General features: G+C 73.5%; 32 protein-coding genes and 1 pseudogene (2 of these 33 cut by a window edge). 19 read left to right on the top strand and 14 right to left on the bottom strand.

Going from position 1 to position 57,671, the window contains the following annotated elements; translation table 11 throughout:
• The 6 genes in view from ACFV9M_RS14700 to ACFV9M_RS14675 are tightly spaced (at most 5 nt apart) and all read left to right on the top strand, a layout consistent with a single transcriptional unit that may run on beyond the window.
• On the top strand, nucleotides 1-359 hold the 3' end of the coding sequence (locus ACFV9M_RS14700; RefSeq protein ID WP_385065655.1) for a Rieske 2Fe-2S domain-containing protein. It extends 832 nt beyond the left edge of the window; the window shows 359 of its 1,191 coding nt (coding positions 833-1,191); its start codon lies beyond the left edge, outside the window; the stop codon is at nucleotides 357-359.
• Between the two features lie 5 nt (nucleotides 360-364).
• A complete protein-coding gene (locus tag ACFV9M_RS14695; RefSeq protein WP_385065657.1) occupies nucleotides 365-1,129 on the top strand; it encodes a hypothetical protein in 765 nt (254 codons plus the stop codon).
• Nucleotides 1,126-2,106, top strand: a complete 981-nt coding sequence (locus tag ACFV9M_RS14690) for a hypothetical protein (RefSeq protein ID WP_385065660.1) — start codon at nucleotides 1,126-1,128, stop codon at nucleotides 2,104-2,106. The genes ACFV9M_RS14695 and ACFV9M_RS14690 overlap by 4 nt, the downstream gene beginning before the upstream one ends.
• Nucleotides 2,103-3,029: an SDR family NAD(P)-dependent oxidoreductase gene (locus tag ACFV9M_RS14685; protein ID WP_385065662.1), complete on the top strand. Its 927-nt coding sequence runs from the start codon at nucleotides 2,103-2,105 to the stop codon at nucleotides 3,027-3,029. The genes ACFV9M_RS14690 and ACFV9M_RS14685 overlap by 4 nt, the downstream gene beginning before the upstream one ends.
• Nucleotides 3,026-3,784 carry a hypothetical protein gene (locus ACFV9M_RS14680; RefSeq protein WP_385065665.1) on the top strand — a complete coding sequence of 253 codons (759 nt, stop codon included), beginning with the start codon at nucleotides 3,026-3,028 and terminating at the stop codon, nucleotides 3,782-3,784. The genes ACFV9M_RS14685 and ACFV9M_RS14680 overlap by 4 nt, the downstream gene beginning before the upstream one ends.
• Nucleotides 3,781-4,527: an arylmalonate decarboxylase gene (locus ACFV9M_RS14675; RefSeq protein ID WP_385065668.1), complete on the top strand. Its 747-nt coding sequence runs from the start codon at nucleotides 3,781-3,783 to the stop codon at nucleotides 4,525-4,527. Before ACFV9M_RS14680 ends, ACFV9M_RS14675 begins: the two co-directional genes overlap by 4 nt.
• A gap of 27 nt (nucleotides 4,528-4,554) precedes the next feature.
• On the opposite strand, the gene ACFV9M_RS14670 is transcribed toward ACFV9M_RS14675, so the two are convergent.
• On the bottom strand, nucleotides 4,555-5,688 hold the full coding sequence (locus tag ACFV9M_RS14670) for a peptidase M6 (RefSeq protein ID WP_385065670.1): 1,134 nt from the start codon (nucleotides 5,686-5,688) through the stop codon (nucleotides 4,555-4,557).
• Between the two features lie 571 nt (nucleotides 5,689-6,259).
• Between ACFV9M_RS14670 and ACFV9M_RS14665 the strand changes: the two genes are divergently transcribed.
• Nucleotides 6,260-9,502 (top strand): DEAD/DEAH box helicase, encoded by a 3,243-nt coding sequence (locus ACFV9M_RS14665; RefSeq protein ID WP_385065672.1) that lies wholly within the window; start codon nucleotides 6,260-6,262, stop codon nucleotides 9,500-9,502.
• A gap of 10 nt (nucleotides 9,503-9,512) precedes the next feature.
• Here the strand turns inward: ACFV9M_RS14665 and sbnA are convergent, their stop codons facing one another.
• The 5 genes from sbnA to ACFV9M_RS14640 form a co-directional block, all read right to left on the bottom strand.
• Nucleotides 9,513-10,580, bottom strand: coding sequence for a 2,3-diaminopropionate biosynthesis protein SbnA (gene sbnA, locus ACFV9M_RS14660; protein ID WP_385065674.1), 1,068 nt, complete (start codon nucleotides 10,578-10,580; stop codon nucleotides 9,513-9,515).
• 131 nt (nucleotides 10,581-10,711) lie between these two features.
• Nucleotides 10,712-11,800, bottom strand: a complete 1,089-nt coding sequence (sbnB, locus tag ACFV9M_RS14655) for a 2,3-diaminopropionate biosynthesis protein SbnB (RefSeq protein WP_385065677.1) — start codon at nucleotides 11,798-11,800, stop codon at nucleotides 10,712-10,714.
• A complete protein-coding gene (locus tag ACFV9M_RS14650; RefSeq protein WP_385065680.1) occupies nucleotides 11,797-12,804 on the bottom strand; it encodes a TauD/TfdA family dioxygenase in 1,008 nt (335 codons plus the stop codon). Before ACFV9M_RS14650 ends, sbnB begins: the two co-directional genes overlap by 4 nt.
• 43 nt (nucleotides 12,805-12,847) lie before the next feature.
• A complete protein-coding gene (locus ACFV9M_RS14645) occupies nucleotides 12,848-16,135 on the bottom strand; it encodes an amino acid adenylation domain-containing protein (RefSeq protein ID WP_385065682.1) in 3,288 nt (1,095 codons plus the stop codon).
• A gap of 54 nt (nucleotides 16,136-16,189) precedes the next feature.
• Nucleotides 16,190-18,763, bottom strand: a complete 2,574-nt coding sequence (locus ACFV9M_RS14640; protein ID WP_385065684.1) for a Pls/PosA family non-ribosomal peptide synthetase — start codon at nucleotides 18,761-18,763, stop codon at nucleotides 16,190-16,192.
• A 443-nt stretch (nucleotides 18,764-19,206) separates the two neighbouring features.
• Between ACFV9M_RS14640 and ACFV9M_RS14635 the strand changes: the two genes are divergently transcribed.
• On the top strand, nucleotides 19,207-20,001 hold the full coding sequence (locus ACFV9M_RS14635; protein WP_385065686.1) for an MBL fold metallo-hydrolase: 795 nt from the start codon (nucleotides 19,207-19,209) through the stop codon (nucleotides 19,999-20,001).
• Between the two features lie 31 nt (nucleotides 20,002-20,032).
• Here ACFV9M_RS14635 and ACFV9M_RS14630 read toward each other — a convergent pair whose 3' ends face one another.
• The gene (locus tag ACFV9M_RS14630) at nucleotides 20,033-20,596 is read right to left on the bottom strand and encodes a TetR/AcrR family transcriptional regulator (RefSeq protein ID WP_385065688.1); all 564 of its coding nucleotides are present in this window, start codon (nucleotides 20,594-20,596) and stop codon (nucleotides 20,033-20,035) included.
• A 140-nt stretch (nucleotides 20,597-20,736) separates the two neighbouring features.
• On the opposite strand from ACFV9M_RS14630, the gene ACFV9M_RS14625 reads away from it, so the two are divergent.
• Nucleotides 20,737-22,026, top strand: a complete 1,290-nt coding sequence (locus ACFV9M_RS14625; protein WP_385065690.1) for an oxygenase MpaB family protein — start codon at nucleotides 20,737-20,739, stop codon at nucleotides 22,024-22,026.
• A 9-nt stretch (nucleotides 22,027-22,035) separates the two neighbouring features.
• Here ACFV9M_RS14625 and ACFV9M_RS14620 read toward each other — a convergent pair whose 3' ends face one another.
• The 3 genes from ACFV9M_RS14620 to ACFV9M_RS14610 form a co-directional block, all read right to left on the bottom strand.
• A complete protein-coding gene (locus ACFV9M_RS14620; RefSeq protein ID WP_385065692.1) occupies nucleotides 22,036-23,448 on the bottom strand; it encodes an amino acid permease in 1,413 nt (470 codons plus the stop codon).
• 165 nt (nucleotides 23,449-23,613) lie between these two features.
• Nucleotides 23,614-31,353 (bottom strand): SpvB/TcaC N-terminal domain-containing protein, encoded by a 7,740-nt coding sequence (locus tag ACFV9M_RS14615; RefSeq protein ID WP_385065694.1) that lies wholly within the window; start codon nucleotides 31,351-31,353, stop codon nucleotides 23,614-23,616.
• Nucleotides 31,350-41,588: a neuraminidase-like domain-containing protein gene (locus ACFV9M_RS14610; RefSeq protein WP_385065696.1), complete on the bottom strand. Its 10,239-nt coding sequence runs from the start codon at nucleotides 41,586-41,588 to the stop codon at nucleotides 31,350-31,352. Before ACFV9M_RS14610 ends, ACFV9M_RS14615 begins: the two co-directional genes overlap by 4 nt.
• A 320-nt stretch (nucleotides 41,589-41,908) precedes the next feature.
• On the opposite strand from ACFV9M_RS14610, the gene ACFV9M_RS14605 reads away from it, so the two are divergent.
• The 3 genes from ACFV9M_RS14605 (at nucleotide 41,909) to ACFV9M_RS14595 (ending at nucleotide 46,262) form a co-directional block, all read left to right on the top strand.
• Nucleotides 41,909-43,417 (top strand): hypothetical protein, encoded by a 1,509-nt coding sequence (locus ACFV9M_RS14605; RefSeq protein WP_385065699.1) that lies wholly within the window; start codon nucleotides 41,909-41,911, stop codon nucleotides 43,415-43,417.
• Nucleotides 43,418-43,545: 128 nt separating this feature from the next.
• Nucleotides 43,546-44,913 carry an AAA family ATPase gene (locus tag ACFV9M_RS14600; protein WP_385065701.1) on the top strand — a complete coding sequence of 456 codons (1,368 nt, stop codon included), beginning with the start codon at nucleotides 43,546-43,548 and terminating at the stop codon, nucleotides 44,911-44,913.
• A gap of 44 nt (nucleotides 44,914-44,957) precedes the next feature.
• Nucleotides 44,958-46,262, top strand: coding sequence for a VWA-like domain-containing protein (locus ACFV9M_RS14595; protein WP_385065846.1), 1,305 nt, complete (start codon nucleotides 44,958-44,960; stop codon nucleotides 46,260-46,262).
• 73 nt (nucleotides 46,263-46,335) lie between these two features.
• Here the strand turns inward: ACFV9M_RS14595 and ACFV9M_RS14590 are convergent, their stop codons facing one another.
• Nucleotides 46,336-47,412, bottom strand: a complete 1,077-nt coding sequence (locus ACFV9M_RS14590) for an NADH:flavin oxidoreductase/NADH oxidase (RefSeq protein ID WP_385065848.1) — start codon at nucleotides 47,410-47,412, stop codon at nucleotides 46,336-46,338.
• 245 nt (nucleotides 47,413-47,657) lie between these two features.
• Nucleotides 47,658-47,975: a hypothetical protein gene (locus ACFV9M_RS14585; RefSeq protein ID WP_385065702.1), complete on the bottom strand. Its 318-nt coding sequence runs from the start codon at nucleotides 47,973-47,975 to the stop codon at nucleotides 47,658-47,660.
• A 507-nt stretch (nucleotides 47,976-48,482) separates the two neighbouring features.
• On the opposite strand from ACFV9M_RS14585, the gene ACFV9M_RS14580 reads away from it, so the two are divergent.
• Both ACFV9M_RS14580 and ACFV9M_RS14575 read left to right on the top strand, forming a co-directional pair.
• Nucleotides 48,483-49,322 (top strand): YhjD/YihY/BrkB family envelope integrity protein, encoded by an 840-nt coding sequence (locus ACFV9M_RS14580; protein WP_385065705.1) that lies wholly within the window; start codon nucleotides 48,483-48,485, stop codon nucleotides 49,320-49,322.
• An 80-nt stretch (nucleotides 49,323-49,402) separates the two neighbouring features.
• Nucleotides 49,403-50,389, top strand: a complete 987-nt coding sequence (locus ACFV9M_RS14575) for a TIGR01777 family oxidoreductase (RefSeq protein ID WP_385065708.1) — start codon at nucleotides 49,403-49,405, stop codon at nucleotides 50,387-50,389.
• Nucleotides 50,390-50,581: 192 nt separating this feature from the next.
• Here the strand turns inward: ACFV9M_RS14575 and ACFV9M_RS14570 are convergent.
• Nucleotides 50,582-50,887 (bottom strand): annotated as a pseudogene (locus ACFV9M_RS14570) (VOC family protein); the annotation flags it as partial.
• Nucleotides 50,888-51,097: 210 nt separating this feature from the next.
• Here ACFV9M_RS14570 and ACFV9M_RS14565 point away from each other — a divergent pair.
• The 5 genes from ACFV9M_RS14565 (at nucleotide 51,098) to ACFV9M_RS14545 (ending at nucleotide 55,495) form a co-directional block, all read left to right on the top strand.
• Entirely contained in the window at nucleotides 51,098-51,391 is a 294-nt protein-coding gene (locus ACFV9M_RS14565; RefSeq protein WP_385065710.1) for a hypothetical protein, read from the top strand.
• Between the two features lie 377 nt (nucleotides 51,392-51,768).
• Nucleotides 51,769-52,554, top strand: a complete 786-nt coding sequence (locus ACFV9M_RS14560; protein WP_385065712.1) for a thioesterase II family protein — start codon at nucleotides 51,769-51,771, stop codon at nucleotides 52,552-52,554.
• 269 nt (nucleotides 52,555-52,823) lie between these two features.
• Nucleotides 52,824-53,048: a helix-turn-helix domain-containing protein gene (locus ACFV9M_RS14555; RefSeq protein WP_385065715.1), complete on the top strand. Its 225-nt coding sequence runs from the start codon at nucleotides 52,824-52,826 to the stop codon at nucleotides 53,046-53,048.
• Between the two features lie 328 nt (nucleotides 53,049-53,376).
• On the top strand, nucleotides 53,377-55,023 hold the full coding sequence (locus tag ACFV9M_RS14550) for an alpha/beta fold hydrolase (RefSeq protein ID WP_385065717.1): 1,647 nt from the start codon (nucleotides 53,377-53,379) through the stop codon (nucleotides 55,021-55,023).
• A gap of 88 nt (nucleotides 55,024-55,111) precedes the next feature.
• The gene (locus tag ACFV9M_RS14545) at nucleotides 55,112-55,495 is read left to right on the top strand and encodes a hypothetical protein (RefSeq protein WP_385065720.1); all 384 of its coding nucleotides are present in this window, start codon (nucleotides 55,112-55,114) and stop codon (nucleotides 55,493-55,495) included.
• Nucleotides 55,496-55,691: 196 nt separating this feature from the next.
• Here the strand turns inward: ACFV9M_RS14545 and ACFV9M_RS14540 are convergent, their stop codons facing one another.
• Nucleotides 55,692-57,671, bottom strand: the 3' portion of a protein-coding gene (locus ACFV9M_RS14540; protein ID WP_385065723.1) for an ATP-binding protein. Its footprint extends 564 nt past the window's final position; 1,980 of the gene's 2,544 nt are visible here — the last part of the coding sequence; its start codon lies off the right edge, out of view; the stop codon is at nucleotides 55,692-55,694.

The raw sequence follows: 57,671 nt of genomic DNA, 5'->3' as shown, positions 1-57,671 counted from the left end.
GGGCCGACGCCAACGCCCGCAAGCGCGTGCACCGCATCTTCGGCCAGGACGCCCCCGTGGTCGACGGGACCCGCCCCGAACTCCTCCCCGCCGACCTGGGCGCCGAACTCCACCTGCGCTCCGACCTGATCTCCGTGGCCTACCGGCGCAAACGGCAGGAACTCGCCGCCAAGGGCTGGACGGTGGGCCCCGCCGACCGCATCACCGGCGACGTGCCCGAACGCACCTCGACCGTGATCCCCTCACCGGGCCGCCGTGCCCTGCCCGAGTTCGCGCGCGCCTGGGAGCAGAAGGCGCACGGCTTCCACCCGACCGTCGAGGGCGCCGAACACAGCGCCGGGCAACCGGAGAGCGAGTGACCGACATGACCGACACCCCCGCCCCGCCCAGCCCTTCCGCCGCCCTGTCCGACGCCGTACTGGACCGCCTGCTCGCCGCCACCGGCGTGCACGAGGTCCCCACCTCCTGGGCCGAGTTGACCGGCGCCGCCTTCCCCGGCCCGGTCGGCTCCGTACGCTGCTTCCACGGCGACGGACCCGTCGCCTCCGTCGTCCGGATCTCCCTGGTCGTACCCCCCGTCGGCCTCGACAGCCACATGGTGTTCGCCTTCGGCGCCGCCGACGGCCCGCTGCCGCACTTCACCCTGGACGCCGTCCGCACCGGCGACGCCTACGCCTTCCACCTCGACCTGGTGCAGCGCACCGACCTCGCCCCGCACCCCGCCTACACCGACCGGGTCTACGGGCCGCTCACCGAGCACCACGCCCGCGCCCAGGCGCTGCCCGGGCTCAGCCCCGCGCACATCAGCCCGCGCCAGCGCTCCCTGATGTCGCCGTGGATGCTCGTCCACCGGGCCGACGAGGCCGCGCTCACCGCGATCGGCCCCGTTGCCACGGCCTACCTCGACCACTGGCTGGCCCTCGCCGCCGACTTCCCCGCCGAGGCGGCCGAGGAGGTCAAGGCCACCGACCTCGCCGACCGCGACCGCCGGGTGCGCGCCCTGCTGTTCAGCCGCGAGATCGACCCCGTGTGGGACCGGGTGGACCGGCTCCTCGGCGCGCGGACCACCGACGCGCTGCGCGCCCTGCTCATCACCGGCCGCCCCGTCCCCCCGGAGGACGCCGCATGAGCGACACCCCCGCACCCGCCCCCGCCGAGGGCCCCAGCGACTGGCAGCGGCGCATCACCGGCGAGTGGCACGGCCGCCCCTCCCTGTTCGACGCCGCCGGCACCTGGCAGGGCTTCGAGGACATCCGCCGGTCCTCCGAGTACGCCGACGGCGCCACCGTCTACCGCATGGACGGCGGACTGGAGGGCGGCGGCCCGCTGGCCGGCCGGTTCCGGCTGGCCGCCCCGTTCGCCTTCGGCGTCACCGACGGCGACGACAGCCGCCTCTACCGCGGCCCCGACTTCCACGGCAGCGGCCAGCCCTACGGCTCCTTCGTGGACGCCCGCTACTACGGCCCCGGCTGGCAGGTCGGCCTCAACACCTGGAACCATGTCCTGCCCGACGGCGACACCCAGGTCTACTCCTCGATGCTCTACCAGGGCTGGACCGTGGTCGGCTGCTTCAACGGCGTCTACCGGCGCACCACCGACCACGACACCGACCCCGCCACCCGGGAGGAGATCGCCGCCCACCTGGCCGCGGAGACCCGCTGCGGGCCCGTCCCGTGGATCCTGCCCACCAAGGAGGCGGGCGCCTTCACGGGAGAGTGCGAGGCGTGGGGCGCCGACCAGAAGCCGCTCGGCACGGTCCGCGTCGAGGACCGCCTCACCCCGCTGGACCTGCTGCGCACCGAGCACCGCGTCCGGTGGAGCGGCGGCGGCCTGGACCGGGACACCACCGTGGTGCGCCGCCGCGACGGCACCCGCGAGTTCTGGGAGGGCCCCGGCGCCTGGGGCAGCGCGCAGGCGTTCGGCCGCGCGAACTACCCGGTGTGGCACTTCGCCGGCGACGACGTCCGGGTCGTGGGGCGCGAGTTCGCCATCGACGCGACACCCGGGATGGGCGCGGGCGGCCGCCTCGCCGTCACCTACGAGCTGTTCGCCGGACAGATCCTGTCCGCCGTCCTCCACGGCGTCCTCGACTGGACCGCGGCATGACCGCCCCGGGCCCCGCCGGCCCCGTCCGGGCCGCTCAGGGTGGCCCCGGCCCCGTCGTGGTCGTCACCGGAGGCACCCGTGGCATCGGACACGGCCTGGCCCGCGCCTTCCTCGACCGCGGCTGCCGGGTCGCCCTGTGCGGCCGTGCCCCGGAGACGGTCGAGGCGGCGCTGGCCGCGCTCGACGCGCCCCCCGGCCGGCTGCTCGGCCTCCCGGCCGACGTCACCGACCGCGACCGGCTCGCCGCACTCTGGGACGCGGCACTCGACGCCTTCGGCACCGTCGACGTGTGGATCAACAACGCCGGCGCGGCGACCGCCCGCCGCCCCCTGTGGGAGCTGTCCGCCGCCGAGACCCGCGCGGTCACCGAGGCCAACCTGCTGGGCGTCGCGCACGGCTCGGCCGTCGCCACGGCCGGCTTCCTCGCCCTGGGACGCGGCAGCGTCTGGAACATGGAGGGCTTCGGCTCCGACGGCCGCCTGCTGCCCGGTCTCGGCGCCTACGGCGCCACCAAACGCGCCGTCGCCTACCTGACGCAGGCGCTCGCGACCGACCTCCGCCACCGGGCCCGGCGGCGACCGCACGACGTCCGCGCCATGGCGCTGTCGCCCGGCATGGTGGTCACCGACGTCCTCACCCACGGCTACACGCCCGAGGAGTACGCGCGCGTCCGCAAGGTCCTCGACATCCTCGCGGACCGGGTCGAGACCGTGACGCCCTGGCTCGCCGACCAGGTCCTGTCGGGCCGCACCCGCAACGGCGGCCGCGTCGCCTGGCTCACCCGCCGCAAGGCCGCCGCCCGCTTCGCCACGGCCGCCTTCCGGCACCGCCACGTCATGCCCGACCCGCCCCCCGCGGACGGCCCCGGCGCAGGCACCGGCGACCCGGCCCGCCCCCGCCGCGCCGAGGAGACGGACCGATGAGCCACCCCGCCGACTACCCGCTCTCCCTCGCCGTCGAGGACTTCGTGCCCGTCGCCCTGACCGCGACCGCCGCGGTCCGCCTGATCCGCCCGGCCGCGGCCACCGGACGGCGCGGCCGCCTGACGGCCGCCGGCGGCGCGCTGCTCATCGCGGCGGGCGGCCTGTCCAAGGCGGTGTGGAAGCTGGTCGTGGCCCTCGACGGCCCCGACCTCCAACCCCTCAACAAGGCCCTGTTCCCCCTGCTGTCGGCGGGCTTCCTGCTGCTGGCCCTCGCCCTGCTGCGGCTGCCGCCGCCCGCCTCGCAGCCCCCCGCACCCGCCCCCGCGGCGATCCGCCGGCTGGAGTGGACGTTCGCCGTGCTCTGGCCGGCCACCGCCGCCGTCTGCCTGGCCCTGCGCTCCACGGCCCCCGCCCTCGTGCTGACCGTCGCCGCCGTCACCGTCTGCGCCGTACGGCTGATCCTCCTGGCCCGCGGGGCCGGTGACATCTGGGCCGCCGGGGCGGCCGGCATCTGGCTCCTGGGCATGTACGTCCTCGGACCGCTCGCCGCCCGGCCCGACCAGAGTGTCGCCCTCCAGTGGGTGGAGCAGTCCTGCAACACCCTCACCCAGGCCGCCGTGGTGGTCGCCGCCTGGCGGCTCGCCGCCGCCCTGCCCGGCCCGGCCGCCGCACCCGCCGCCACCGCTTCTCCGCCCCCGCCCGGCCCGCCCGGGCCGGCCGCCCCCGCCGACGACGACCGGACGGTGACCCCATGACCGACGCCCTGGGCTGGCGCCGCAAGTTCGGCGTGATCGCGCCGAGCACCAACACCATCGTGGAACCCGACTTCTACGGCATGACCGTCCCGGGCGTGACCGCCCACTTCTCCCGCATCCACATCCGCGACCAGAACATGGCGGGCGACGCGGGGATGAACCGGCTGCTGGAGCAGATCCGCGACGAGATCGGCGCCGCCTGCGAACGCGTCCTCACCTGCGAACCCGACTACATGGTGATGGGCATGTCCGCCGAGACCTTCTGGGGCGGCATCGAGGGCAACCGCGCTTTCGTGCGGCAGATCCACGACCTCACCGGTCTTGAGGTCGCCACCGGAGCCGAGGCATGCGAGCGCGCCCTGCACCTCTTCGGGGCCCGGCGCATCGGCATCGTGACGCCGTACCAGCCCGTCGGCGACGCCAACGTACGGCGCTTCTTCACCGAGATCGGCTTCGAGGTGGCCGGCATCACCGGCCTGCGCTGCCCCACCGCCGTGTCCATCGCGCACGTCACCGAGGCCGAACTGGACCGGGCGCTCACCGGCCTCGCGGCCCTGCCCGACGTCGACGCCCTCGTGCAGTGCGGCACCAACCTGTCGATGGTCCGCCTCGCCGACCGCGCCGAACACCGGCTCGGCCTGCCCGTCATCGCCATCAACGCGGCCACCTGGTGGATGGCACTGCGGGACAACGGCATCGACGACAAGGTCGAGGGGGCGGGCACCCTGCTGCGCGAACACTGACCCCGCCCTGGCCGCGCGCGACGCGGCTCACCACTTGATGGCGTTCACCGCACTGTTGTGGGCGTCCGCGGACCGGACGGTGAACTGGACGCCGGTGACGCGGTCGTAGAAGGTCTGGCCGGGCTGCCAGGTGGCCATGTCCAGTGTGCCGCAGCCTGCCGGCGGCACCGCGGCGTTCGGGTTGGGCACCACCCGGATCGGTCCCTGGCCGTTCGCCAGTGAGGTGTCGACCCTGTAGATGACCACGCCGGAGGAGCAGGCGGCGGAGTCGTTGTAGGCATGCCTGCGCGCCTCGGCGACATAGGCGGTGGTGGGGCTGGTCCGGACCACCAGCAACTTGGTGCCGCCGGTGTACTCCACACCGTTCAAGGTGGCGGTGTTCTGGGTTCTGGGCTGCCACACGCACACGACCTGGTCGTCCCCGGTCCAGCCGAACTTCCATGAGGTCCAGCCGAAGTACTGCGGTCCCCGGCCGGCCAGGTGGCCCATGAGGTCCCAGCCGCCGGTGAACCGGTAGGCATCGCCGCTGAAGGCGTACAGATCGGGCGCTCCGAAGGCGTGCGCGGTCTCGTGGGCGGCCACCTTGTGACCCCAGTGCCACATGTCCGTGCCGAACGTCACCGCCCAGCGGATCGTCGTGCCGTTGACGACGATCGGAGCGGTGGGGGTCCAGAACCATGCGGTGGAACGGGAGACCTGGGAGTGGGCGGTCGAGACGATGTAGAACATGTCGTACCCGGACAGGTCGGCACCGGCGTCGGCCGCGGCCCGCAGCGCGTCGGTCACGTACCGGGAGTGCTGCTGGTAGGTGGGGACGGGGAATCCGTAGGCGCTGGAGGCGGACGGCATCCGCACCCACCGGTTCAACGCCGTTCGCATGCTCAGCCAGGTCTTACCGTACGAGGCGTCCCACACCCAGTCGGCGGCCGGGGACAGGAGGTTGTAGTAGTCCGCGACATCGCCCGCGCCGGCCGTGTCGGGGAAGTCCACGTACACCACGCCGATGTTCTTGGTGCCCAGGGGATTCAGATACCGGGTGTAGTCGGTGTTCTGGCCCTCGTCGAGCGTGGTCCCCTGTCCCCGCAGCGCACACGGCGAGGTGCTCCCGTTGACACCATGGGCGCGCTCGGCGGGAACGGCGGCCAGAACGAGCAGAGTCATGAGGACGCTGAGGACGGACAAGGGGAGCGGGCGCCGCATGCGGCGGACCGAGAAGCACATGGCGTACCTGTTCTGAAGTGGGGGATGCCGGGCGCGGGCCGGCCGCGATCTCCGGCAGGTGGTACGGCGGTTGAGCTCCAGCCTGCCCAAGGTGACCGCGCCGCGCCCTGACGAGAGACGAAGCTCGCCCGTACGGAGGGCCGGTAGCGAGTATGTGCGACTATGTCGCGATTGTGCCCCCACCGCAGTCGCGCCCGGAGCCGGGTCCGGGGCGCCGGCCGGGGCCACGGAGCGGCGGGGCTCCGGCCAGACGTAGCCGAAGCCTGACGTGGAGCGTGGGCCGCAGCCCGGTGCTGATGGGACATCACCACTGCCGTGCCCACCGTGACGAAGGCGGTCAGGCAGCCGACGGCGCCCTCGCGCCTGCGGACCGCGTCGACACTCCCACCTCGGACGGGAAACGCGTCGCGCGGCCCCCACCCTCCATGTCACGGGAGAAACTCTTGGTCGCCCGGGCGGCTTCGTCATTGCCGGTGGAATGTCGGTGGGGCGGGCTGGCAGGGTTGGGGTCGTGCGAGAGACCAAGGATCAGACGGCCCAGGTGACGGTCGGGGAGCTTGTCCGGCAACGCTGGGGGACCGTCCTCGACGAGACGGACGTCCTGGCCCGCTTCCGGGAACCGGGCTGGTCCTACCAGGAACAGGTGCTCCGCCCGTGCCCCGCCTGCGAGACACCGCTGCACTCGCTGCGCCGCCCGTACGAGTCGGCGGGGCGTCAGTACCGCTATGTCGCCGTGGTCTGTCCGGCCTGCCCGCACGCGTACACCCTCGCCGACCTGGGCGTGAAGACGTACGACAAGCTGACAGCCCTACCCGGGGCCCGCACCGCCGCGAGCCCTCCGGCGACGCCCCCGCCACCGAGGCGCGCCCCCTCCACCCCGGCCGTACCCCCGGGGCCGGCGGCGGGCCTTCTCCTGGGCCCCTGCCCGTCCGGCCCCGGTGTGACCGTGACCGCGACCGGACCCGTCCCGCCCGGCACACCCCCCACCGGTCGGCCCGCGCCCGTCTGGCCGCCGGATCTCCCCCTGCCCGCGGAGACCGAGAAGCGTGCCCTGTTGTGGTGCAAGGTGACCGACCCCGGATGGCGGCCGTCCGAGCAAGCCCTGGCCGCGGCCGAGGACATCCGCGTCATCACCCCCGTGGAACCGGACTTCGACGCGCTGCGCGCCTTCCTCACCGACCACGGTGGCCAGGTCCGCCGCGCCGGGCACTGGGTGGAGGCCGAGCAGATCAGCACGGTCGGCGACCTGGGCAGTCCCACCGACCTGACCGTCCGCCCCCTCGCGGGCGAGGGCGCGCCGGCGGCGGGCCCGGCCGCCCATGCCGCCCGGGACGCCTTCGCCGCGCAGTGGGACGCCCTGGCCGACCTGCCGTCGAACGAGGCGGCCCCCTACGTGCCCGTTGCCGACCTGGTCCCCGCGGACTGGCCGCGACTGCTGCCGCACCCCACCTTCAACCCCGTCCAGGCCGCCGCCGTCCCCGCCCTGCTGGAGGACGACCGGCACACCGTCGTCGTCGCTCCCACCGGCGCCGGCAAGACCGCCATCGGCATGGTCGCGGCCCTCCGAACCCATGCCCGCGGCCGCAAAGCGGCCTGGCTGGTACCCCAGCGCTCCCTGACCGACGAACTCGACCGCGATCTGGAGACCTGGCGCCGCGCCGGCCGCACCGTCGTCCGCCTGACCGGCGAGTACGCCGTCGACGCCGAACTCATCCGCACCGCGGACCTGTGGGTGGCGACCACCGAGAAGTTCGAGGCGATCAGCCGCACCGGCTCCCTGCGGGCCGCGCTGGCCGGGGTGGGCTGCCTGATCGTCGACGAGATCCACCTGCTGGGCGACCCCACGCGCGGCCCCGTCCTCGAAGCACTCCTCGCCCGGGTCCGGGAGGACAGCACCCAGGTCCGGATCGTCGGTCTGTCCGCCACGGTCGCCAACGCCGATCAGGTCGCCGACTGGCTCGGCGCCCGCCTCGTCCGCTCGCCCTGGCGCCCCACCCGCCTGACCTGGCAACTGCCCGTACTGCCCGACGCGGCCGACGACCCGGACTGGAACACCCGCGCCCGGACCCGCACCGCGCACGCCGTACGTCTCGCGCGGGCCTTCGCCGAGACCGACGGCAGCGTGCTGGTCTTCTGCGGCAGCAAACGCGGTGTGCGTGCCACCGCCCTCGCCCTGGCCGCCGACCGCGGCGTGCCGACCAAGGGCGCCGACGCCGACGACAGCGAACTCGTCGAGCGCCTGTGCACCCGCGCCGGCGTACGCCTCCACTACCGCGACTGGCCCTACAAACGCGAGGCCGAACAAGCCTTCCGCGCCCGTGAGGCCGACATCCTGGTCGCCACCTCCACCGTCGCGGCCGGTGTCAACCTCCCCGCCCGGGCCGTCGTCGTCCGCGACACCCAGGTCGGCATGGACCGCATCGAGGTCTCCATGGTCCAGCAGATGTTCGGCCGGGCCGGCCGTGTCGGGGCTGGTGAACGCGAGGGCTTCGCCTACCTGCTGACCGGGCCCGCCCAACGAGCCGAATGGCAGGCCCGCCTCGCCGCCGGATACACCGTCACCTCACGCATCCGGGACCACCTGCCCGACCACGTCCTCGCCGAGGCCGTCCAGGGGCGGCTGGCCGACCTGGACCAGGCCGAGACGTGGTGGACCAAGACCTTCGCCCACCACCAGGGACACCACCACCTCGACCCCCTCCACGACGCCCTCGACTTCCTCCACGACGCCGGATACCTCCGCCGCACCCCCGACGCCGGCGGCGACGACCGGCTGACCATCACCGAGGCCGGCAAACTCACCAGCCGCTTCATGGTCGAAGCCGACACCGCCACCACCCTCACCGACGCCTTGCGGACGCTCCCCGCCCCCGGCGACCCCGATGGCGCCGAGAACACCCTCATCACCCTGCTCAGCACCCGCCTGCCCGTCCTCGAACAGGCCCCGTTCACCGAACGCGCCAAAGCCGCCCTCCGCCAGGTCCTGCGCACCGATGGACACACCGACGGACACACCGACGCGCCCGACGCCCCGCTCACCCCGGAGGACGAGGAGGACAAGCCCGCGGCCGGCGATCTCGCCCGTGCCGTCCTGCTCCTGGTGGCCAACAGCCCCAAAGCCTTCCGCACCCGCGGCAGCTACGTCCTGGGCATCCCCGTCGACTCCATGGCCCAGATCCTCGACGAAGCCCGCCGCTACCTCGCCTGGCTCGCCGCCCAGGGCCACCTCGGCACCGTCCACCCCTGGGTGGCCGTCGTCGCCGCCGACCTCGCCCAGCGCATCCGCTGGCGCACCCTGGGCCCCCGCCGCGGATCCGGCCGCCTGCTGTGGATGTGCGAACGCATGGCCACCCCGGCCCACGCCCGGCACCTCGTCCCCACCATGTGGCGCGCCGCCCGGCACCGCGGCATCGACGCCCCCGACTGGCCCGGCAGCACACCCCCCGGCACGTGCCGTCTTTCTCCCGACGACTACCGCGCGCTGCTAGCCACCCGCACCACCGGCATCGAACTCGACGATCGCCCCGACGGCATCCGCGTCCGCGCGCCCCGCGGCACCACGGTCCACCTGTGGACCGACACGGCGGTGGTCCGCCTCACCGGCGACGGCACTGTCGCCGACCTTCCGTACCCCCTTCCCGGCTCCGGCCCGCACACCCGCGGACACCACCGCGGGGGAGCGGTGTTCACCCGGGGCGACCACCTCGGTATCGGCTGGCTGTCCGCCTACAACGCCATCGGGGCGGGCGGGTGACGTGACGTGCCTACGCCTCACGGTCCTGTTCGCCGCCGTCGCCGGTCTGCGGCTGCCGCGGTGAGCGGCTCGCGTGACGCGTGGGCACCGGGCCCGCCGCCCAGGAACCGGCATCCGTCTCGTCCACGGCGAGTACGTCCTCGCCGTAGAGATGCTGAAGCCAGTTGGACTGGTAGATGGTGTCGAGGTAGCGCTCGCCGAGGTCCGGGGCGATGGCCACCGCTGTGAGGTCCTGCGCGTCGTGGTCGGCCAGCCACCGCATCGCGCCGCTGACGACCGTCCCGGTGGAGCCGCCGAACAGGAATCCGTTCCTGGCCAGACGATGGCAGGCGCGGATGGTGTCCGTCTCCTCGACGTGCACCACCTCGTCCACGTAGGACTCGTCGAGCAGCGGCGGACGCATGCTCATACCGAGGCCGGGGATCATACGGCGGCCCGGCGCACCACCGAAGATCACCGAGCCGGCGGCGTCCACCGCGACGATCCGCACCGGACGGCGCCACTCGCGGAAGTAGCGCGCGCAGCCCATCAGGGTCCCGGTGGTGCCGACGCCGACGAACAGGACGTCCAGGCGCGGGAAGGACTGCGCGATCTCCGGCGCCGTCCTGTGGTAGTGGGCCTTCCAGTTGCTCGGGTTGGTGTACTGGCTGAGCCATACGTACCGGTCGTCGGAATCGCTCAGTGCCTGGACGTAGTCGATCCGCGCGCCCAGGAAGCCGCCGTTGGCGTCCAGGTCGGTGATGGTGTGCACCCGGCTGCCCAAGGCCTCCATCAGGAGTCTGGTCGACAGGTTGCACCGGGAGTCCGTCACGCACAGGAACTGGTAGCCCTTGCTCGCGGCGATCATGCTCAGGGCCACGCCGAGGTTGCCGGACGAGGACTCGACCAGGATCGACTCCGGTTTGATGACTCCCTCCCGCTCGGCGGTCTCGACCATCTCGGCCGCGGCCTTCAGCTTGATCGAGCCGGCGAAGTTGAAGCCCTCGCACTTCAGGAACAGGGAGCGCCCGAAGATGGACTGGAGATCGACATAGAGTTGTGGTTCGTTGAAGGCATGGGGAGTCGATATGACGGGCACGACGGCCTCCTCCTCAGCTGCAGCAGGACTTGCGGAACGTCCCTCCGGTCGTGGGGGGAGTCATGCCTCCGGTTCCTCGTCGTGTACGGCGCCGGGCCGGCGGACGCCGGGGCCGAGGCGCTCCGGGACGGTCATCCGTGCCGCCGCAGTTCGTGGAAGAAGCCGTCGACGACGTGCAGTTCTCCGGAGCGGACCACCTCGTCGTAGACGTACTTGCCGACCGCGAGGTCGAGCACCCCGAGGCCGAAGGGCGAGAACACCACCGGCCGGCCCGCCGGCACCGTCACCCGCCCGGCCATCACGTCGTCCAAGGTGCCCTGGAGGAAGTCCCGGTTGCCCGTGAGCTGTTCGGCCAGATGAGGCGAGGTGTCGGCCTGCAGACAGTGCTCGACGTCGTCGACGATGTTGGTGGAGGCGAGGATGATCTCCGGGGCGAGGTCGCGCAGGGACACGTGCAGCACCAGGGGATCGTGCGAGAACCACGTGGGGTCGCTGACGTGCGGCTCACCGGCGACGGTGGCGAACACCACCAGGTCGCTGCCGCGGATCAGCTCCTCGGCGCCGTCGTGCACCGTGATCCGGCCCGTGGTGCCCGACTGTTCGAGGTAGCGGCGGAACCCCGCCGCGCTGTCGGCGGCCAGGTCGTGCACGCCGATCTCGTCGAACGACCAGCCGCTCCCGGCCAGGAACGTGTGGATGTAGCGGGCGATCAGGCCGGTGCCGAAGAACCCGACGCGGGTGGGCCGGGTCCGCCCCCGGCTGAGCCGGTCGGCGGCCAGGGCGGCCGACGCGGCCGTGCGGGTGGCGCTGATGACGGAACTCTCCAGGCAGGCGAACGGGTAGCCGGTGTCCCGGTCGTTGAGGATCAGCACGGCGGACGCCCTCGGGATCCCGGCCCGTACGTTCTCCGGGAAGCTGGAGATCCACTTCAGTCCGTCCACCCGCACGGGTCCGCCGATCGACGCCGGCAGGGCGATGATCCGGGAGGACGGGCGGTCGGGGAACCGCAGGAAGTACGACGGCGGGTTCACCGAGTCGCCGGCGCCGTGCAGCCGGTAGGTGGCCCCGACCAACTCGACGATCTGCTTCTCGCGCCCCGCCAGCACCTGCTGGACCTGGGCGCCGGAGATCACCGCGAAGGGGGGCACGGGATGCGGCTCGGCCGTCGGGGACGCCGTCACGTCGGCGGGGACGGTGGTCGTCGGGCGGCTGCTGGTCATCGGGCTGTCACCTCGAAGGTCGGCGAGGACACGGACGGTCGTACCGGGTCGGCCATCGCGACGAGCACGTCGCGCGGCCCCTCGTAGGGCTCCCGGCTGTGCGCGGTGCGGATGTTGTCGACGAGCATCAGGTCGCCGGGCTGCCACGGCTCGCGTGCGGTGTTGGCCTCGTACACCTTGTTGAGCAGCTGCACCACGTCCTCGCCGATCGGGTCGCCGCCTCCGAAACGGGTGTTGAAGGGCAGCCCGTCGGCGCCGTAGACGTCGACGAGGTACTCGCGGACCTCGGGGGCCAGCGTCCACTCGTTGAGGAAGGCGATCTGGTTGAACCAGCAGCGCCGGCCGGTGACCGGATGGCGCGTCACGGCGCCGCGGCGCTGCCTCGTGCGCAACGTCCCGTCGGGCCGCCAGTCGTACTCGATCGCGTTGGCGCGGCAGTACCGTTCGACGGCGTTCCGGTCGTCGGTGCCGAACGCCTCGCCGACGGACGATCCGATCTCGTCGTTGTAGCTGCGGGTGAGCAGCCAGCCCTCCCGCTCGAAGCGGTCGGTCAGCTCGGTGGGCAACTGCTCCAGCACGGCCGCCGCGTCGGCCACTCCGGTCGCCCCGCCCGCGTCGGGCGCGGTGAGGCAGGCGAACAGCATCAGGCCGGGGACCTCGAGCGTGTAGCTCAGCTCGTGGTGCATGCACATCGGCTGGTTCGGCGGCCACTGCGCCGAGGAGTACACGCCGTCCGCGTAGACCCGCCGGGGCGCGAAGGCCTCCTTCTCGGCCATCAGCCCGGTGCTCAGCCGCTCGAAGACGGCGCGGGCCCCGGACACGTCGCGCAGCCCGAGGCCGCGGACCAGGACGCAGCCGTGCTCGGCGACGACGGCACGCAGCGCCTCCCGGTGCTCGGCCGCCCACCCCGGCGCGTCGCCGGGGGCGGCGGCCCGCAGTACCGGAGGCCGGCCGGGGGTGAACTCGACGTCGTCCGGCGGCGCCGCCGGTGATGAGGGGGACATCTCGATCTCCTTTCGAGGTGCGTGAAGTGCGGCCGTGTACCGCTCAGGGAGAAGGGAGCAGTGCGGTGGCGCGCAGGACGACCTGTGCCGCCTCGGCCGGCCGGGTGCGCAGGAAGTAGTGGCCGCCCTCGTCGAGTTCGTGCAGGTCGACACGGGTGGCGAGGAGCTCCCAGTCGCGGTGGCGACCCGGGTGGCCGGCGGTGATCGGGTCGTCGGCGGCGACGACCACGGTGAGCGGCGCGGACAGCCTCACCGTCGGGGGAGTGTCGAGGAGGTCGGCGAAGTAGCGGTGGGCCGACACGAAGTCGTGCCGGTAGGCGGCACCGACATGTCCGGCGCGCTCCGCGTCCAGCTCGTGGAGCCGGGTGCAGCCGCCGTCCGTGCTCAGCCCCGCGGCGATCTCGGCGTCGCTCCGCGCGCTCAGCTCGGTGACCGCGTCGCGTGGCCCGGCGGTGTCGCCGAGCGACTGGGCGGCGACGAACACCCGTCGGACGTCCAGCCCGCGCTCCTGAAGCTGCCTGGCGGTCTCCACGGCGAGGGCCGCGCCGGAGGAGTGACCCCACAGCAGGACGTCGGACAGGCCGCGGTCGGTGATCTCGGCGACGACCTGGGCGACGACGTCCGCGATCGGCGCGAAGGGCTCGCTCTCGGCGGCCACGTCATGACCGGGCAGCTCGACGGCGTGGAGCGCGATGCCACTGCCCCGCAGCGCCCTGGCCATCGGCTGGAAGTTCACCGCGTTGCCGCCCGCGTAGGGGAAGCACACCAGGACACCGGTCGGCGTGCCCTCCGGCTCGTACAGGGACTGGAGCAGTCCGGAACGCCGATCGGACCTGCCGTCGACCAGCGCGGCCAGATCGGCGAGGACCGGATGGCGGGTCACGTCCTTGAGCGACACCGCGCGGTCCAGGGTGATCGCCAGCTTCACGGCCGACAGCGACGTGCCGCCCCGGTCGAAGAAGTGGTCCCGCCGACCGATCTGTGCCTGCGGGATGCCGAGCACGTCCGCCCAGGCGGCCGCCAGCCGCCGCTCGGTCGGCGTCCCCGGCGCCCGGTGGTTTTCCTGCAGGTCCTCGACGGCGTCGGGTTCCGCGGCGAGCGCCGCCAGTGCCCTCTTGTCGGTCTTGCCGTTCGCGGTCAGCGGCAGCCGCTCCCGCCAGTGGAACGCCGACGGCACCATGTACGGCGGCAGCGAGGCGCTCAGCCGCTCCCGCAGCTCCTCCACGGGGCGCGGCCGCGGGCCGGTGCAGAAGGCCACCAGGCGCTTGCCCCCGTCGGGCCCCTCGACGACCACCACCGCACCGTCGCGGACACCGGGCAGCCGCAGCAGGGTGTTCTCGATCTCCCCGATCTCGATCCTGAAGCCACGGATCTTGACCTGGGTGTCACGGCGTCCGAGGAACTCCAGCTTGCCCTCGGGCAGCCAGCGGCCGTGGTCGCCGCTGCGGTACAGCCGGGCTCCCTCGCGGTGCGGATCGGGCAGGAAGGCCTGTCCGGTACGGTCCGGGTCGTTGACGTATCCGCGGCCGACGCACACGCCGGAGAAGACGATCTCGCCGGGCGCGCCGAGCGGCACCGGCGCCAGATGCTCGTCGACGACGTAGACGTGCACGTTGTTGACGGGACGGCCGAGCGGCACCCGTTCGCGGTCCGGCACCCGGTCCATGACCTCGTGGTTGGTGTCGTCGGAGGTCTCGGTCAGGCCGTACGCGTTGACCAGCTCGATGCCGGGCTCGGCCGCGAACCAGCGCTGCGTGAGCTCCTTCTTCAACGCCTCACCGGTGACGGACACGCACCGCAGGTCGGGCAGCTCACGCGGGTGCTGCTCCAGGTAGGCCAGGACGACTTCGAGGTACGACGGCACGACCTGGAGCACGGCGACCCGGCCGCGGGCGATCCGGTCGACGAACCTCTGGACGTCCAGGATCACCTCCTGCTCGACCAGCAGGGTCCGGCCACCGACCAGGAGCGCGGACACCAGCTGCCACAGCGAGATGTCGAAGCACTGGGGCGCGGTCTGGGCGACCACCTGGCCCTCGCCGATCCGCAGGTCGTCGATCTTGGCGTAGAGGTGGTTGAGCATGCCCGCGTGCTCGCACATCGCGCCCTTGGGCTCCCCCGTGGAGCCGGAGGTGAAGTAGACGTAGGCGAGCTGGTCCGCGGTGACGGCGACGCCCAGGTCGTCGTCGGCGTGGCCCTCGTCGTACGCCGTGCCGATGACGAGCTTGCGCACCCCGGGCAGCGAGTCCAGGGCTTGGTCGAGGGAGTCGGTGCCGGTGGGTTCGGTGAGCACCAGCTCGCACCCGGCGCGCGCGAGCATGGCCGCGATGCGGTCGGCCGGGAAGCGCGGCTCGACGGGCAGGTACACGCCTCCGGCCTTGAACACCGCGAGAACGGCGGCCATCCAGTCCAGGTTCCTCCCGGTCACCACCGCGACGACGCCTTCGCGCCGCAGCCCGCGGGCCAGCAGGGCTCGCCCCAGCCGGTTGGCACGTGCGTTGAGTTCCCGGTAGGTCCACTGCCGGTCGCCGTGCACGGCGGCGACGGCGTCCGGACGGTCCCTCACCCGCTGCTCGAACACCTCGTGCATCCGGGCGTCGGGCAGGGTACGGCGCGGTCCGGACAGCCCTTCGAGCTGGAACCGGAGCTCCTCGGCGGACAGCAGGCTCTGCCGCGCGTGCTCGGCTTCCGGATCCGCGGCGATGAGCGCGAGCGCGGTGAGGTGGTATCCGGCGATCCTGGCCGCGCCGTCCGCGTCGAGTACGTCGGTCCGGTACCGCAGTCGCAGCACGGACCGGCCGCCGTGCTCCGAGAAGTCCACCCGGAGGACGGTGTCCGCGTCGAGACCGCCGCCGGCGCCGGCCGGACGGGGACCGCGGGCCGCGTGCGGATCGAGGACGGTCTCGAACGGCGGTTCGGCCAGACCCAGCTCGCGTCCGAGGTCGTCGACCGGGAAGTCCTGACGGGACAGCACCTCCGACGCGACACGATGGGTCTCCACCAGCAGCGCCCGCCAGGACCGCGGTGCGGTCGTCAGCCGGCAGGGCAACGACGGGCCGCCCTGCGCGGGCACGTAGCCGGTCGTGACCTCCCGCTCGCCGGACAGCGCGGCGACGACCTTGGCGTGCGCGGCCAGCAGCACGGAGTCCAGCGGCATCGCGAGGGCCTTCGCCGACCGGCGCACGGCCTCCATGACGTCACCCGGGACCGTGGTCTCGTGCTCGGCGACGCCCGCCCTCGGACGGAGCGTCCACCGCGGGATCGTGGTGGGTCCGCCGGCGGTGAGCACACCGCGCCAGAACTCCCGGTCCGCCTCTGCTCGCGTTGCCATCGATCAGTCCCTCTCCACTCGCCAAGGCCGTCGTGTCGTCGCTGTCGCCGCCGGTCAGGGCAGCCGCACTGCCCTCGTCGCTTCCGGCGGACCGGGGGCGTCCCTCGTCTCCGTGGCGGGGTTTCCGCCCCACCGCGCGTGCCGGGGGACTTCCTCCCCCTTCATCAGGAAGGAGTCGGGCGCGAGCACCGCGCCGTCGCCCATCGTCACGCCGTAGTGGACGTGGGTGCCGACACCGAGGGTGGCTCCGTCGCCGATCGTGCTGCGATCGGACTTGAACGTGCCGTCCTCCTGCGAGTGGCACTGGACCTTGCTCCCCACGTTGAGGGTGCAGCCGTTGCCGATGGTGGTGAGCTGCCGCTCCGTGATGTAGCAGCCGTCGTCGAAGACCCTGCTGCCGAGCCGCACCCCCAGGAGGCGCCAGAGCACGTTCTTGAAAGGGGTGCCGTTGAGAAGCTGGAGGTGCTGGTCAGGCACCTTCCACAGCCGCTCGTGCCACCAGAAGTACGGTTCGTAGATGGAGCACAAGCGCGGTCGCAGCCCGCGGAAAGCCACGATGGCACGCTCCACCAGGGCGAAGTAGAGGGGAGTGAACACCAGGCCGAACACAAGGAACGCCGCGATCGACACATGTCCCCATGAGTCGTACAGTTCGACGTCCGCGAGGGCGATCACCGTGAGCACGAAGAAGTACAGCCACCGTACGAGCAGGAAGAGCACCATCGACCGGATGTTGTAGCGGTTCTTCGCGGCGAGGCTGCGACGCAACGCGTCCCCGGTCCGCAGGTGGTCGAACCGGGAGTCGCGCTCCACCGACCGGGGGATCTCGAAGCACGGTGAGCCGAGCAGACCCACGCCCTCGCGTACCTCGCCGTCGAGCGGAACCATCACCTTCGTCGCGAGGAGGCAGTTGTCGCCCGTCCTGCCCCCGGCCGGATAGGCGATGTTGTTCCCGAGGAAGTTGTGAGGCCCGATCGACGCCCGGGACACCCGGAAAGACGTACTCGAGAAGTCGGCGTTGACGATGGACAGGCCGTCAGCGACCATCGTGCCGCTTCCCACGGAGCACAGATAGGGGGTCTCGTGCTGCACTTCCGTGCCGAAGTTCGACCCGGTCTGCTCCACCCGGGACAGGTCGTACCCGAGGCCGCGCAGATAGTGGACGATGTAGGAGCTGTCACCCAACAGCCATTTGAAGAACTTCACATTGGTGATGCGTGTGATCGCCCGGTGCGTCGAGTAGTGGAATCCGTACAGCGGATACACCCTGTCCGGTTCGATGACCAGATTCATCAGACGTGGAACGGCGAACAGAACGGCGACGCCCACGACGACGAAGCCGAAGAAGAGAACCGAGGAGACGATCAGCGCATCGGCATAGAGCTCCGGCGACACGAGCCCCGCCGCTCCCGGGCCCAGCCGGTCGCTCAGCGCGGGAACCCGGGTCAGCAGCATGTACGGTCCGCCGACGGCCAGCGGCACGGCGAGGAGGAACAGCTGGACCACGGTGGCGAGCGTGAAGCCGGCCCGGCGCAGGGTGCCGCACCGGGCGGGCGGGACCCGCACGTAGTCGACCTCCGCGGGCTGCGCCGGAGATCCGTGCCACCGCTGGCCGTCCGGGACCGCCTGGCCCCGGTGGAGCGAGGACGTGTGACCGAGCTGCGCCCCGTCGCCCAGGGACGTGTCGATGTCGAGCACGGTCTTCTCGCCGATGAACACGTCCCGGCCCAGAGTGACCCGGCCCGTCTGGATGCGGCCGGCGTGCGCCCGGTAGCAGAGGAAGAACGACTCCTTGCGGATCACCGTCCCGGCGCCGATCGTGAGCAGGTCGGTGCAGACCGGAACCGAGCGGGAGAGGATCGTGACCCCTTCGCCGATCCGTGCGCCGAGGGCCCGGAGGTACAGCACGTACAGGGGATTGCCGACGAAGAAGACCATCGGGTTGGCGTGGAGCAGCACCTTGACGGTCCAGAAGCGCAAGTAGGTCAGGCCCCAGACCGGGAATTCGCGCGCGGTCCAGCGGCCGACCAGGATCCACTTGGCCGCGATCGGGAAAGCGCACATGCCGACGAAGGCGGCGCCGCCGAAGGCGACCGACCTCAGGTAGAGCTCGGGCAGACCCGATCCGGCGGACACCCACCCGTAGCCGCGGGCGGTGATCAGCGCGGCGATGAACGAATAAGCCAGAAAAAGCAGGAACTGCAGCGTTCCGCAGAGGGCGTACTGCACCGCGCCGGCCGGAGGAGCCGCCGTGGACGGTGTCGGGACCGGCGGACTCGCGCAGACGTGCGGCGCGGCGGAACCGGTTCCGGCGGTGACGTCCGTAGCGGCGAGCGCCGTCGCCAGACTGCGGACCGTCGGATGCCGGTAGACGTCCTTCATCGACACGGACGGCAGATCCGCGCGCTTCCTGACCCGTGCGCAGAATTGGGCCATCACCAGTGAATTGCCGCCGAGGTCCTCGAAGAAATTGCTTTCGAACGGCACCCGCTCGACGCATATGACGCCGGCGAGAATGTCGGCGAATTCCCTCTCCACGTCTCTCGACGGGCCGCTGTCCGTCGGCAGGGGCCCGCCTGCCGCCGAGACATCCGTGCCGCGCGTGGCGGCCGCGGGTCCATTCGGCATGGTCGTCGTGAGAGACTTGGCGGATTTGTCGACCAATGCAAGCTCCTTGAGGGAATGTTGATCGGCATCGGCTGGTGCGACCGGCGCCCGGTTTCCGCGTACGGAGTGCGGTCCTCCGCGCGGTCACGGCAGCCCGGGCGCTGCGAGGTCACGTGTGCGTGATCTCGCCGAACCGGCTTCAGCATCCGTCGTCCACCGGCGGTGTGCCACTCGACTCGATCGCCATGGCGGGGCGGGAGGGCCCCTCGGGGCCGGTGGGCTCGTTCTCCGGGCGCCTCGCGCGCGATCCGCGGACCGGACGCGGGTTACTGCGCACGGGGGGCGTCGGCCCGGCCGGGAGGGGAACCGACCCGGGTATCACCGACGGATGGCCTCACACCGGGTGTTTGGCGAACGAGCGTGTGCTAATTTTTAGCGAACGATCGTACGCCAAGGGGGCGGGCATGCGGATCAGATGGCTCGGGTGGGCCGGAGTGGAACTCGAAGCGCAGGGCGAGAGCCTGGTCATCGACCTGCTCGGCCGGCCCGAAGGCGTCCTGGAGGGAACCCCCCTCTCGGCCCCCCTGCCGAGGGTCACGCCCCCGCACGCGCAGGGGAGCGTGCTCGCAGGGCTCTGCACACACCTGCACCGAGACCACACGGACGCGGCCGCGCTCGCCCGGGCACTGCGCCCCGGAGGCAAGGTCCTGCACCCCCGGCCCTACGGCGGCGACGACCACGAGAACCTGTGGACGCTCCAGGCCGACGGCGAACTCACCCGGTGGAAGCTGCCCCGTCAAGCGATGGGGCTGTGGGAGACCACCACGATCGGACCGTTCACCGTCGCGGCGGTCCCGGCGGTCGACGCGCTCGGAGACCCCCAGGTGTCCTGGGCGATCGAGGCCGGCGGGAAGCGCGTCATCCACCTGGGCGACAGCATGTTCCACGGCTACTGGTGGCGCGCCGCCCACCGGTTCGGCCCCTTCGACGCCGTGCTGACGCCCGTCAACGGACCGACCGTGTGTTTCCCGCACTGTCAGCCGGCGAGCCCGTACCCGGCGTCGCTCGACGCCGAGCACGCGGCCGTGGCCGCGCGACTGCTGGGAGCGAGGATCGCGGTGCCGATCCACTACGACGGATTCCACATCACCGGCTTCTACGACACCCGGCCCGACGAACTGTCCCGTTTCCTCGACGCGGCCGCCGCCGAGCCGTACGAAGCCCTCGCCCTCGAGCCGGGCGGAGCCGTGAGTATCTGAGTGTCCTCACCCGACCGGGCCCGAGCGGGCGTCACGAGGCCGGCTTGAGGTAGTCGAGAGCGAGGCGGGTGAGTTCCTCGAGGAACTGCTCCCTCGGGATGGGCGGCCGGTCGAGCAGATAGCGCACGGTGAGGTGCTCGACCGTGCGCACCAGCATCCACACCGCCGTGTCCAGGGGGGTGTCCGGGCGCAGTCCCCGGCGCCGTGTCGTCAGATAGGCGAGGACCAGCTCACCGATGCGCTGCTCGAAGGCCCGCAGCGTGCGACCGTCGTCGAGCCGGGGGCCGTCCTCGACCGCCGCACGCAGGAACGGCGGCTCCACGTCGAGCCCGTCGAGCAGCGCGGTGAGCGTGCTGCGGACGACCACGGGCGCGGACTGCTCGAACTGGCCGGACATACGGGCGGTGACGCGGGAGACGAGCGCGTCGCTGTAACGCTCCAGAACCGCCGAGACGATGGCGTCCTTGTGCGGGAAGTACTGGTACAGCGAGCCGGGACTGACACCGGCCGCCGCCGCGATCCGGCTGGTCGACGCCCCCTCGTAGCCGTGCTCGGCCAGGACCCGCCCGCCGGCGTCGAGGATGCGCTCCACCATCGCCCGGGACCGTTCCTGGCGCGGCGTCCTGCGCGGCGAGACGCGAGCGGCCGTGGCGCGCCGCCCGCCGGGACGGGGCGATGACATGGGCGTCAGAACGCGAATTGAACGCGAGTACGAGAAGCCGTCAGCATCGACACATGGTCGCACACGAGACTGCGAAGCGTGAGACCCCCGTCGGGCCGGGTGACGTGACGGCGTCCCCGGCTCCGTATCCGCGACGCTTCCGCGAGACCGAGCGCCTCAACCGTCGCCTCGGCAGGCCGCTGCGGATGCTGCTGCTGCGCCAAGGCCGCGTGGACCCGCGGCTGTTGGCGTCCATCGGCGAGCGGCTGATGGCGCGCGACGAGATCGGAGCGGCGCTGGCGAGCGCCCTGAGGATCTCCGACACGGCGGATCCGGAGAGGGTGTCGATGCGGCAGTTCCGGCGCGCCCTCGCCGACGGGATCGACGCGGTGCCGTCGGCGCCCCGGGCGCTGCGCGACTTCTTCGCCGCCGTCGACGCCGTACCGGCCTGGGTCGACTTCGACCTGGTCAACGAGGGCGGCCGGGTGGCCCGCAGGTTCGGCCGCAACTCCGCCGACGTCATGTTGCAGCTGGCGCTGATCGGCTCCTACCGGTTCGACGGACCGCCGAACCTGCTCGTCGAGACCGGCGGCCTGACCGGTGGATCCGCGCTGCGCCGGATCGCCGAGACCCAGCAGTGGGCGACCGCGGTCACCGGCCATGACGCGATGCGCCGCGGCGGCCAGGGCTTCCGCCTCACGGTGCACGTCCGCCTCATGCACGCCCTGGTCAACCACGCGGCCGAGCGGAACGGACGCTGGGACACCGGCCGGTGGGGACTGCCGGTCAACCAGTCCGACCTGGCCGCCACGCTCGGCCTGTTCAACGCGGTCCAACTGCTCGGAGTCCGGCTCCTCGGGGTCCGTGTCACACGCGCCGAGTCGCGGGCCCTCATGCACCTGTGGAAGTACGTGGGCCACCTGATGGGCGTGGACGACGACTGGCTCTTCGACCACGAACTGCTGCAACACCGCTTCAACTACCACCTGCTGCTCACCCAGAGCTACGGCGGTGCGGCCGGCCCGCCGCTGGCCAACGCCCTCGTGGAGGCCCAGGGCGCCCTGCACTTCACCCGCTTCGCCCGCGTGCGCCGCGCCTATGCCCGGGCACGGCTGCTGAGCATGCTGCGCTACTTCCTCGGCCGCCGGGGCACGCGGGACCTGGGCCTGCCCGACGCCCTGCCCTGGGCCGTGCCGCCCCTGCTGGCCGCCAACCTCCTGCGGTACCACGTCCTCGGCCGCACCGCGGCGGGCCGCGCGTACCTGCTGCGCAGCGGCGACCGGTTCATCCGGAAGAATCTGCGGCGCTACTTCGGCGAGCAGGCTCCGGACGTCGGGGCCCTTCGCACGACGACGGGAACGTGACGACAGGACCTAGCGGCGGGCCAGTTCCGACCGCCGGTACGAGTACCCGAAGTAGATCACGAGGCCCAGCGCGAACCACGCGGCGAAGCGCAGCCAGGTCTGCGGCTGCAAGAACGTGATCAGCCAGATCGAGAAGACGATGCCCACCGCCGGCACGAAGGGCATCCACGGCGTCCGGAACGTCCGCGGCAGCTCCGGCTGCCGGTACCGCAGCACGATCACCGCCGCGCACACCACCACGAACGCCAGCAGGATGCCGATGTTGGTCAGCTCGGCCGCCTCGCCGATCGGCAGGAAGCCGGCGATGGCCGCCGAGGCGAACCCGACGATCCAGGTGACACGGGTCGGGACATGGCGCGTCGGGTGCGTCTTGGCGAACCACTCGGGCAGCAGTCCGTCGCGGGACATCGCGAACCACACCCGGGTCACCCCCAGCATGAACGTGAACATGACCGTCAGGATGCCGATGATGGCACCCACCGCGATCACATCCGCGAGTCCGCTCAGCCCCACCGACTTGAACGCCGTCGAGAACCCGCTCTCCGGGTCGATGTCCGTGTAGTTCTGCATGCCCGTGAGCACCAGGCAGGCGGCCACGTACAGCACCATCGAGATCGCCAGCGAGTAGAGGATCGCCTTCGGCATGTGCCGCTGCGCGTCCTTCGACTCCTCGGCCGCCGTCGACATCGCGTCGTAGCCGAACACGGCGAAGAACACGGTCGCCGCACCGGTGAACGCCCCGCTGATGCCGAAGGGGAAGAACGGCGTGTAGTTGTCGGTGCTGATGTAGAAGACGCCGACCCCGATGACCAGCAGCACGACCAGCACCTTCAGCACGACCACCGTGGTCTCGAAGCGGGCCGCGCTCTTGATGCCGAGGTTCAGCATGTAGGCGATGAACAGGCACAGCAGCGCGGCGAACAGGTCGATGCGGTGACCGCCGCCGGTACCGGGCGCCCCGAGCATCCAATCCGGCAGGTCGGCGCCCATCTCGCCGATGAGGAAGCTGAAGTAGCCGGAGATGCCGATCGCCACCACCGCCACGATGGCCGTGTATTCGAGCAGCAGGTCCCAGCCGATGAACCAGCCCACGATCTCTCCCAGCACCGCGTAGCCGTACGTGTACGCCGAGCCCGCCTTCGGGATGAGCCCCGCGAACTCGGCGTACGACAGCGCGGCCGCGGCGCTGGCGACGCCGGCGATGAGGAAGGAGATGAGCACGGCCGGCCCGGCGGTACCGTTCGCCACGGTGCCCGCGAGGGTGAAGATGCCCGCGCCGATGATGCCGCCCACGCCGATCGCGGTGAGCTGCCACAGCCCGAGCGACCGTTCCAGTTGCGTGCCCTCGACGAGTTCCGTCTCCTCGATGTGCTCAATGGGTTTGCGGCGGAGAATTCCCTCACCCATACGGAGCCTGGCCATGTGCCTCACCTCTTTGTGATCAGCAAAAGGCTGACGGCGGATCATGATGGCTCAGCGGCGGACGCAGGGGAAGACGCCACGCACGGACCCCGCGAAGCTTCGGCGATCGCGCAGGGGCGAGTACACCGGCGGCGACGGGCTCGGCTCGCGGAGAGGCCGGGCCCGTCAACGGGTCGGGACGCGCACCGTCTCGACCCCGGACGCGTCGATCTGCGCCCGCGAGCGGAGCACGTCGATCAGCGACTGCTGGGGCGGGCGGCCCGCGGCGACCAGGGCGAAGTAGGCCTTGATGTCCTCGAAGTACGGCGACGGCGAACCGAGCGTCGTGCCCTCTCCGCCGGCGGTCAGTGTCACCGGACCGATCGGCTTGTCGGTGATCTCCTTGCCCCACATCGCACGGTTGGCGTTGCGCTGGAGCGCGGACGCCAGGTTGTGGTCGGCCTCGGTGAAGCCCGCTACGCCCTGCTCGATGGCCAGGGCGTCGCCGTGGTTGGGGTTGCCCGTGCGTGAGATCTCCCCGGCCTTGGAGTTGGCGGCCGACTGGTGGATGTGGTGGCCGCCGATCTGCTTGTACGGGGCGACCTTCGGGCCCGCCGTCGAGCCGCCGGACGTGGCCCCGTTCGTGCCGTTGCCGCCGGTGGCGGCCCCCGCGGCTTCGGAGGCCGCGGCGGCACTCGGGTCGGTCGTCGACGAGCTGTTCGGTTCCGGCGGGGGCTTGACGGACTGGTTCGGCTCGGTGGACTGCCCGCCGGACTCGCCGGACGACCCACCGCCGCCCCCGCCCGCGATCGCGGTGGCCACGGGAGCAGCGGTGGCCATGAGCGCGGGGGCGATGGCCTCGGCGTCGGCGACGAGCCGCGGCAGGCTGAACCCGACGTCGAGGGGCGGCCGGGCCAGCGCCGCGGTCCCGTTGGCGCCGACCGACACATCGGCCGCGATGCTCGACGCCGGGCCTCCGCCACCGCCTCCCAAGGAGATGCCCCGCATGCCCAGGACGGTCGCCACCGCCTCCACCGGCAGCGCGCCCAGCTTGCGGGAGCGCTCCTGGTCGCTGAGCACCCTCCCGGTCACCGTCCTGCCCGTGGCCACCTCGTTGGCCGTGTTCACGGTCCCGGCGACACCGAAGAGGGTGCCGGTCACCGCCGCCCCGGTGAGAAGCGCGGACTCGCTCACGCCGAACGTCGAGGCGGCGGCCGCGATCACCGGAGCCGCCGCCGTGCCGGCGCTCGCCACGACGACCGCCACCACGGCGACCGTCCCGACGGCGACCGCCGCACCGATGGCGACGTCCTTCCAGCTGATGTCCCAGGCGCCGTTGTCGTCCAGCCGGTTCACCGGGTCGCAGGCGGCGTAGGCGTACCGGCTGGTCGGGCCGCGCTGGCCGGCCGGGTCGCACGACAGCCAGCGACCCAGCCAGGGGGCGTAGTAGCGGGCACCGACGTGGTAGAAGCCCGTCTCGTCGTCGCGCTGCTTGCCGAGGAAGCCCCGGCGGGGCGGAGCGTCCGTCCGGCCGCGTACGGCCCGCCACACGGTGTTGCCGTACGGCGAGTAGCCCTCCGCCGACAGCAGTCTGCCCTCGTCGTCGAACTCCAGCACCACCGAGCGGAGATGGTCGGTGAGCTGGTGGCGCACCAGGCGCCGCGGCGAGCCGTCGTCCACGTCGTTGCGGGTCTCGACCCGGGCGAACACCGCGACCCCGTCCCCCACGGCGAGGCCGGTGCGGACCAGGCCCGCATGGCGGCCGGCGTGCTCGCGGACGAACTCGGCACCGGAGACGAACAGCTCGTCGTGCACCGGCACGCCGCTCGAACGCCGCGTCGCCTTGCGGCTGCGGGCACCGGTGGCGTCATGGACGTAGTACGTGCGGTCCACAGCGAGCGAACGCGGCTCGCCGTCCTCGGCGCCGGGCCCGTCGGCCACCTGCCGCCATGTGCACCTGAGCAGGTCCCGGTGGTCCCACTCCATCCCGGCCAGGTGCGGCATGGTCAGCGTGTTCCCGTGCGCGTCGTAGGTCAAGGACTCCCGTGGGGCGTCGCCGTCGTCGGACGGACTCGTGGCCGAGAGCCGGTTCCCGGAGCCCGGCGCGTAGTGGAACTCCCGGGTCCACCCCGGGTGCTGCGGGTCGTTGCCGCGGTGGGTGACGCGCAGCAGGTTGCCCGCGAGGTCGTAGGCGTACCGTTCCACGTACCGGGCGAGCGCGATCCCGTCCTCGGGATGGGCGGCCGGCCGCCCGGGCCGCCGGTGGCCGAGCCGCGGCGCGCCCGCGTCGACGAGCCCGAGCTGCTCGCGGCCCGTCGCCTCGACCAGCCGGTACAGCGCGTCGTAGCGGTAGGCGGACTCGCCCGTGACGCGCTGGTTGCGGAAGCAGACCGGGGGCACGGCGTCGTCCACCACCAGGACCAGATTGCCCGCGGCGTCGTAGGTGTAGTGCTGGTCCTGCACGGTCCTGGACCCGAGGCCGGAGCGGGCGCGGACCAGCCGGAAGGTCAGCGGGTCGTACGTGAAGTCGGTGACCAGGCCGTTCCCGCGCTCGATCCGGGTGCGCTGACCGCGGGCGTTGTGGTGGACGGCGGTGACGACGTCCGTCCACACCGGCTGCCCGTCCGGGCCGGTCTCGCCCTCGATCCGCACCTGCACGGCGGTCAGCCGGGCGGAGCGGCCGTAGCGGTAGCGGGTGACGCTCCCCGGTGATCCGAGAGCGGGCGAAGCCAGCACGACCGGGCGGTTCAGAGCGTCCAGGCGGGTGGAGGCGTCGAGGTGCGCGGGCTCCAGGACGTCGTCCCCCGGCGGCCGCGCCGGCTCCTCGGCCCAGTCCAGGACGCGGTCGTAGGCCACGGCCACCCGCCGCGTGGACGCACTCGGACGTCCCTTGAAGTCGTAGCCGTGGCACACCGACAGCCCCGCCTGGTCGTAGCGCGTGTGGATACGCCCGCGCAGGTTGCGCTCCTCGGCGTCCGCCAGGCTCTCCCCGTGCACGACACGCTCCACGGTCACCTCGGTCCCGGGCCGGTCGGCGTCGGCGCCCGTGACGAGAAGGGCGACGGGGCGGCGGCCGGCGTCATAGCGGGTCCGGGTGAGGTGACCGCGGGAGTCCCAGGTGCGCAACTGCTGGTCGAGGACGTCGGCGAGCTGCCAGCGGGTGCCCGAGTCGAGCGCCCAGTGCCGTACGACCCGGCCGAGCAGGTCGTGGTCGGCGCGGCTGACGGCACGCCGGCGCGGATCGTCGTCGGGCATCGCGTCGTGCACGGCGAGCACCTCGCCGGTGACCGCCCGCACCACCCGGCTCTCCACCGCCTGGCGCCCGTCCGTCCGCCGGACGAGCACGGTGCGGCCCAACGCGTCGGACCACTCCACGTCGGGGGTGTCCGCGTGGGCCGCGCTGGCCAGGGCGGCCTGCCGCTCCGCCGGGCCGAGCCCGCCGTCGACGCGCCGCGCGTACCACGGCCGCCACCGCGGGGGGAGGAGTGCGGGCAGGCCCCGGGTGGCCACGGCGATGTCGGGATCCTGGCGCGGGTCGGCCAGCACGGTGTCCGCCCGGTCCCAGGTGCTCGACCACCAGGCGCCGAACACCCGCTTGGTGTAGGTCCCGTCGGGGAACACGGTCGCGACCAGCCGCTGCACGGCGTCGTAGCAGCGGACCGTCGACACCCCGTCGCGCCGGCCGGGTTCATAGCGATGGGTGCCGGTGAAGAACGGCTCGTGGAACAGGACGACGTTCGCCTTGTTGTTGTAGACCTTCCAGCCGCTGCAGACCCAGCCGCCCGGCTCGTCGCTCTGGCTCTTGGCCTGGATCTCACGCCCGGACCCGTCGACGTAGACGAACGTCTGCTGAAGGGGTGGGAGCTCGCCCGGCGCGAGGTCGCTCAGATGACGCTCGCGCACGATGGTCCGCACCGACAGCGGCCGGACCACCGGCTCGGACGCCGTACGGCGCACGGCCTCAAGGTCGTAGCAGAGCCGCCGGGTCGCGCCGCGCAGCAGCCGCCCGGCGTCGTCGGCGTCCTCCCCGGCCGGTGCGTCGACGAACGTGTCGTCGAACCCCTCCAGCGAGTCCCCGAGCCGCTCGCCCCGCTTGCCCATGGCCGCGGTCGCCACGACGAGCCCGAGGGTGTCGAGCGCCACGGCGGAGCGGTTCCCGTTCGCGTCCGTCACCAGGACCGGCTTCATCAGCCGGTAGTCCACGCCCCCGCCGGCCGACTCCTCGCGCTTCCCGTCCGGCCCGCGCTCACCGACCGTGCTGCGGTTGCCGAGGCTGTCCACCGTGTCGACCGGCAGCAGGTCGTACCGGTCGTGGCGCACCTCGCGGTCGGGACAGGTGACGCCGTCCTGGAAGGGATCGCGGTAGCGGCGCGGCCGGAAGAAGTGCGCCCGGGCGTGGGCGAACTCCTCCTCCGCCTCCTCGCCGGGGAAGGCGCCGGCCGGGCCGAGGAAGGTCCGCCCCGACGGCACCCACCACTCGCCGGGGACGTCGCCGGGCACATAGCCGCCCTCGCGCAGGACCGCGTCGAGTTCCCCGGGCGCGAGCAGCGGCCGCCCGTCCCGGGTCAGGGCGCCCTCCAGGACACCGGACGTGAACGCCAGGGTCAGACCGAGCCCGGGAAGGGCCCGCCGCCCCGCCCGGCCGAACGGCAGCAGGGCCAGAGGGTCGGCGCCGCCGAGGTCGTCGGGCCGGTACAGGGTGCGGGTGCGCCGCACCAGCCGGTGCGGCCGCGCGGCCGGCGCACCGGGCCCGGTCCAGTCCTCGATACGGAACCGGCCGCCGCCCTGCGCCACGACGTCCGTCACCTCGATCGTGCTCTGCTGCGCGGGCAGCGGCAGCCGGTAGTGGCCGGGATCGTCCAGCAGCGGCTCGGTGTGCTCGTACACCGTGGCGGTCACCAGGGTCCGGGCCTGCGCCTCCCGGTCGACCGGTGCCGTCAGCCGCGGGTCCGCCGGCAGCCGCCCGTAGGCGATGGCCACGTCCTCCAGCGCCTGGCCGAAGTCGTTGACCCGCAGGGTGATCCCGTGCGTGACCCGGGGATCGTCCCGGTCGCGTTCGTAACAGACCGCCAGCTGTTCGCGGGGGTGGGTGAGGAACACCGCGTGCCGGTTGCGGCCCGCCGGCTGGAGCAGCCGCACGGTGAAGTTGTGCTCCAGCACGCTGTACGGCACGGACTGCCGTTCCGACCCGTCGAGCCCGTACACCTCCTGCCGCAGCAGCCTGCCCTTCAGGGCGCGGCAGGCCTCGCGCTCCTCCTGCGGGGTGAGTCCCTCGGGGAGCCGGCTGTCCGGCAGGCCGTCGCGGCCGCACCCCTCGTCGTACTCGTGCGCCAGCAGACGGCTCACCCGGCCGCCGCCCGGCCGGACGCCGGTGTGGAACCAGCTGCGGGTGTGGACGGGCGCGACCGGCATGGCCGGGTGGGAGTCCTCCCGACCGCCCCCCTCGGGAGCGTCGACGTCCTCCGTGGCCCCCGGAGCGTCGACGTCCTCCGTGTCCCACTGATCGACGAGCGCGAACCCGCGCAGCTCCCGCTCCACGGGATCGAAGTACTGGTCGTGGTAGGCGTAGCGCGTCGTCAGCCGGTGCCGGGCCACCAGGTCGACCGACTCGACCCGCTCCACCACCTGCACCGGGAACGGCGCCCGCATGCGCCACGGGCGGCCCGCGGCCTCGTCCTGGAGGTAGAAGGAGGTCGAGGAGCGGTAGTGCACGCGGGTCTCGGCACCGAGGTTGTTGGTCGTCCGGGTCAGCAGATGCGGCTTGGCGCCCATCAGGTCGACGTAGCGCACCGCCCGGCCCGCGTCTCCCGGCAGGGGAGAGGTCCACACGAGGCAGGCCGTGCCGTTCCCGAACAGGTCCACGACGTCGCAGTCGTCCACGTCGGTGGTCCTCGGCAGCCCGTGCAGCCGGACCTCGCGGCTCAGGCCGTTGCCGGACTGGTTGAAGTACAGGCGCGGCCCGTCGGGGTGGAGGTACACGATGTCGCTGGTGCCGGTCCCGTCGATGTCGGCCAGGCGCACGCGGCCGGGGGAGAAGCGGTCGTCGGTGTCGAAACGGGGGCAGTTCTCCAGCAGGTGCCGCGGGCCGAACCGGCCGTATCCGAGGTTCGGCCAGTAGCAGACCTGGGCGCAGCCGATCCAGACGAGGTCCCGCAGCCCGTCCCCGGTCATGTCCGCCAGCAGCAGCGCGCCGTCCCCGTCGCCGGTGAAGCGCACGCGCGTACCCCGCCACTGCGCCGGATCGACCGGCACCCGGTGCTCACGGCCGAAGCCCGAAGCACCGGCCCCCTCGTGCCAGCCCAGCTCGTCGGGGGCCAGCCGCAGGGCGTCGAGGAGACCGTCACCGGTGACGTCGAGCAGCCGCAGATCCACCTGGGGATCGCCGACGAGCGGGCCGTCGAAGGGGCGGAAGGGCCGCCAACCCCCCTGCTCGTCCTGCTCGTACAGCCCCGCCCGCGGTCCCGTCAGGTCCACGACGTCCAGGCGGCCGTCCCCGCTGAGGTCGAGCAGCCGCGCCCCCGAGGCCAGGGTCCGGTTCGGCAGCCGCGGCACCGGCGCCGGCTCGCCGAAGTGCACGCGCGGCCGCCCGGCCGTACGCCCGCTGAGGTTGCGCAGGTAGTACCAGGCGCCCGGGTACTCGCTCAGGACACCGGGGATGCCCTCGCCGTGCAGGTCCAGCCAGCGCAGCCGGCCCGGTCCGTGCGGCAGCCGGGCCAGCTCCCGCGGCTCCACGACCTCCACCTCGTGCCGGACGGCCACCTGGCTGTAGGCCATCTCCACCGGCGGGAACGCCTTGCGCCGGTACCCGCCCCCCGGCCTGCGCCGGAACCGGGCGTGGGTGACGGCGGTCAGCTGCGCGTAGACCGGGCCGACGGCGTCGTCGGGCGCCGGAGCCGGCGCGTACGTCAGCTCGGTCGCGGCGACGAGGCAGTCGTCGCCGACACCGGGTTCGAGGGGGAAGGAGTGGAACATCAGCAGCCGGCGGCACAGCCGCTCGGTGCGCAGTTCGAACCCGCCGCGCCGCGAGGAGAACGGATCGGGGCGCGGCGACCAGCGCCGGTCCGGTTCCGGGCCCGGCCGCTCCCGGTCGTGGCCGCCGTAGTCGAGGACGAGCGAGAAATGCCACCGCATCTCCCGCAGCCCGTCCGTGGTCAGCGAGGAGGGGCGCTCCCCGGCGTCGTCCAGGAGCGGGACGGCGTTGCCGTAGCACACGCACCGCAGATAGCGCTGTGCCCGGTCCCGTACGCCGTCACCGCGGTCGTACTCGTAGGCGATCACGTTCCCGCGGTCGTCCCGGGTCCGGCTGATCAGCCAGGAGAAGATGTGCTCCGGCGCCTCCGGGTCGCTGATCCGGGAGTCGGCGTCGACGCCGTAGACCGTCAGGACGTTGTCCGCGGACCAGGAACGCCAGTGCACATCGCCGGCGTCGTGGACGCTCGTCCAGCGCTCGATCCGTGCGAAGTCCGCCTCCACGCGCGGACGGTAGCCGCGCACCAGGTGGCCGCCCTCCCGCCGGTCCTGACCGGTGGGGACGAGATCCTCGGCGCTGGACAGGACGAAGACGTCGGACTCGTGGGCGTCGTCGTAGCGGGGCAGGCCCCTGTCGGTGCGCCGCGTGATGGACGGCAGCCGCAACGACCAGCCGAACCCGAACGGCCCGTTGCCCTGCCCGCTGTCGTAGCCGAGCGACAGCCGGGGGCCGAAGCCGTCGCGGCCGGCCGTGAGCTGGACCGGGACGGCGAACGAGGCCGTGCCCGTCACCGCGTCCGTGCCGAACGTCTCGCCGATCCCGCGGACCGCCCCGCCGGCGGAGGGCAGTTCCGCCCCGGGCAGCGGATCCGGGCGGGGCCCGGCGGGGCCCTGTCCGGTGTCGTCCCGCGCGGCGCCGTCGAAGGCCCCGACCGCCTCCTGGCCCAGGCCGGTCATCGCCGCTCCCGGCCGCGGTCGTCGGCCTCGTAGCCGCACAGCAGCCACAGCCGTGAGACCTCACCGAACCGCGGCGGCACCGCCACCGTGCCCAGGTCGACCTCCCGTGCGCCGTGCACCAGTGTCGGGCCGCCTTCCGCGCCGAGGTCGGGCAGCACACCGTGGAACAGGTCGGGCCAGTCGCGCGACGCCACGCACTCGACGTCCTCGAACTCCTCGGCCCGGGGGCGCCCGGGCGGCCTGAACCGCACCGGGCGGTGCAGCGACGGGCGGGCGCGCCCGGCCTCGAAGAAGAACTCGAGCCGGCGGATGCGCAGCGCACGGTCGCCCGGCAGGAACGGGAACATCGCGCGCGACAGCCGCAGCGGCAGCCGCCGCTCCTCGTCCTCGCCGCCGAGACGGAACGCGGACCACGCCTGCGGCAGGTCCTGCTCCACGTCGAACACGCGCAGCCCGTCGCCGGGCAGCCGCTCGCGAGCCTCCCGTCGCGCCGCCCTTGCCAGCGCCGTGCCACCCTCCCGCGCGGTGTAGTTCAGGTGCAGCACGACGTCGGTCACGCTCGACAGGTCGAACTGGTTGTCCTCCTGCGGCAGCTCCAGCAGCCACCGGCTCACCGCGCCCTGGTACTCGAAGTGCAGGTAGCGCTCGTCCCGGAAGCGGACCTCGAACATGCCGCTGTCGCTCTGGCCGGTGGAGGTGGCCACCGCCTCCCGGGCGGCATACCTGCGGACGGCGCGCGGATCCTCGGGCAGCAGGGCGTAACCCCCCTGCCCGCAGCCGCAGCCGCAGTCGCCCCCCTCGCCCGGCGCACCTCCGTGACGTCCACCGCACGCACGGTCGTCGACGCACGCCGCCTGCTCACCGGGCCGCGTCGGGCAGCACGGCGCCGGCTCCTTCGTCAGCAGCGGGCTGACCCGTGTGGTACTCGCCAGCAGGGCCAGCCGCGCGTGGACGCCCGTGTACGGACCGGCCACACACGGCACCGTCAGCGCGACGCTTCTGATCCGGCGCAGGTAGTGGCCCGGGTGGTCCCGGTCGAACAGCCACTCCGGAAGCTCGATCTCGCAGCGGCCGGTGGCCTGCAACCGCAGGAACTCCACCGGCGCGTGCAGCCGCAGCGAGATGTGCTTGGTCAGCTCGTACTCGCGGACGTCGAGGTCGAGGTAGGCCTGCTCCATCCGGCGCAGGGCGAGGCCGAGCCGCTCACCGGCGAGCAGCCCCTCGTGCAGCCGGTCCCAGCGGGCGTCGGCGAGGAAGTCCGGTGCGGGCAGGGCACGTTCGAGCGCGAAGGCGCGCCGCGCCTGCACCGCCGCGCGGGCGGCCAGCTCGTAGGTTTGCCGGTAGAGGGCGGCCGTCTCCTGCTGGAGCCACAGGAACAGGGCGTGGCCCGTGAGCTTGTCCCGGACGATCTCCTCGGTGATCCGGGCCTGCTCCGAGCGCAGTTGCTGCTCGTCCAGCTCGTGCAGGGCGGCGTCCCGGCGGCGCTCGGCCGCCAGGATCTGCCGCTCGATCTGCTCGATCTCGATGTCGTGGATCTCGACCTGGTGACGCCACTCGGCCGCGCGCCGGTCCCAGCCGGCCTCGGTCAGCCGCTCCGAGGCGGTGATCCCCGCGATCGTGCCGAAGATCCCGGCGATGCGCGAGGCCGCGGAGAACACCCCGGCCAGCTTCGTGCCCAGCGGCAGCTGGTTGGCGTTGAGCGGGCCCATGCCCGCCACGCCGAGCCAGATGTCGGGGATGAAGCCGAGCGCCTGTGCCGTCGCCTCCAGCGGGATCGCCGTGCCGTGACTGCCCACGGACTGCTCGGTCAGCGACAGGTAGTCGTTCTCTCCCTGGACCAGCCCCCGCTCCACGAGGTCGGCGTAGTAGCGGCGGTGGGTCAGGGCGATCTGCTTCGTCTTCCGCAACGCCTGCACCTGCCAGTCCGCGTCACGCCACTGCACCCGACGGGTCCGCACCGACAGGGCCTGCACCTGGCGCTCCTGGTCCGCGCGCACGGCCGCGAGGAACTCGGCGTCCCCGCGCTCGAACGCGCCCTGCAACGCCACGCCGAGGGCGTGCACCTCCGCGGCGAGCTCACGGGCGCGGCCCACCAGGAAGGCGAAGCGGTACGGGCTGTCCGGCGCGCAGACGTCGTCGCAGCCGATCCGCTCGACCGGCTCGGCCCTCCCGGAGAACGGGCCGTCCGGCGGCCGCAGGGCCGGCAGGCGCCGCGCGTCCAGGCACGCGCGGATCAGGCACAGCCGGTCCTCGACGCTGTCGTACAGCCCGATCAGCCGCGGGTTGGGCGGCGCCGGATGCGGTACCAGCGAGGCGACCGTGGGCGCCTCGTCGGGCGGCGTGGCATCGGAGTCGAGGACCAGCCGCGGCCGCGGGCCCAGGATCGCCTTGAGCCCGTCGAGGACCACCCGCGCCTGATCGAGCTCCTCGGCACCCCCTCCGGAGCGCAGCAGGGCGTCCCCCCACTCCAGCAGCGTCTCGGCGTGGTGGAGGACGATGCTGCGCCGCCGCACGTCCTCCTCCGAGGCGCGGGTGCTGTCCGTGCAGCATCCGCCGTGCGGCGACCGCTCGTCGCCTCCGGCGCAGCGCAGCCAGGAGGCGTCGCCGCGGGCGACGTCCGCGGCGAGCCGGTACCAGCCGAGCGCGGCACCGGGCCGGCAGTGCGCGCGCAGCGCCGCCGCCACGGCCGTCGCCGGGGCGTGCGGCGAGGCCGGCACCAGCGGTGCCCCGGGACTGTGGAAGACGAAGTAGGGATAGGCGGGCAACCGGCCGGGATGCACCGGTCCGGCCGGCGGCTGCGGCGCGGGCGGGACGGCCACGGCCTGCGGCAGTACGACGACGTCGTCCACGGCGATGTCGTAGCGGAACCCGGGCGGCTGCGCCGCGTGCCCCGGCGGCGCGATGCCGCCGGTGACGACGAGGTGGACGGAGTCGTCGGTCCGCCCGGCGAGGCCGAGCGACGCCCCCTCCGTGCAGCGCAGGGCCTCGCCGCTGTGGCGGACGGGACCGAACTCCCCGTGGCGCACGCGGCACCAGGCGAGCCGCACGGCACGCTGCCGCGGCCATGCCAGCAGGCCGGGCAACTGGTCGGGCTCGTGCCAGCGCCAGCCCGGGTCCTGGTCGACGGGGTCGTGGAGCCGGGCGTCGACCAGCCAGAAGTAGTACTCGTCGACGAGCGGGCCGTGCTCGCAGCCGCAGGTGGCACAGCACGACGACGCGGCGAGCGCAGGCAGCGGGCCGGTCGTCGCGGGCCCGGCCGTGACGGTGGGATCCCCGGCGGCGGCGACCCGCAGGAAGCGGGTGCCGAGCCGCACCGCTGCCTCGATCCACCAGGGCAGCTCCACCGCTGCGGGGGAGCGCGGCCCGGCGTCCTCGCCGCCGCCCTCGTCGCGGTCCTCGCCGCCGCCCTCGTCGCGCCCGACCGTCCCGAGGACGACCGTCCCGAGGACGACCGGACCGTCGTCCGGTGGCTCGTGGTCGTCTCCGTCGTTCGCGGGACCGACGGGTGGCTCGTGGCCGGGTGGCTCGTGGTCGTCTCCGTCGTTTCCGCTGCCGACGGGTGGCTCGTGGTCGTCTCCGTCGTTTCCGCTGCCGACGGGCGGCTCACGGTCGTCTCCGTCGTTTCCGCTGCCGCCCGGTGGCTCCCGGTCGTCGCCCCCGCCGCCGTCGGGCGGTACGTGGGTCCTGTCGCCGGACGGCGGCGCCACCGCGGCCAGCCACGACGGACGCGCGTGCCGCCGGTCCGTCCCGAGCAGGTCGAACCCGTGCCCGGCGGGGTCGATCTCGTGGAGCGTGGCCGGGTCGCGCACCTGGAGCAGCGCCACCCCCGGGTGCTCCGGCGCCGGGGGCTGCGCCCACACGTCGAGTCCGCCCGGCTCGGGCCGGGTCAGCGTGGCCCGGCGCAATTGTGTCTCGAAGAAGGCGAACGCCTCACTGCGCCGGGCGAGCGCGAGTTCGTCGAGGTCGACCCAGTTCTCGCGGTAGGACCGCCGCCGGGCGCAGGCCTCCCACAGCCGGTAGCGGGCGAACCGCGCGTCCCACAGCGCGAGGAACCCGGACGTGGGCTCCCAACCGGGCTCCTGACCCAGCCGGGCCCGGCTGACCAGGGTCTGTACGGCGCTGATGGCGTCGTCGACGCGACTGACCCGTTCGCACATGCCGGCCTCGACGTCCTGAAGGAGCAGGTCGCTGAGGTGCCGCGCCGTGCGGACCGGGACGCCGCCGACGCCGGTGACCCGGTCGAAGCGGGTGAGGTAGGCCAGCAGCGCGGCACGGCCGCGTTCGCGCAGCCCGTCGTCCAGGGCGCGCAGATCGGCAGGCCGGCGCGGCGGCCCGGCGGACAGGAGGCCGTCGGCGACGAAGGCGGTGAGGTTGGCGTTCCCGCCGGCCGCCGGATCGTCGGAGGCCCACAGATCCGGCCGTGCGGCCCGGATGTCCGCCACCACGAAGCGCCGCGACACCCGGCGCAGCAGCAGGTCCGCGTGCCGGACGCGGATCGCCCAGCGCTCGTCCACGAGATCGTCGCCGACCAGGGCGGGTCCGTCGGCGAAGAGCGTGACGAGCGAGGTCCGCAGCAGGTCCACGCCGGCATACCGCAGCAGATCCGCGGGCAGGTCGGGGTGGCCCTCCGCGGACTCGTGGAACAGCAGCCACAAGGGCCGCTCCGGTGAGCCCGCAGTCTCGGCGCGCGTGACCGTGTAGTCGAACAGGCGCTCCCAGATGTCGGTCAGTGCCTGCTGCCGGGCGGTCGACGGCGCGACCCGCTGGTCCACGGCCGGATCCGGCGCCAGATAGGGGTCGGCGACCGGCAGCAGGTCGGGGTCGAAACCGGCCAGGTGGACCGTGTAGGCGCCGCCCTCCCCGCGGTAGGCCGCTCCGGAGAACCGGTCCGGGTGCGTGAGCAGGTAGCCGGTCTCCCCCTGCCCGTCGTCCGCCACCGGGGCGGCGGAGAGGCCGAGCCGGTGGGCCAGCAGCAGCGCCTTGAACGCCCGCTGGTAGGTGCGCCGCACATCGCGCAGCGAGCCGGTGTACCGCTCCCGCAGGGCGCGCCGCTCCGTGTCGGTGAGGTCCTTCAGATTCCGGTCCAGGGGGCCCGGGTCCTGGGTGCGCCGGTAGAGCCGGTGCCGCGGCAGGGCGATCGGGCGGCCGCCGGAGTCCGGGCCGCTGTAGGCGAGCTCGAATCCGGTCGTGGCCGGGCGCACGTCGTCGGCCTCGGCGAACTCCGGGGCCGGCTGTACGAACTCGATCTCCACGTCGTAGGCGCCCCGGCGCAGTTCCAGCTCGGCCGCGCACTCGGGTGCGCCCGTCTCACCCGGCCAGTGCCGGGCCAGGACCACCCACACCCGCTGCCCCCGGCGCAGGAGCACCCGCCAGCGCCGGGCCCGCGCGGCCCCGGCGTCCGGGACCTCGCCGTCCTGCCCGGGGGCGCCGGCGAAGAAGGTGTACGCGCCGCCCGTCTCGACGAGCAGGCTGCCGGTCCAGCGGACGGCGAAGCCCTCCGCCGCGCCGAGCGGTTCGCCGGTGGGGTCGCTCAGCGCGAACCCGTTGCGGACCCCGGCGAACCGGGCCTGCCGCACCGTCAGCGTGGCGTCGAGGCCGGGCACCAGGGCGGGCACGGCCACGGCGACCTCGTCGCGGCCCGGACCGAACAGGCGCAGGGCGGAGGTGGTCTGCCGCCAGACGAGCGGGCCCTGGCCGGCGGTGGTGACCCGGCGGTACTCACCCAGCAGCCCCGTGCCGGTGACCGAGAGCAGGGCCGCCAGCGCGGCACCGTGCACACCGTCCCAGGTCACGGCGGGCGCCGTCCCCGCGTCGTTCTCCCAGGGGGCGAGGCCCGCGTTCTCGTCGCCGCGCAGCGCCGGCAGCAGGGTCCTGGCGAGCGCTGCCGTGCCGTCGCGGCGCTGCCCGGTGGCCGCCTCGACGTGCCCCGCGAGGTGGTCCGCGACGACGCCCGCCCGCGCCACCGCCCGGCGCACCGAGCGGGCGAAGAAGGCGAACCGCTTCCGTTCGTCCTCCTCGCGCACCAGGCGGCACAGGGCCGCTTCGGCGTCGTCGAAGAGGAACGCGAACGGTGCCAGGTCGGACCGCGGTCCCGCGAGCAGCTCCCGCACCGCGTGCTGCTCGTCGGGGCGCAGCTGACGGATGCGGGCCAGCTTCGCGGTGACGTCCTCGTCCCGCATCGGCAGCGTCGCGGTGAGCCGGTCGACGGCGTGGCGGAAGGGGCCGTCGGGCGGGGTGTTCCACATCGCGGGCGGCGAACCGGCCAGCGGCGCGCTCCACCGCCGGTCCTCGACCGGTACGACGATGCCGTCGTCCTCCAGCAGCGCGGGGAACAAGCGCGCCCCCAGCCGGTACAGCGGGCCGGAGCCGGGCGCGCCGGTGTAGCCGAACTCGGTGCGCAGGGCGGCGTCGACCCGCGACCACGACCAGGCGGCGGCCTCGTCGCCCTCGTCGGACGGGTCCACGGCGAGCAGTCGCTCCCGCAGCCGCCACAGCGAGTGGGCCGTGTCGTCGTCCGGCAGGGAGAGCGGGTCGTCGCGGGTCTCGTTGGGCGAGGGCAGGCTGAACGGGTCGTCGCCCTGCGCGTGCTCCTGGACGGTGAACAGGAACAGCAGCTCGCCCACGCCGAGGTCGCCGGCGTACAGCTTGGCCAGCACCTCGGCGAAGCGCAGCGTGTGGGTCGGCCGGGCGTGCCAGCGCGCCGGGGGATGGGCGGGGTCGAACCCGGCGAGGGCCGACAGCCGGTCGAGGTTCCCGGCGAGGATCTCGAGGAACCGCGCCGGACGCGGCCGGCAGCCGAATCGGCGCACGGCGTGCCCGCCCGTGTGCTCCAGCAGCGCGCCGACGGCCCAGTCCCAGTGCGGGTCGTCCGGCCCGGCCCACAGCGCGAGGAGCGGGCTGCGCGCCGTTCCCGGCGGTGTCCGGCCCGGGGGTTCGTCCTGCCGTGCCGTCGGGGGCTTCAGGGGCAGACCGAAACGGCGGCGCAGGAGGTGCAGTGCCGCCAACTGCCGGACGAAGTCCGGGTCCGGGGAGCCGTCCGGGCGGAAGAGCGGCAACACGGCCGCCACGTCCGCCAGTTGGGCGAACGTGAAGGCGGGCGTGCCGGCGCGGCGCAGGATCCGCCACAGCCGGATGACGACCGCGAGACGGCGCAGGTCGTCGACGGGGTGGGCCAGGTCGAGCACGTGGTCGTCGAGCCGGCACGGCTCGCAGTCGGGGAACGCGGGCCGCTCCGCCTCCGGGCGGCCGTGGTCCTCCAGGGTCTCGGGGCCTCGGCGTCCGAACGGGACGATCCCGCTGCGCCACAGGTCGAGGAAGGCGCACCAGTCCAGGCCGGTCGCGTCGAGGAAGCGCGGCAGCCGGACGACGAGGTCGGTCCAGGAGCGGTCGTTCTCGACCTGGTGGGCGAACCCGTAGTACTCCCATACGGGAGTCCCCGTCCGCGGGCTGGTGGTCGGACCCGGGGAGAAGAGCAGGGCGTACTCCTGCGGGCTCATCCCGAGGAACTCCAGGGCGATGGGCAGGCGCAGCGGGTAGCGCCGGAGGGTGCGGCGGAACGCGGGGGGTTCGGCGCCCGGGTCGATGACGAACTCGGTGATGTCGCGGCGGAAGGCCCGCATGACCTCGTACCGGGAGGTGCCCAGCGCCTCGAGGTGGCTGCGCGTGACATCCAGCGGCTGGTGGTAGGGCAGGAGCGGGTGGCTCACGTCGGTGGCGAGGGGGGCGTAGGAGGCACCGGCCGGCAGGGGCACCGCGGGGGTGGAGTGCTCGGGCCGGGCCGCGAGGTCCTCGTCGCTCACGTCGGCGGAGGTGTCGTGGACGGTGCCCCTGCCTGCCGCCGGGTCGTCGGCGAGGGCTTCCAGGGACTCGTCGACCAGGTCGATGACGGGGATCGCGGTGCCGAGGTTCGCGGCGGTGGCGCGCAACTGGTCGACGGGACCTCGGCGGGCCACGACGAGGTCGCCGAGGGTGGCCGGGGCCTCGTCGCCGTGCCGTGTTCCGTCCGGGTGGTGGCAGTCGGCGGTGAGGGGGAGGGCGAGCAGGGCCTTGAGGTAGGCGACGGGTCCCAGGGCGGACAGGTGGTCGGGTGGCCGGCAGTCGACCAGGCAGCCGTCGGGGTTGACCGGCAGTGGTGTCCGGCCGTCGCCGTCCGCGTCCGGATCGGGGGCCGGGCCTCCGGCCGCGGTGCCGAGGGCGTCGGCGAAGTCGACGGCGACGGTGCCGATCAGGGCGTCCCGCAGGGCCTGCCGGGTGCGGGCGGCCACCTGTGCGGCGCTGGTGAAGCCGCGGGCGTAGAGGGCCTCGGCGATGGAGAAGCGCAGCGGCGCCGGGACGGCGGCGGCCAGCCGCATGAGGTCGTCGACCGTCGTGACCGCGGCCGCGAGCCACTGCCGCCCGCGCGGGTCCGCCGTGAACAGGGCGTTCCCGACGTCGGTCAGCGCTCCTTGGACGTGTTGTGGATCGTTGCCGCCGCCGAACACGAAGTCGGCCTGGGCGCGGGTGTGGTAGGCGGCGGTGAAGAGGTTGACCGGATCGCCGTCGGGCACGCGCAGCAGCGCGGGCGCGTCGGGGGCGTTCCCGGGGACGGGCCGCACCGTCGAGGCGAGGACGAAGAACTTGCGCACTTCCTGGATGAACGCCTGGAGCCGCTCGTCCGGGGAGCCGGGGCGGGTGAAGTCGGGCAGGTCGGCCGGCCAGGTCGGGGCGTCACGGAAGAACGCCTCCCACCGCGCGGCCTCGATGCGGGAGAGGGCGGGCGCGTCCGCGGGCCGCAGCCCGGTGCGGATCTTCGCACGGAGCGGGGTGTCGCCGGGCCGCACGACGTAGCCGCGTGTCAGCGCGGTCAGCACGAGATCGAGGTGACCGCTCGGGTGCGTCGTGACGACGGTGTCCCAGAACGCGGTGTCGATGTCGGCCTGGGGGACCGCGAGCCAGCCGGTGACCAGTGCCAGGACGTCGCCGGCCGCGGCGAGACGGGCCGGCTTGCCGGAGGTGTCCCCGAGGGCCCGCAGCCGGCGCACGGCCTGGGCGATGCCGACGGCGGGGGAGTCCGTGATCGGCGGCTGTCCGGCGGGGACCGGCGGCGGGGTGGCCGGCGGCTGCTCGGTGATCACTCCCGTGTCCTTGGCGGCCTTGAGCATGACGCGCAGCCGCTCCGCGTCCGCCAGGACGGCGGACCGGTAGCGCTGGTCGGCGTCGTAGGTGACGGGCAGGCCTGCCCCGAGCGCGTAGAAGTAGCGCGCGGGAACGGTGAACCGGGCGGCCGCGGGAAGGTCCGTCACCAGAGTGCGCGCCGTCGTGTACCGCTCGCCGGTGCCGGTCTGCCCCGGCAGCACGGGGAAGGTGAGGGCCGCTTCGGTGGCCGCCGTCGTCCGGGCCTCCGCGTCGACCGCCGTGGTGAGCGCCCAGACGTACGTGGTCAGGCGCTCGGCGTCCGCGTCGCCCTGGGCGTAGTACGCCGTGAGCCTGGCCTCGAACCGGCCGCGTTCGGCGTCGTCGGCCGTGCCGACGGGGGTGGTGTACAGCTTGCCCAGGTCGGTCGTGTCGGGCACGGGCAACGGCCGGAACTTCTGGTTCCAGATGATCTCGCGGGCCACGTGCCGGGCCTGCGGCACGCTGAGCCCCGTCAGGGACGGCGGCGCCCCGGGGTCGTGCCCCAGCACCCGGGCGACGGCGTTCAGCAGTCCGTCGTAGGCCGGCGGGCTGCCGTCGGCGGGGAGTTCGACGTACGCGTCGGCCGGGTCGATCTGGGCGTCTGCCGGGGGCAGGGCGAGGTAGAGCGAGGTCGGGCCGATGCCGGGGAACACACCGCGGTCGGCCGGGATCGCGCCGGTGGCCTCCGGGACGTTCATGAAGATGCGGCGGACGAGGATGACACCGCCGTCGCGTGACACCTCGATCCGCAGGTCCCGGGTGCCATGCTCGGGCCGGCCCGTGGGCGGATGCGGTGCGGCGACCTCGAAGAGCGCGGTGGCCGCGGCCAGCGGCTTGAACGCACCCGTCGGTGGCGGGCCGGTGAGGCGGAAGTGCTGGACGATGCCCGTGTCCGGGTCCGGCAGCTCCGGATGAGCCGGGTGCGGCGGAGCCACGTAACGGGCGGGACTGCCGATCTGGGTCTCGCCCGCCGCCGTGGACAGATCGACCACGCGGATCGTCAGCCCCTTCAGCGTCGAGGAGAAGACCGAACCCGAGACCGGGTCTCCGAGCGGGTGCAACCGAACCACGACCAGCGCCATCTGGACCTCCAGCGTCCCGGGTGGTACCGGGGAGATGTCGGCTCTCCACGCACGTCGGACTCTATCGGTGCAAGGGGGATGTCAGGCTATTTGTCTGAAAACTTGTCATTTCTAGCGATGATGAGCATGAATAGCCGGATTTAGTGTGCGTGATGAAATGGTTTGCCTATATCGGCACAGCGCTCCGGTCGTGCGGGGTCGCGCCATTGCAGCGCCATTAAATGGGACTGACAGATCATCATCATGGTGCTTATGATGCGGGGAATGAAGAACCTCTCCTCGTACGGAATGGGGGAATCGTTCGCGCAAGGTGAGTGCTGATGGCACATCACTTCGCGAACGACGTTCCCGCCCGCCTGTTGATGTGGCAGCGCGTGCGCGAGTACGCCGTGCCACTGTCCATGATCGAGTCCGCGACCGCACGGCGTGCGGTCGGTGACTGGGCGGGGGCCTGCGCCGCCGCCCGGATCGACGTCGACTTCGATCTGCGCGCCGTGCGCGACCGCCACGGCACCGATCTCGTCACCCGTCTCCGCGCGGACCTGCGCCGGCTGGCGCCGGATCTGCTGCGCTGGCACATGCCCCGGATCGCCCCCGACGGGCGGCTCCGGCCCGGCCTCACCCTCGCCCTGGCCCGTTACGCGCTCTCCGGCGCCCCGCCGTTGCACCTGGTGGTGCGAACACCGCCGGCCTGGGCGGACGCCGGACAGCGCATGTCGCTGGACCTGTGGGAGGAGTCCGGGAACGCCCCCGGACATCACCCGCACCCGCATCCCGACCGGCGTTTCCGGCTCGACCTGCACCGGCATCTCTGGGACTCCGGGCGGAGCGGTGAACTGGCGCGGCGGTGCCGCGCGGGCGGAGCACCGCCCTCGGCGCCGCCCGACCGGCCCCGCGCACCGGGCGGGCCGGTCCTGCCGGATCAGCTCGACCGGCCCACCGCCCACGCTCACTCCTGGGCATGGACGAACTGGGCCGCCGAGGCGGAGCTGCTGCTGCGGGCCGAGGGGCGCCCACGCGGTGCCTTCACCGTGCGGCTCGGCGCGCGGAGCCGCGCCGTGCTCGAACTCGTCGCCCCCGACGACAGCCATGCCCCGACATTCCGGCCGCTCCGCGAGGAACTGCCACCGCAGGAGGCCGCCGCGCTTCCGGTCCTGCCCGAGGCGGCGGCCAGGGTCCTTCCGGATCTGGTCCTGCTGCGGGCCGGTCTGCTCACGACCGACCGGCTGCATCCGCTCGTCGCCGCGGCGTGGGCGGCGTCCGGCCCGGTCACGGCGTCCGCCTGGGCGCCGGCGGCCGGCTCCGTTCCCGGACCCGGCGACCCGCACCGGGTGGAGTGCCGGGGCGAAGTCCACCGGATCGCGCTGCGCGACGGTGTGCTGACGGCGATCGATCACGACCCGGCCCAACTGCGCCGCGAGGAACTGCTGGTGGCGCTCGGCGGGCCGGCGCTGCCCTGCCTGCGGGCGATCGACCGGGTGCACCGCACCCCGGAGGCACTGCCCGCGGTCCGGGAGCGGCTCGGTCACGGTGACGTCGCCGGTGCCCTGGCCGTGGTCGAGGGCCTGCTCGGTCCGGGAGCGGTCCTGCGCGACGGGCCGCTCCGACGGGAACTGGAGTCGGCCGCGGCCCGCCGCGTCGACCACGGACTCTTCCGCTCGGGACTGGTCTCGGTGCACCCCGGTGCCGGTGCGGCAGGGGGCGGGAACACCACGGGCGGGGGGCACGCGGAGGCGGGCCACCGTCCCCGCCTCGACCGCCGTACGCCTCCCGCCGTGCGCCGCAAGCGGAGCAGCCGGGCCCGGCCCCGCACCGGCCTGGCCCGCTGACCGGGCCACCGGCCGCCTCCCACCCCGACCCCCGGGACACAGCGCGCGTTCCGCTCCCCACGCTTCCCACTCTCCCCACGACATCCGGACGGGCCGACCCGTTCCCTCATCCCACCCAAGGTGATGCCATGACTCCCAGCACGCTCCCGCCCGCCCCGCTCCCGGCCGCCGGCCCGCCCGCACCCCTGCCCGCCGACGGGTCCGGGACCGGCGCCCGACTTGCCGACGCGTCCGGGACCGGCGCCCGACTCGCTGACGGGTCCGGGACCGGTGCCCGACTCGCCGTCGCGGAGGACCTCCTGACCCTCCTGCGGACGACCACCACCGAGCCGCGCCCCGATGAGCAGCTCGAGGCGCTCGCCCTGGCCGTCGCGGCCGATCTGCCCGTGCTGCTGTGGGGCGAGCCGGGCATCGGCAAGACCGCGGCCCTGACACAGCTCGCCACCTCCCTCGATCTGCCGCTGACCACCGTGATCGCCAGCGTCCACGAGCCGACCGACTTCTCCGGGCTGCCCGTCGTGGGCGACGACCCGGCGGTGCGGGGGGTGCCGATGGCACCGCCGCAGTGGGCCGTGGACCTGGTGCGGGCCGGGCGGGGGCTGCTCTTCCTGGACGAACTCTCCACCGCCACCCCGGCCGTGCAGGCCGCGCTGCTCCGGGTCGTCCTGGAGCGGAGGGTCGGTGCGCTGCGACTGCCGCCGGGGGTGCGGATCGTGGCCGCCGCGAACCCGCGCGCGTCGGCGGCGGACGGGTGGGAGCTGAGCCCGCCGCTGGCCAACCGGTTCGTGCACCTGAACTGGGTGCACGACCGGGAGGTGGTGGTGCGCGGGCTGGGCGGGGTCTGGCCCCGTGCGGAGCTGCCCCGGCTGGTGCCGCAGCGGCTGCCGGAGGCGGTGACCTTCGCCCGGCGCGCGGTCTGCGGCTTCCTGGAGGCCCGGCCGACGCTGATCCACCGGCTGCCGAGCACCGAGACGCGACGCGGCGGCGCCTGGCCCTCGCCCCGGAGCTGGGAGGCCGCGCTGGCCCTGCTGGCCTTCGGCACGGCGGCCTCCGTCTCCCGGGAGGTGCTGGCACTGCTGGTGCGGGGCGTGGTGGGGGACGGGCCGGGACTGGAGTTCCTCGCACATCTGGACCGGATGGAACTGCCGGACCCGGAGACGCTGCTGGCCGATCCGGCCTCCGCCGAACTGCCGGTGCGGGGCGACCTGCGTCAGGCCGCGCTGGAGGCGGTGGTGGCCGCCGTCGGGGCGCGGCCGGAACGGCGGCGATGGGACGCGGGCTGGGCGGTGCTGGTCCGGGCGCTGGAGACCGGTGCCCCGGACCTGCTGGTCGCCCCCGCTACGGCGCTGGCCTCGCTGCGGCGCGACGACTGGGAGGTGCCGGAGGCGGTGGAGCGGCTGGCCGGGGTCGTCGGTCTCGCCCGGCGGGCCGACCAATCGGTGGGACGGGCCGTGGCGGGGGCCGGCGCCGGGCGTGCGGCGGGGGCGCGCCGATGACGGGGGCCGCGAAGCGCCCGGGCCCCCGCCCGCTGCCGCGCCCGATGTCCCGGCCCGCGCCCCCGCGCCCGGCGCGGGCCGCCCTGCCGAGGCCGCCGGCCGGCCCCGGCGGGCCGTACGACCGGCCCGTACTCCCGTTGGACACGGAGAAGTTGCTGGCCGCCCGGCTGCACGCGGTGAAGGTCCGCCCCTACCTCGCCGACGCGCTCTTCGCGCTGCACGTGGTGGAGGACCGGACGGTGCCGACGATGGCGGTGGACGCGCACTGGCGCTGCTACGTCTCCCCGGGCTTCGTGGCGCGCACCCCGGTGGAGGAGCTGGCCGGCGTCTGGGTGCACGAGGTCACCCACCTGCTCCGCGACCACCACGGCAGGGGCGAACGGTACGCGCGCCAGCACGGGGAGCACGGGCCGGGCGAGCGGCTGCGGCGCAACATCGCCGCCGACTTCGAGATCAACGACGACATCTACGGTGACGGTCTGCCCCTGCCCGCCGGGGCCGTGCTGCCGTCGCTGCTGCGGCTGCCCGACGGGCTACTGATGGAGGAGTACCTGCGGAGGGCGTCGATGTCCGGGCTCGCCACGGACCTGGCCTGGCTGGACTGCGGCAGTGGCGCCGACGGGCAGGACCGGCCGTGGGAGCTGGGGCCCTACGGGGCGCACGGGCTGAGCAGACAGCAGCGGGACGCCGTCCGCTTCCGGGTCGCCGAGGGGATCAAGGGCCGGCCGGGCGACGCTCCGCAGGGGTGGCGCCGGTGGGCGGACGAGGCGTTCCATCCGCCGCAGCCGTGGCGGCAGTTGCTGGGGGCGGCGGTCCGCTCGGCGGCGGGTGCGCCGGGAGTGGGCGAGAACCACAGCTTCCGGCGTCCGTCCCGGCGTTCGGCAGGTGTCCCCGGGGTACTGCTGCCGAGCCTGCGCCGTACGCCGCCCCGGGTCCGCGTCGTGATCGACACCTCCGGGTCGGTGAGCGACGCCGAGCTGGGCGGCGCGCTGCTGGAGGTGGCGGCGATCTCGCGGGCGGTGGGCGGGCGGCGCGACCTGGTGTCGGTGATCTCGTGCGACGCGGCGGCCGGGGTCGCCGTCCCGCTCTGCCGCGCCGAGAACATCGAACTGGTCGGGGGCGGGGGAACGGACCTGCGCTCCGGTTTCGCCCGGGCGCTCCGCTCCCGGCCCCGCCCGGACGTGATCGTCGCCCTGTCGGACGGGCAGACCCCGTGGCCCGCCGAGCAGCCGCCCTGCCGTACCGTCGTCGGTCTCTTCCCCCGTCCCGCCCGTTTCGTGGACGAGGAGAACGCCGACTACGTCCCGGACGTCCCGCCGCCCTGGGCGCGTGTCGTGACCATCGGCTGAGGCAGCGCGGTGGCGTGTCGTCGCCACCCGGTCACCTAGGGTCGGCGGCCTCCTCGGGGGTGCGGTCGACCGCTCAGGGACGCCAGCCGTACTGCGCGGGGATGCGCACGTCCCCGCCGAGTTCGCGAGCCGCGCGCCGGGCCCAGGTGGGCTCGCGCAGCAGCTGACGGCCGATCAGCACCGCGTCGGCGTCGCCGGCGGCGAGGATCTTCTCCGCTTGTTCGGGCTCGGTGATCTCGCCGACGGCCGCCACCGGCATGTCCGTCTCGCGCCGGACCCGGCCGGCGAAGGGCACCTGGTAGTTCGGGCCGACCGGGATGGTGACCCGGGCCGCGTTGCCGCCGGTGGAGACGTCCATGAGATCCACACCGTGCTCGGTGAGGACACGGGCGAGGGCGACGGTCTCGTCGGGGGTCCAGCCGTCCTCCTCCAGCCAGTCGGTGGCCGAGACACGGAAGAACAGCGGGAGGTCGTCCGGCCAGACCTCACGGACGGCGTCGACGACCTCGACGGCGAACCGGATGCGGTTGTCGAAACTGCCGCCGTAGGCGTCGGTGCGGCGGTTGCTGTGCGGGGAGAGGAAGTTGCCGATCAGGTAGCCGTGGGCGCCGTGGACCTCGATGACCTGGAAACCGGCGGCGAGGGCGAGGCGGGCCGAGGTGCGCCACCGGTCGACGATCTCGTGTATCTCCTCGACGGTCAGTTCGTGCGGGACCTTCAGGCCCGGGTACGGTTCGGCGCTGGGACCGACCGGCTGCCAGCCGTGCTCGTCAGGGCCGACCGGACGGTCGCCTTCCCAGGGCCGGCTGGTGGAGGCCTTACGGCCCGCGTGGGCGAGCTGGATGCCGGGGACCGTGCCCTGGCTCTTGAGGAACTCGGTGATCCGGCGCAGCCCACCGGCCTGCGTCTCGTTCCACAGCCCGAGGTCGTACGGGGAGATCCGGCCCTCGGGCGAGATGCCGGTGGCCTCCAGGACGATCAGCCCGGTGCCGCCCGCCGCGCGTGCTCCGTAGTGCTGGAAGTGCCAGTCCGTGGCCACCCCCTCCGCAAGGCCCGTGGGCGCGGCGGAGTACATGCACATCGGGGGCATCCACACCCGGTTGGGGATCGTCACGGAACGCAGCGCGTAGGGCTCGAACAGGGAACTCAAGTACATCTCCGGACAGTTGGGGGGATCGAGCGGTGCCGGGGACTGGTCATCCCCGGTCGCCGAGTCTTGCGTGCGGCGATATTATCGCGACGCATATACCTTCGTTCACAATATACGGCGTAAGCAAGTAAAGTGCCAAACGTTGCGAGGCCGGGTGGTCCCGGAGTCCGGGCGCCGGTACCACCCGGCTGGTGCGAACACGCCGTCCGTCGCGCGCCGTCTTCGCACGCCGTCCGTCGCCGGCGCTAGAAGTTCTGCACGCCGACCCAGTTGATGTGGAAGCCCCACTCCTGGGCCTTCTCCACGGTGAGGCGGTCGTTGGGGTCGATCTTCTTCAGGTAGACGCGGAAGCCGGAGTGGGTCGGCGAATACACCGCGGACGAACCGGTCACGGTCCAGTGGGTGCCGTTCCCGCCCAGCGAGAGGACGTAGACCGGCGTGTCGAAGGACGCGCTGAACCCCGCCGACGACGTGTCGACGTCCAGGTAGATCCCCCCTCCCTCCTCGTACTTCTGCCAGCCCTGGCCCGACCGGGTCCTGCCCGCGCCCGTGATGCTCGGCATCTCTCCTCCTGGTCGTCCGTGCGGTCGAAACAGTGATTTCACGGTATGGGTAGACGATGTCCACATACGCTTTCACCTGGCAAAACACGTCGAACGGGTGATGCCGTGGCACGCCGTCCCGGTGCGCGCCGCCCGAAGGGGGCCGGGACCGGCGCGGGTGTCGGCTTCCACGACGGTCAGGGCACCCGCGGCCACCAGACCCCACGGCTGGAGCAGCACCGTCCGCCGGTGGGCGGAACCGCCGGGTGCCACGGACTCCGCCTTCGCCCACCCTGGAACCGGAAGGGAGCACTCGATGGAGACGTCCGTACGGGGCCCGTCGGTGGCCGGGATGCGGCCGCGACGCGCGGGCACCGCGACCGTCGGCGTCTGATGCCGCCCGAGAACGCCGGCAACGGCCGAGGACGACCGCCCGGCCGGCCCGGCGGGGCGCAGCACGCTCCCGGCACGCGTCGCCGGGCCCTCTCCGTGACGAGCCCGTCCTGGTGGCGTGGCCGGACGCGTGAGGTGGCTGCCCGGGCCACAGCCCTCCACGCCCGTCTCGAGGCCCGGCTGCCGGTGATCACGCGGCTCGTGGACCGCATGATGTCGGTGAACATCCTCGATTCCGCCACCCGCCTGGCGGCCCAGTGCTTCCTGACCGCGGTGCCGTTGCTCTTCGTCGTCGGCGCGTACGCTCCGACGGCGGTGCAGGAACAGCTCATCGCCTCGGTGAGTGCCGTCTTCGGCCTGACCGGGGACGCGGAAGCCCAATTGCAGCAGGCGTTCCAGCCCCCGAACGACGATCTCCAGCAGGCCACCGGCGTGGTCGGCGGACTGATGGTGCTGCTCTCGGCCACCGCCGTGAGCCGCGCGATGCAGCGGCTGTGCAAGCGGGCCTGGGCCATACCCCGGGCCGGGACGCGCATCGCTGCCTGGCGGTGGCTGGCCTGGATCCTCCTCTGGCTCGGGTTCCTGCTCCTGCAGGGGCCGCTGCGCGACGGGTTCGGCCTGGGAGCGTGGCTGGGCGTACCGATCGTCCTCGTGACCCAGACGGTTCTGTGGTGGTGGACGCAGCACCTCCTGCTGGGCGGACTCATCCGCTGGGCGCCCCTTCTGCCGGGTGCCGTCATCACGGCGGTCGCGGTCGCCGGCCTGTCCGTCACCGCGCACTTCTACATGCCCCGGGCCCTCGGCCGGGCGCTGGCCGACTACGGCTCCGCGGGTTCGGTCTTCGTCCTGCTCTCCTGGCTGATCGTGGTGTGCGTGGCCATCGCCGTCGGCATCACCACGGGTGCCGTGCTCTCCGGGGAACCCTTCCTGGCGGGCCGCCTCGGCACCCCGGAGTCTCGGGATCGCACCGGATAGCGGAGGAGAAGCCCGAGGCCTACTTGAACACGTTCAAAAATGGGGGCTACGCTGATCCGGAGCAGAGCCGAGGGGGTTCGATGAAGGTAGTGCTGCCCGGGGGAACCGGACAGGTGGGCACGATCCTCGACCGTGCGCTGACGGCGGCCGGCCACGAGGTCACGGTCGTGACCCGGCGACCCGTGCGGGCGCACGACATCGGCTGGGACGGGGCCACGCTCGGCCGCTGGGCCGCGGCGGTCGACGGCTGCGATGTCGTGATCAACCTGGCCGGGCGCAGCGTCTCCTGCCGCTACACCGCCGAGAACCTGCGGGCCATGATGGACTCCCGGGTGGATTCGGCGCGGGTGGTCGGCGAGGCGATCGCCGCCGCCGCGCGGCCACCGCGCGTCTGGCTCCAGATGAGCACGGCGACGGTCTACGCCCACCGCTTCGACGCGGCGCACGACGAGGCCACCGGAGTGATCGGCGGCTCGGAGGCCGCAGTGCCGGACCACTGGGCGTACAGCGTCCGGATCGCGGAGAACTGGGAGCGGGCGCAGGCCGAGGCGCCGACCCCCGCGACCCGCAAGGTGGCGCTGCGCTCGGCGATGGTCATGAGCCCGGATCGCGGCGGTGTGTTCGACGTGCTGTCGCGGCTGGCACGGCTCGGGCTGGGCGGGCCGGTGGCCGGCGGCGCGCAGTACGTCTCCTGGATCCATGACGAGGACTTCGTGCGCGCGGTGGAGTTCCTGATCGCCCGGGACGACCTCGAGGGACCGGTGAACCTCGCCTCGCCCGGCCCCCTTCCGCACCGCGACTTCATGCGGGCGCTGCGCACGGCCTGGGGCGTCCCGGTGGGGCTGCCGGCGACGCGCTGGATGGCCGAGCTGGGGGCGTTCGCGCTGCGCTCGGACACGGAGCTGCTGCTGAAGAGCCGTCGGGTGGTGCCGGGCCGGCTGCGCGCGGCCGGGTTCGCCTTCACGCATCCCGAGTGGGGCAGGGCCGCCATGTCCCTCGTACGGCGGGCCAGGCTGGTGCGCGGGGCATCGGGGCGGGCCCGCGCACCGAGCGGACACGCCGTGTAGACGGCCACACGGGCAGCAGGCGACTGCGAGAGCAGGCGACCGCGTCCGCAGGGCGTGCGGGGCGGGGAAGGCGAACATCTCCTGCCCGGCGACCTCGACACGCCGTTCGTGCCGCTCGGCCAGGAGCGTCTGGACGGCGGCGGCGTGGCTCATGCGGACCCGGTGGCCGATGACCGCCCACGCTGCCGCCTCGTCCCGCAGCGGCGTGACATCGCGCGTGCCCGCCGCCACGAGCTGCTCGCGCAGTGCGTCGGCGTCCGTGGTGCGCAGCCACAGCAACCACAGCGCCACGCCCGGACCGGGGCGCGTGGCGCCGTCCAGGTCGGTGCCCGGCAGCGGCTCGCGGACGGCGAAGGGGATCGGGCTGGTGGCGAAGACGACCGCGTGGGGCGGTGCGGAGGGCGCTTGTCGCAGCCCGAGGTGTTCCTCGAAGAAGGCGGCCGCGGCGGGCACGTCCCGCACCAGCGGAGCGATGAATCCCGGCGCGGCGGCTGACAGCCCTTCTGGCCGGCCTCGACGCCATGGCCGAGGCGCTCGACGAGTGACCCGGCTCCAAGGTGAGGAGCCGGTGGGCGTGGTCCGGCCGGCCGTCGGGACGGTACGCCAGGGTCTCCCGGCACCCCGGGGCCTTCGAGCCGTGAAGGCCCCGCCGGTGCGGGTGAGTTGTCGATTTCATAGGCGCGTACCCGACTGATTATGATCTTGGTCATGTCTGTGCAGAACTCTGACAGAACCCTGTCCCGCAAACAGAGGCTTCAGGAGAAGCAGCGCCGCCAGCTGGCGGTGGTCGACACGGTGGACAAGGCCGAGGCCAAGGTCCGCAAGGCGGAGGTCGAACTGGCCATAGCCGTCACCGAGGCCGTGCAGGTGTTCGGCGACGAGCAGTCCGCGTCCGAGGGGCTCGACATGCCCCTCGAAACGGTCCGGCGCTTTCTCGTCATGGCCCGGGGCCAGGAGGCCGCCGCTGCCGACACCGTCGCCGGGGCCGCCGGCACACCCTGAAGACGACACGGCCGTGCTCCGCGTCGAGCGGGCCCCCTTCGTGCCGCCCCGGGCCGGGACCGGCGCGTAGCCGCGGTTGTTCCTCAACGGCCCGTGTGAGAACGCTTATGGGCTCGGTGACGCCGGCTCTTTCGGTCTTCTGTCGCCGCGCGCCCGTACCCTGATCCAGGGGATCCGGCACCGGCTGGGAGACGAGCACCGGGTGACCGGGAGCGCCGCGCACGGCTGACCGGCCGGTACGTCCCCGAGAACGGCCGGCACCCGAGGACCGGTGACGTGCGGGCCGGTTCTCGCCCGGAACGGAACACCGCTGAGGTCGTGGGTCCGTGCCCGCCGTGGCCCGGGGCCCGGGGTCCGACAGAAAGGGGCGCGCAGCCTTGCAGATCAGGGACGACCAGAGCACGGACTGGATCCGCCGCTACCGGCCCTCGCCGGACAGCGACGTCCGGCTCGTCTGCTTTCCGCACGCCGGCGGTGCGGCCACCTATTTCCACCCCGTCGCGAGGGCCCTCGCCCCCGACACCGACGTGGTGGCCCTGCAGTACCCCGGCCGGCAGGACAGGTTCCATGAACCGTGCGTCACGGACCTCGAAGTCCTGGCCGACCGTCTGGCCGAACAGATCACGGCGCTCAGCGAGAAGCCCACCGTTCTCTTCGGCCACAGCATGGGGGCGGCGCTCGCGTTCGAGACCGCCGTACGCCTGGAGGCGGCCGGTGTGAACCCGCCCCGCGCCGTCGTCGTCTCGGGCCGCCGCGCACCGTCCGTCCACCGCGACGAGCAGGTGCACGAACAGGACGACGACGGCATCATCGCGGAACTGCGATCCCTGAACGGCACCGACTCCGCCGTCTTCGGCGACGAGGAACTGCTGAGCCTGGCCCTGCCCGCGATCCGGGGCGACTACACGGCCATCGAGACCTACACCTGCCCCGTCGGCCGGCGGCTGCGCTGCGGCCTCACCGTGCTGACCGGCGACGGTGACCCGAGGACGACCATCGAGGAGGCCGGCGCGTGGCAGACCCACACTCAGGGACCGTTCCGTGTGCGGGTCTTCAGCGGAGGCCACTTCTTCCTCGCCGACCACCGGGAAGCCGTGAACGAGATCCTCGTCGGCTGTCTTCACCACGCCCGGACCGCCGGTGCCGCGGGCCCCGGCGGTTGAGGTGCCGTGTCGCGGGCCGGGCCGCCCGCCGCCATGAGCGCACGAGCACGTGCCCACGAGCGCACGCGCACGGACGCCGTACGGCGCGACCGCCGCTCACCGCATGTCTGCGTCACGGCGGTGCGCACGAGCCGGCCGGTGCGTTCGGTGATCCACCGGCGGGCCGGCAACCCGTCCTGGTTCTGTGGCTTTTCCTCCGCCGGGGGTAGACGACGATCACATCCGGACGACGATCACATCCGGACGTCGATCGCCGAAGGAGGCGCGTCATGAACAAGGGCACACAGATCACGGGTGCGGCCCGCGAGGAACTCGCGCGGGAGATGAAGAAGCAGTACGTGGACGGACTGTCCATACGGGCCATCGCCGAAGCGCACGGACGGTCGTACGGTTTCGTCCACCGTGTGCTCACCGAGGCGGACGTCCCCCTGCGCAGCCGGGGCGGGGAGCGTCCGCACCGACGGCTCGAAGAGGCCCGCGGTTCACGACGGTGACGACGGTGCCGCCTCCGGCCGGGTGACCGCGAACGCCGTGGCGTCCGCGGCGACGAAGCCGGGGTGAACGAACACCCGGCCACGACGCCTCCCCTGCACCCGCCGGGCAGGTCTCCCTGCCCGGCGCGCCGCGTCCCGATCCGCCCACCGAGCCCGCACCGCACCGGGCCCACCGGGCAGGTACGCCTTCGCACGGGCCGGCACCGGTTCACCCGTCCGGCCCCCGGCCGCTCGCGTGCGCCACCGGGGCGCGGTGTGGTGAGCGCGGGTGCCGTCGGTGTCCGTGACCTGACCGAGGCCCGGCGCTCGGCCTGGAGGAGGACGACACATGCGCATATCCGGACCGACGGCGGGCCGTCGGAGACGGGCCGCGGTCATCGCCGCCGCACTGAGCTGCTCGGCGGCGCTGACCGGACCGCACCTCGCCGCGGCGGACGGCGTCCCGACACCCACGGTGCCCGCCCCCGCGTTGCACTGGCGGCCCTGCCCCGAGGACGGGCAGTACGACTGCGCGACCGCGAAGGTGCCGCTGGACCACGGCGACCCGCACGGCCGCACCATCGACCTGTCGGTCGTCAGACGTAAGGCCACGCAGCCCGGACGGCGCATCGGCACCCTGTTCTTCAACCCCGGCGGCCCCGGCGGGCCGGGAACGGTCCAGATGCCGCAGAACTACGCGCGCTTCCCGCAGGAGGTGCGGGAGCGGTTCGACATCGTCAGCTGGGACCCGCGCGGGGTCGGCAACAGCACGGCCGTGAACTGCTTCGCGACCCCCGAGGAGGCCCAGGCGTGGCTCGCCGGGAAGCCCGCCGGATTCCCGGTCGGCGCGCGGGAGCGGGACGCCTGGATCGCCGCGTACCGCGAACTGGGCCGCCGTTGCGAGCAGCGCGACCCCGCGCTCCTGCGCCATGTGTCGACCGCCGACTCCGCTCTCGACCTCGACCAGCTCCGCCGGTCGGTGGGCGAACCGAAACTCACCTACCTGGGGATCTCCTACGGAACGATCCTCGGCGCCACCTACGCCGGACTCTTCCCCGAGAAGATCCGTGCCCTGGTCCTCGACAGCAACATCGCCCCCTCGGCCTGGACGGGCGGTGCCGGCGACGCCTCCCGCCTTCCGACCTTCCTGCGCATGGGCTCGGACCGTACCGCGGCGGCGACCCTGGACCGGTTCCTCACCCTGTGCGGATCCACCACCACGGCGGCCTGTGCCTTCTCGGCCGGCGGCCCGGACGCGACCCGGGACAAGTTCGACCGGCTGATGCGGCGCCTGCGGGAGCGCCCGGTCGACACCTGGACCTACGCCAGGACCGTGGCGGACACGATCAACGGTCTCTACGTCGTTCACCCCGGATGGACGGAACTCGCCGCCCGTCTCCAGGCGTTGTGGGAAGACCACGTCCCGGGGCCCTCCGCCCCCCTGCCCGTGCCCCCGCTCCCCGTCCCGTACACCGGCGACGAGCAGGCGTCCGCCGTGTTCTGCGGCGACAGCCCCAACCCACGCGACCCCGGTGTCTTCCACGCCCTGGGGGAGGCCGGTGCCGGGGGGCACGCCGGACGGTTCTGGACCTGGGCGGCGGAGCCGTGCGCCACCTGGCCCGCCACGGCCGCCCACCGGTACACCGGCCCGTGGGACAAGCCGACGGCGAACCCCGTCCTGGTGATCGGCACCGTCCACGACCCCTCGACGCCCTACTCGAACGCGCAGGCCATGGCCGGGGAACTGGCCGACGCCCGCCTGCTCACCAACACCGGATACGGACACACCGCGCTGCTCAACCCCAGCAGCTGCGTCAACACCCACGCCGGCCGTTACCTCATCGAGGGCACGCTCCCGCCGCCCGGAACGACGTGCGCACAGGACCAGGCACCCTTCTCCGCCTCCAAGCCCCGCGGCGGCATCGACGCCGGCGGTGGCGGGACGGCCGGGAGCGTCCCGGACCGGCCACGGCTCAGCGGCCCGGGCACCCGCTGACACCCACCGGACCGCGCGATCGTCGTGCCCCCGGCGCCGAGGCGTCGCCGGTCGCCCGTGCGCAAGGACGGGGCTCTAAGCTCACTCGGTGATCACCGACGACAAGCCGCTCGACGAACTCGCCCGCGCCTGGGACGAGATACGCGAGGAGTACGACGACGCGCGCAACGACGCGTACGACCGGACGGTCCTGGACTGCGCCGCGAGACTCGTCGCCGACCCCGCCGGGGAGTCGGCCCACGTGTGGACGATCGGTCTGCTGATGACGGCCCCCTATCTCGCCTGGGCGCCGGGCGACGGCGTCGTGCCGAAGGCCAGGGCAGCCCTGGAGGCGGCCGACGCCGCCCTGCGCGACCGGCCGTGCGAGCACGGGACGCACCCCTTCCGGGAGCATGAGGCCGAGTACGACGCCGACCTCGCCGAGCAGTTGCGCACCCTTTCCGACGGTGAAACATCGCCAGGCAGTCGCTGAGCGCTCTGGGCGCCCGGCGCGACGAACTCCTGGGCCGTGGCCAGGACGGGACCCGCGGCTAGAGGGCGATCCGGACAGGGGGCCGGGGCCCGAGGTATGTCCAGGGAGTAGGAGTACATCGGCTGACGCGTCCGGCCGAGGCCGGCCGGGCGACCTGGTACGGGACTGCCGGAGTGAACCGCAGGGGCGCCGGCCCTCAGGACGTGGCCGCCGCCGGCAGGTCCGGCTGCTCCGGCCGCCGCCGCGGTGTCGTCCGTACGGAGAGCACCATCGTGAGGCCACCGCCGGGCGTGTCCTCGGCGTGCAGGGTGCCGCCGAGCGCCTCGGTGAAGCCGCGCGCCACCGCGAGGCCGAGACCGACGCCGACACCGCGCGGCGCGTCCCCGTAGCGCTGGAAGGGCTCGAAGATGCGGTCCTTGGCCTCGTCCGGGACGCCGGGCCCCCGGTCGACGACGCGCACCTCGACCCGGTCGGCGAGGGCGCTCGCCGACACCAGGACCGTCGCACCCGGCGGGCTGTACTTGACGGCGTTCTCGACGACGTTGGCGACCGCCCGCTCCAGCAGTCCCGTGTCGACGTGGACCATGGGCAGCGTCTCGGGGATGTCCAGTTCCACGCTGTCCTCGGGCACCCCGCCGAGCGCCATGGGCACGACCTCGTCGAGGTCGGTCTCGCGGAAGACCGGGGCGACCGTGCCGGTCTGCAGACGGGACATGTCCAGCAGGTTGCCGACCAGGTGGTCGAGCCGGTCGGCGCCCTCGTCGATGGCAAGGAGCAGATCCGCCCGGTCCTGTTCGGACCACTCGACGTCGTCGGAGCGGAGTGAGGAGACCGCGGCCTTGATCCCGGCGAGCGGGGTGCGCAGATCGTGGCTCACGGCGGCGAGCAGCGCGGTCCGCATGCGGTTGCCCTCGGCCAGTTCCCCGGCCCGCTCGGCCTCGCGCCGCAGGCGCTGGCGGTCCAGGACCACGGCGGCCTGCGCGGCGAACGCCGCCAGCACCCGCCGGTCGGCGGCGGGCAGCACCCGGCCGCGCAGGGACAGGGCCATGTGGTCACCGACCGGCACGTCGACGTCCGCGTCCTCCGGGACCTCCGCGGGCCGGGCGCCCACGCTGCCGGCGCGGGTCCAGGGAGCCGTCTCACCGGTCCGCTCCAGCAGCGCCGCCGACTCCATGCCGAAGGTCTCGCGGACCCGCTCCAGCAGCGCCTCCAGCGTGGTCTCCCCGCGCAGGACGTTCCCCGCGAGGAAGGAGAGGATCTCCGACTCGGCCCGCAGCCGCGCCGCCTGGTCGGTGCGCCGGGCCGCGAGGTCCACCACCGAGGCCACCGACACGGCGACCCCGACGAAGACCACGATGGCGACGATGTTCGTCGGGTCGGCGATCGTCAGGGTGCGGACGGGCGGGCTGAAGTACCAGTTGAGCAGCAGCGAGCCCACCACCGCGGAGGCCAGCGCCGGGAAGAGCCCGCCCAGCAGGGCCGCCGCCACTGTCAGCGTCAGGAACAGCAGCATGTCGTTGGCGAGGCCGACGTCCGGCGCGACGCCGGTGAGGAGCCAGGTGAGCAGGGCGGGGCCGAGCACGCCGACGAGCCAGCCCCACACGACCCGGGACCGCCCCAGGCGTGCCCCGCGCGCCACCGGCAGTCCGCGGCCCTTGCCCACCGCGTCGTGCGTCACGAGGTGGACGTCGAGATCGGGACCGGACTCGCGGGCGACCGTGGCACCGACCCCCGGTCCGAGGACGTACTGCCAGCCCTTGCGGCGGGAGGCGCCCAGCACTATCTGGGTGGCGTTGGCGCCCCGGGCGAAGTCGAGCAGGGCGGCCGGGACGTCGTCGCCGACGACGTGGTGGAAGGTGCCGCCGAGGTCCTCGACCAGGGTGCGCTGGACGGCCAGTTCCTTCGGCGAGGCGGCGGTGAGGCCGTCGCTGCGGGAGATGTAGACGGCCAGCACCTCACCGCCGGCGCCCTTCTCCGCCAGGCGGACGGCGCGCCGGATCAGCGTCCGGCCCTCGGGACCCCCGGTCAGGCCGACCACGATCCGCTCCCGCGAGCCCCAGATGGCCGATACGTGGTGCTCGCTGCGGTACTCGTTGAGGTACTCGTCGACCCGGTCGGCCACCCACAGCAGCGCCAGCTCCCGCAGAGCGGTCAGGTTCCCGGGCCGGAAGTAGTT

The sequence above is a fragment of the Streptomyces sp. NPDC059895 genome, from assembly GCF_042731035.1.
GTDB lineage: Bacteria > Actinomycetota > Actinomycetes > Streptomycetales > Streptomycetaceae > Streptomyces.
The sequence above is the reverse complement of the archived record's forward strand: the minus strand, read 5'-3'. Positions and strand labels throughout refer to the sequence as shown.

Coding starts and splice junctions, on each gene's coding strand:
- ACFV9M_RS14695 (WP_385065657.1), top strand. CDS start 365: ATGACCGACACCCCCGCCCCGCCCAGCCCTTCCGCCGCCCTGTCCGAC.
- ACFV9M_RS14690 (WP_385065660.1), top strand. CDS start 1,126: ATGAGCGACACCCCCGCACCCGCCCCCGCCGAGGGCCCCAGCGACTGG.
- ACFV9M_RS14685 (WP_385065662.1), top strand. CDS start 2,103: ATGACCGCCCCGGGCCCCGCCGGCCCCGTCCGGGCCGCTCAGGGTGGC.
- ACFV9M_RS14680 (WP_385065665.1), top strand. CDS start 3,026: ATGAGCCACCCCGCCGACTACCCGCTCTCCCTCGCCGTCGAGGACTTC.
- ACFV9M_RS14675 (WP_385065668.1), top strand. CDS start 3,781: ATGACCGACGCCCTGGGCTGGCGCCGCAAGTTCGGCGTGATCGCGCCG.
- ACFV9M_RS14670 (WP_385065670.1), bottom strand. CDS start 5,688: ATGACTCTGCTCGTTCTGGCCGCCGTTCCCGCCGAGCGCGCCCATGGT.
- sbnB (WP_385065677.1), bottom strand. CDS start 11,800: ATGACCAGCAGCCGCCCGACGACCACCGTCCCCGCCGACGTGACGGCG.
- ACFV9M_RS14650 (WP_385065680.1), bottom strand. CDS start 12,804: ATGTCCCCCTCATCACCGGCGGCGCCGCCGGACGACGTCGAGTTCACC.
- ACFV9M_RS14645 (WP_385065682.1), bottom strand. CDS start 16,135: ATGGCAACGCGAGCAGAGGCGGACCGGGAGTTCTGGCGCGGTGTGCTC.
- ACFV9M_RS14640 (WP_385065684.1), bottom strand. CDS start 18,763: ATGCCGAATGGACCCGCGGCCGCCACGCGCGGCACGGATGTCTCGGCG.
- ACFV9M_RS14635 (WP_385065686.1), top strand. CDS start 19,207: ATGCGGATCAGATGGCTCGGGTGGGCCGGAGTGGAACTCGAAGCGCAG.
- ACFV9M_RS14630 (WP_385065688.1), bottom strand. CDS start 20,596: ATGGTGGAGCGCATCCTCGACGCCGGCGGGCGGGTCCTGGCCGAGCAC.
- ACFV9M_RS14625 (WP_385065690.1), top strand. CDS start 20,737: ATGGTCGCACACGAGACTGCGAAGCGTGAGACCCCCGTCGGGCCGGGT.
- ACFV9M_RS14620 (WP_385065692.1), bottom strand. CDS start 23,448: ATGGCCAGGCTCCGTATGGGTGAGGGAATTCTCCGCCGCAAACCCATT.
- ACFV9M_RS14615 (WP_385065694.1), bottom strand. CDS start 31,353: ATGACCGGCCTGGGCCAGGAGGCGGTCGGGGCCTTCGACGGCGCCGCG.
- ACFV9M_RS14610 (WP_385065696.1), bottom strand. CDS start 41,588: ATGGCGCTGGTCGTGGTTCGGTTGCACCCGCTCGGAGACCCGGTCTCG.
- ACFV9M_RS14605 (WP_385065699.1), top strand. CDS start 41,909: ATGGCACATCACTTCGCGAACGACGTTCCCGCCCGCCTGTTGATGTGG.
- ACFV9M_RS14600 (WP_385065701.1), top strand. CDS start 43,546: ATGACTCCCAGCACGCTCCCGCCCGCCCCGCTCCCGGCCGCCGGCCCG.
- ACFV9M_RS14595 (WP_385065846.1), top strand. CDS start 44,958: ATGTCCCGGCCCGCGCCCCCGCGCCCGGCGCGGGCCGCCCTGCCGAGG.
- ACFV9M_RS14585 (WP_385065702.1), bottom strand. CDS start 47,975: ATGCCGAGCATCACGGGCGCGGGCAGGACCCGGTCGGGCCAGGGCTGG.
- ACFV9M_RS14575 (WP_385065708.1), top strand. CDS start 49,403: ATGAAGGTAGTGCTGCCCGGGGGAACCGGACAGGTGGGCACGATCCTC.
- ACFV9M_RS14565 (WP_385065710.1), top strand. CDS start 51,098: ATGTCTGTGCAGAACTCTGACAGAACCCTGTCCCGCAAACAGAGGCTT.
- ACFV9M_RS14555 (WP_385065715.1), top strand. CDS start 52,824: ATGAACAAGGGCACACAGATCACGGGTGCGGCCCGCGAGGAACTCGCG.
- ACFV9M_RS14550 (WP_385065717.1), top strand. CDS start 53,377: ATGCGCATATCCGGACCGACGGCGGGCCGTCGGAGACGGGCCGCGGTC.